The following is a 56,820-nucleotide window of genomic DNA, read 5'->3' on the forward strand; positions in this document are numbered from 1 at the left end:
GGCCCCTGTTGGAGCGGGGTCGGCCGTTCGGCTTTCGCTTTCCGGCCTTTCCGACTCTATCAGATTCGTTTCGTTCCGTTGCCGGTCCGAATTTGCTTCCGATTCCCCGTCGGAGGGGGCTGCCTTTTGGCTATTCCGACTTTATCAGAAGTGCTGCGGTCGAATTAAATCGACCGGGGCTTCCGGTAAGTGGTCGGTTGCGCTTCGCCGATATGGAAATTCCTGCCGAAGCGGAGAAGAGACTAACCGTCGCGGATGAACTTGTCCAGTTCGTTGCAACCGTTCGAATCTACCTCCCCCTGCTACCCGTGTCAACGGGTTTCTGGGGCGGAGAGGAGATTAGCAGGTCAGCGGGGCTCGACGCACATCAGGCGGCGGTCGGGAGGGTGGCGTCGCGGTCGGTGGCGTCGACATCGCCGGTCGCTCCCACTCGTACGGCGCGGCCGCCCAGCACGTAGACGTACAGGAGGAATGCCAGCTCGACGGCTGCGCCGATGCCGATGCGAGCCCAGGTGGGCAGGCCGGAAGGGGTGATGAAGCCTTCGAGGGCGCCGGATACGAAGAGGACCGCGGCGAGGCCTATGGCGACTCCGAGGGCGGCGCGGCCCTCCTCCGCCAGGGCCGTACGGCGGGTGCGCGGGCCGGGGTCGATGACGGTCCAGCCCAGGCGGAGGCCGATGCCGGCGGCGATGAAGACGGCGGTCAGTTCGAGGAGGCCGTGCGGAAGGATCAGGCCGAGGAAGGTGTCGAGGCGGCCGGCCGAGGACATCAGGCCGATGCCGATGCCCAGGTTGAGCATGTTCTGGAGAAGGATCCACAGGACGGGGAGGCCGAGGAAGGCGCCGAGGACCAGGCACAGGGCTACGGCCTGGGCGTTGTTCGTCCATACCTGGGCGGCGAAGGAAGCGGCGGGGTGGCTGGAGTAGTACGTCTCGTACTGGCCACCGGGGCGGGTCATGGCGCGGAGTTCCTCCGGGGCGCCGATAGCCGCCTGGACCTCGGGGTGGGCGGCTATCCACCAGCCGATGAGGGCGGCGACCACGGTGGAGAGGATCGCGGTGGGGATCCACCAGTGCCGCAGGCGGTAGAGCGCGGCGGGGAAAGCGGTGGTGAAGAAGCGGACGGCATCGCGCCAGGAGGCCTTGCGGGCGCCGGTGACCGTGCTGCGGGCGCGGGCCACGAGCGAGGTCAGGCGGCTGGTCAGCGCCGGGTCGGGGGCGCTGGAGAGGAGGAGCGAGAGGTGGGTGGTGGTGCGCTGGTAGAGGGCCACCAGTTCGTCGGCCTCGGCACCGGTGAGGCGGCGTTTGCGGTGCAGGAGGGCTTCGAGGCGGTCCCATTCGGCTCGGTGTGCCGTGATGAAGACATCGAGGTCCATAGGGGGTCGCTCCTCGCAGCGCCGTGGGTGAGTGCCGGGTCAGCTTGGCAGACTGGCCGTGTCCGGCTGCGGGGTGGGCGGAATTTCGGGGATCGAGAAGGAGTGGGGCACGGCGTGAGTGAGCTCGTAACGGGTGAAGCGGTGGTGCTGGGACTGCGGCCGGCCAGGTTGCCGAGCCGGGGGCTGGCGGTGGCGGTGGATGTGGCCATGGCCTGGAGCATCTACATCGCGGTGTCGATGCTGCTGGTGAGTGCGACGTCGTCGATGGACAGCGCGGCGATGGCGGCGGTGTCGGTGGCGACGTTCGTGCTGGTGCAGGTCGGGATACCGATCGCGGTCGAGACGCTGAGCCATGGCCGTTCGCTGGGGAAGGTCATGTGCGGACTGCGGGTGGTTCGGGCGGACGGCGGGCCGATCCGGTTCCGGCATGCGCTGGTGCGGGGCGCCCTGGGGGCCATCGAGATCGTGCTGACGTTGGGGGTGGTGGCGGCCATCGCCTCGTTGGTCTCGGCGCGGGGGCGTCGGATGGGGGATGTGTTCGCCGGGACGTTGGTGATCCGGGAGCGGATGCCCGCGGCGGAGGTGGGGAGTGCGCTGCCGCCTCCGCCTCCCTGGCTGGCGGCGGAGCTCGGGGCGCTGGATCTGTCGCGGGTGCCCGATGGGTGGTGGCTGACCGTGCGGCAGTACCTGACGCGGATGGGGCAGCTGGATCCGCAGGTCGTTACGGCGATGGCGGGGCGGCTGGCGGAGGACCTGCGGGGGTTCACCGGGGTGCCGGGGCCGGCGGGGATACACCCGGCGGCGTATCTGGGAGCGGTGATCGCGGAGCGGCAGGCTCGGGAGGCGCGGCGGACGTTCGGGGCGTCGACGGGGGCCGGCGTGGCCGCTCCCGGGCACGGGGATGCGGGGGCCTGGACCGGCGCGCCGTCGGTGGCCGGTGTGTCGGCGGGGGTCGCCGAGGAGACGGGGGCGTCCGGACCTGCGGTGGCAGCGAGGGGGGACGGGGTGCCGGTGCCGGGTGGGGCCTGGGCGTTGCCCGGTGGGGGTGGAGCCGAGGCGGTCGGGGCCGGGGGGACGGTGCCGGCCGCGGGCGGCGCGGGGGTTGTGGGACCGCCGGTCGGCGAGGGCGGCGGTGGCGCGGGGATCGGCGACGCGGGTGGGCGGCCGCCGGGTACGGGGTTTGCTCCGCCGGTGTGAGGTCGGCGGCCGTCGCGGACGTGGCGTCGGGCGGCTGCCGGACGCCGGGTGCGGGCGGTGGTGCGGCGCGGGGCCGTGGTGGTCAGGTGAACGTCGACGGCGGCGATTCGAGGGATTCGAGTTCGATGCCGGGCGCCGACAGGACTACGTCGCCGGTGAGGTGGACGGTGTGCTGCTCGCCGGTTTCGAGGTCGTTGACCTGGTATTCGTCGGCGATGAGGGGGGCGTTGTCAGTGGCGTGTGGTGTGCTGGCGAGCAGGGCCCAGGACTGGTCGAGGGTGCGGGGGGCGAGGACGGGGGGTGTGAAGGCGACGAGGCGGGTGCGGATGGCGCCGCCGCCGAGGGTGGGGCGCAGCAGCCGGGCGGTGGCGATGAGGAACGCGGGGGACGCGCCGGTGAAGGCATGGGCGGGGGCGTTGCCTTCGGTGGCGTGTTCGCCGGTCGGGTCGGTGCGTACCCAGGTGACGCCGTCCAGGGCGGCGCCGCGGACCTGCCAGGCGGAGGCGTGGAGCTCCAGGCGGATGGGGCGGCCGAGGTCGTCGAGGGTGAGGTCGACGGAGCCGATGTGGTCGCCGGAGGGGTTGGTGATCTGCGAGACGTAGCGCCAGCCGGAGGGGCCGGTGGCGCAGTGGAAGTGCTCTTCACCGAGGGGGGCGTGATCGTGCGGGTCGTGGAGGGAGTAGTGGCCGCGGGGCATGGGGGTGCAGTCCTTCGAGCGGCGGCCGGCGGGTGGGGTGGCCGGCAGGTGGGGGTACGGGTGGGTGCGGGGTTCTTACGGGCCAGGCCCCCGCCGTGAGTGGCGAGGGCCTGGGGTTACCGGTTGCTGTGGGAGTGCGCCGGGCGATCAGGGGTGCTGATCAGCCGTGGGCACGCCCGGGCTCAGTAGCGGTAGTGGTCGGGCTTGTACGGGCCCTCGACCTGGACGCCGATGTAGGCGGCCTGCTCCGGGCGGAGCTCGGTCAGCTTGACGCCCAGGGCGTCGAGGTGGAGACGGGCCACCTTCTCGTCGAGGTGCTTGGGGAGCACGTAGACGTCGGTGGGGTACTCCTCCGGCTTGGTGAACAGCTCGATCTGGGCCAGCGTCTGGTCCGCGAAGGAGTTGGACATCACGAAGGACGGGTGCCCGGTGGCGTTGCCCAGGTTCAGCAGGCGGCCCTCGGACAGCACGATCAGGACCTTGCCGTCCGGGTGGGTCCAGGTGTGGACCTGGGGCTTGACCTCGTCCTTGACGATGCCGGGGAGCTTGGCGAGCCCGGCCATGTCGATCTCGTTGTCGAAGTGGCCGATGTTGCCGACGATCGCCTGGTGCTTCATCCGCGCCATGTCGGAGGCAAGGATGATGTCCTTGTTGCCGGTGGTGGTGATGAAGATGTCGGCGGTCTCGAGGACCTCGTCCAGGGTGGTGACCTGGTAGCCGTCCATCGCGGCCTGCAGGGCGCAGATCGGGTCGATCTCGGTGACGATGACGCGGGCGCCCTGGCCGCGCAGGGACTCCGCGCAGCCCTTGCCGACGTCGCCGTAGCCGCAGACCACGGCGGTCTTGCCGCCGATCAGGACGTCGGTGGCGCGGTTGATGCCGTCGATGAGGGAGTGCCGGCAGCCGTACTTGTTGTCGAACTTCGACTTGGTGACGGCGTCGTTCACATTGATCGCCGGGAAGAGGAGGTCGCCGTCGCGGTGCATCTCGTAGAGACGGTGCACGCCGGTGGTGGTCTCCTCGGTGACACCGCGGATCTCGGAGGCCAGGTTCGTCCACTTCTGCGGGGCCTCGGCGAGGGTGCGGGTGAGCAGCTCCAGGATGGCGCGGTGCTCGTCGCTCTCGGCGGTCTCGACGGCGGGGACCTTGCCGGCCTTCTCGTACTCGACGCCCTTGTGGACCAGCAGGGTGGCGTCGCCGCCGTCGTCGAGGATCATGTTCGGGCCGCCGGTGGGCGAGTTCGGCCAGGTCAGCGCCTGCTCCGTGCACCACCAGTACTCGTCGAGGGTCTCGCCCTTCCAGGCGAAGACCGGGATGCCCTTGGGGCTGTCCGGCGTGCCGTCGGGGCCGACCGCGATGGCGGCCGCGGCGTGGTCCTGGGTGGAGAAGATGTTGCAGGAGGCCCAGCGGACCTCGGCGCCGAGGGCGGCCAGGGTCTCGATCAGGACGGCGGTCTGCACGGTCATGTGCAGGGAGCCGGTGATGCGGGCGCCGGCCAGCGGCTGGGCGGCGGCGTACTCCTTGCGGATCGCCATCAGGCCGGGCATCTCGTGCTCGGCGAGGGTGATCTCCTTGCGGCCGAAGGCGGCGAGGGAAAGGTCGGCGACCTTGAAGTCCTGGCCGGTGGCTGCTGTCGTCATGCGGGCTGCTCCTCGAGCGTCGAGGTGGATGGGCTGGCAGTCTGCGGCGCGGGCCGGGGCCCAGCTTGAGCTGGGGGAAGAGCGTACGCGGAAGCGGACACACCTCTCCCCTGGCCGCAGCGCAGTCCGTCGGAGGCCCTCTCTCCCTCGGCCGGTCCGCGGGGCGGGCCGCCCGACCGCCATCAGCAGCGACGTCTGGCACTGGTCACGAATCTACACCGATCGGCCCAGTGAACCCCAGCCCGGATGGGCCGATTCGGTGCGGTCCCGGCCACGGAGGGGTGCGGCGACGGGCGCGTGGCGGCCGGAGCGGGGGGCGGCGGCGGACGGGTCCGGGTGGCCACAGGCCGGGTTGTCAGGGGGGTTTGCCCGGGCCGGGACGTCATGCAGGATGCCTGGAGCGCGCGAACACCGGAACGTCTGTACGACGGCGCGCTTGTGCGTAAGGAGAACCACGTGACGACCAGTCCAGCCGAGGCGCCCCGGGGTGCGGGGCGGGGCGGGCAGGGGCTGAAGCTGCTCGCAGTGACCGCCTGCCCGACCGGTATCGCCCACACGTATATGGCCGCGGAGAAGCTGACCCGGGCCGCCGAGTCGCTCGGCCACGAGATCAAGGTGGAGACGCAGGGTTCCATCGGGGCTGAGAACGTACTGTCTGACAACGATGTCAGAGATGCCGACGGGATCATCATCGCCGCGGACAAGGACGTCGACCGGAGCCGGTTCGTCGGCAAGAGGGTGCTGGCGGTCGGCGTGGCCGAGGGCATTCACCATCCCGAGCGGCTGATCGAGCGGGTGCAGAGCGCGCCGGTCCACGGGGACGAGGGGGCCGGCGGGTCCGGGGCGGCCGCGGCGACGGGGGGCGGCAAGGAGCGCAGCGTCGCCTACAAGGCGCTGATGAACGGGGTCAGTTACATGATCCCGTTCGTGGTGGTCGGCGGTCTGCTGATCGCGGTCTCCCTCGCGCTGGGCGGGCATCCGCAGGCCGACGGCGGGCTGGTGATCCCGGACGGTTCGTTCTGGAAGCACGTCAACGACGTGGGGGTCATCGGCTTCACGCTGATGGTGCCGATCCTGTCCGGCTACATCGCCTATGCGATCGGCGACCGGCCGGCGCTGGTGCCGGGCATGATCGGCGGCTGGATCGCCAATACGGGTGCGCTGTACGACTCCAAGGCGGGCGCGGGGTTCATCGGCGCGATCGTCACCGGCTTCCTGGCCGGCTATCTGGTGCAGGGGATCAAGAAGGTCAAGGTCCCCGGGTTCGTCCGGCCGATCATGCCGATCATCGTGATCCCGATCGTGGCGACGACCACGCTCGGGCTGTTCTTCGTCTACGTCATCGGTAGGCCGATCTCCTGGGTGTTCACGCACCTCACCAGCTGGCTGGGCGGGATGACCGGGTCGAGCGCGATCCTGCTCGGCGCGCTCCTCGGGCTGATGATCGCGTTCGACATGGGCGGTCCGGTCAACAAGACCGCGTTCCTGTTCGGCGCGGGGCTGATCGCGTCCGGCAACCAGACCGTGATGGGCATGTGTGCCGCGGCGATCCCGGTCATGCCTCTGGGGCAGGGGCTGGCCACGCTGATCCGCCGGCGCCTGTACTCCGAGCAGGAGCGGGAGACGGGCATGGCGGCGCTGTTCATGGGGGTGTTCGGGATCTCCGAGGGCGCGATCCCGTTCGCCGCGGCGCGGCCCGCGCAGGTCATCCCGGCGAACATGCTCGGTGGCGCGGTGGCCGGTGCGGTCGCGGGGATGGCCGGGGTGACGGACGCGGTGCCGCACGGCGGGCCAATCGTGGCGGTGCTGGGTGCGGTCGGCGGGGTGCCGACGTTCTTCCTCGCCGTGGTGGTCGGGGCCGTGGTGACGGCGCTGACGACGGTGGCGCTGGTGGACGTCGCGGAGCGGAGGAAGGGCGGGGCGGCGCGGGCCGGTGCCGCTGTTGCCGCCGCCGCGGTGGTGGAGCCGGTGGTTGCCGGGGTCGGTGCCGGGGTGGGGGCCGGTGCCGAGGTGGGCGCCGGTGCCGGCGTGGCGGCGGAGTCCGGCGCGGCCGTGAGCGCGGAGCCTCGTACGGCTGTGGCGGGCGAGGGCGCCGCTGGTGACACCGACGGCGGCGCGGCCCGCACCGAGGTCCTGTCCGGCTATCTGACCGAGCGGACCGTCAAGCGGCGGCTCGTGGCCGGCGAGAAGGAGGCCGCGATCCGCGAGATGGCCGAGCTGGCGGCCGGCACCGGCAGGGTGGCGGACGTGGACGAGCTGGTCCGGGTGGCGCTGGCGCGGGAGGCGCAGGGCACCACCGGGCTCGGTGAGGAGATCGCCATCCCGCACGCCAAGACGGACGCGGTGACCGCTCCGGTCGTCGGCTTCGCGCGGTCGGCGGACGGTATCGACTGGGGTGCGCCGGACGGGACGCCCGCCACGCTGGTCTTCCTGATCGCGGTGCCTCAGGAGGCGGCCGGCGATGAGCATCTGCGCATCCTGGCGCTGCTGTCGCGGAAGCTGATGGACGGCGACTTCCGGGCCCGGTTGCGGGGCGCCAAGGACGAGGCGGCGATTCTGGGGGTCCTGGGGGAGATCCACTAGGGCGGCGCAGGCCCAGGCCGACGGCCGAGCGCCGCCCGGCACGGCGAAGGCCCCCGCGCTCCTGGGGAGTGCGGGGGCCTTCACCGTGGCCTGGGGCCGGGCCGGGCGGTGCTCAGTCGTCGGCGGGGGTCTTCGCCGGGTCGGCGGGGGTTGCGGCGGCCGCGGTCTCGTCGTAGATGTCCGGTTCCAGGTAGATGACCCGGGCGATCGGGACGGCCTCGCGGATGCGGGCCTCGGCGGCGTCGATGGCCTGGGCGACCTGGGCGGCGGTGTCGTCGTTGCGTACCGCGATCTTGGCGGCGACCAGCAGCTCCTCGGGGCCGAGGTGGAGCGTGCGCATGTGGATGACGCGGGTGACGACCTCGCCGTCGACGACGGCCTCGCGGATCTTGGCGACCTGCTCGGGGCCGGCCGCCTCGCCGAGCAGCAGCGACTTGGTCTCGGCGGCCAGGACCAGGGCGATCACCACCAGCAGCGCGCCGATGCACATGGTGCCGATGCCGTCCCAGACGCCGTTGCCGGTGGCCAGGGTGAGGCCGACGCCGCCCAGCGCGAGGACCAGGCCGACCAGTGCGCCGAAGTCCTCCAGCAGGACGACCGGCAGTTCGGGGGCCTTGGCGCGGCGGACGAACTGGGCCCAGGTCTGCTTGCCGCGCAGCTCGTTGGACTCCTTGATGGCCGTACGGAAGGAGAAGCCCTCGGCGATGATCGCGAAGACGAGTACGCCGACCGGCCAGAACCAGTTGTCCAGCTCGTGCGGGTCGTGGATCTTCTCGTAGCCCTCGTAGAGGGCGAAGACGCCGCCGATGGTGAACAGGACGATGGAGACCAGGAAGCCGTAGATGTAGCGCTCGCGGCCGTAGCCGAAGGGGTGCTCGGCGGTCGCCGCGCGCTTGGCCTTCTTGCCGCCGAGCAGCAGCAGACCCTGGTTGCCGGAGTCCGCGACGGAGTGCACGCCTTCTGCCAGCATCGAGGACGAGCCGCTGAAGGCGAAGGCCACGAACTTCGCTGCGGCGATCGCCAGGTTGGCGCCCAGCGCCGCAACGATCGCCTTTGTCCCGCCTGATGCGCTCATAGGTGCCGCATGTCCCTTCCGTCGACGGGGCTCGCCGCTTTACCGCCCCTTTAATTGCCGTGCGGCGGTCATTGTTGCAGCCCGGCGGCGGGCGGCCGCCACGAGGCCACCTGCCGGACGGATCGTGCTCCTCGGCCCTGCCTGCCCGTGCCCCGCGCGGCTACGCCCCTACGCCACGACCGTCGCGCGGAAGAGGGTGCCCTCCCCGGAGAGCGTGAGCTGCTCGTCGGCCGGTACGAACGCGGACTCGCCGGGTGCCAGGGTCAGCTCGGCCCCGGTATCCCCGGCTGCGCCGTGCAGGTGGACCGTGCCCGCCGTGCAGAGCAGGATCTGCGGCGTACGGGAGTGCAGCGGGCGCGGTGCGGCGCCGGGGGCCAGGACGAAGCGGGAGAGCCGGAACTCGTCGACGGGGGTCTCGTAGGTCTCCTCCCCGTCGACCGCCTCGGGGCGCAGTACGCCCGGGTCGCCGGCCTCGAAGCGGACCACCCGCAGCAGTTCGGGTACGTCGACGTGCTTGGGGGTCAGGCCGCAGCGCAGCACGTTGTCGGAGTTGGCCATCAGCTCGACGCCCAGGCCGCTGAGGTAGGCGTGCGGGATGCCGGCGCCGAGGAACAGCGCCTCGCCGGGCTGGAGCCGGACGTGGTGGAGCAGCATGGCGGCGAGGACGCCGGGGTCGCCGGGGAAGTGGTGGGCGAGGCCGGCGTAGGCGGCGTAGGCGTCGGCGTGCTCGCCGCCCTTGGCGGCGAGCTGTTCGGCGGCGAGGGAGGCGCGTTCGACGGTCCGGGCGATCGCGTGGTGCTCGGCGCTCAGGACGGCGGTGAGGACCTCGCGCAGCGCGTCCTCCTCCGGGCTGGCGCGCAGGATGTCGACGTACGGCTTGAGGTCGTCGACGTCCAGGGCTTCGAGGAGGTCGGCGGTCTGCGCGGGGTGGCGGAAGCCGCACAGGCCGTCGAAGGGGGTGAGGGCGCAGATCAGCTCGGGCTTGTGATGGGCGTCCTTGTAGTTGCGGTGGCCGGCGCCGATCGGGACGCCGCGCCGCTCCTCGTCGGCGAAGCCCTCCTCGGCCTGGGCCAGGTCGGGGTGGACCTGGAGGGAGAGCGGCGCGCCGGCCGCGAGGACCTTGAGCAGGAAGGGCAGCCGGGGGCCGAAGGTGCGGACGGTGTCGGGGCCCAGTTCGGCCTCGGGGGCGGCGTCGATCACCTCGGCCAGCGAGACGGGGCCGGCGCCGCGGTCGATGCGGGACGGGGCGCCGGGGTGGGCGCCCATCCACAGCTCGGCCTGGGGTTCGCCGGTAGGCGCGGTGCCCAGGAGCTCCGGTATGGCGGTGGTGGAGCCCCAGGCGTAGGGGCGCACGGTGTTGGCGAGGCGGTCCATGGGGCTGTTGCTTCCTTACGGGTCGTACGTGACCGTATGGGTCGTACGTGGTGGACGGGGTGTTCGGCCGCGGCGGCCGCGCGGCCGGCCGTCAAAGGTCACTCGGTGCCGGCGAGCGCCAGGTAAACGGCACCGAAATCTGCGATGGCGAGGAGTTCCGCGGCCTTCTCCAGATCGCTTCCGCTGTCCGGTTGCAGCTCGCTGACGGCGGTGTCGCGCTCCTCGGCGAGGGCGTGCGCGGCGGTGGTGGCGGAGAGCGGTCCGGGCTCTTCCTCGCGCAGCAGTACGACCCTGGCGTGCATCGCCGCGGGTTGATCGACCCGGTCGCGGAAGAAGTCGTCGGGGTCGGCGCCGGCGGCCAGCGCGCCGGCCAGCAGGGTGCGGTGGGTGGTGAGCGCCTCGGGAAGTTCGGCGGCGAGGGCGGGGCGGCCGGCGAGCCCGGCCAGTTCGGTGGCGAAGTGCCGGCCGACGGCGCCGGCGATGGTGCCCTCGGTCCAGATCAGCGGGAGCGCGTCGGCGAGGTCGGCGGCCAGTGCCTTGGCGGGGTTGGTGTAGGTCGGGATGGCCGGGCCGCAGCGTTCGGCGATCTGGTCGAGGCGGTCGGCGAGTTTGCCCAGGGCGTCCGGTGGGGCGCTGAGCAGGCCGATCCGGTCGGCGAGCGCGAGCAGCGGGATCAGCACCGACCAGAGGGTGCCGGGGGCGGCCGGGGGTGCGCCCTCGACGTCGAATTCGGCGTCGTAGGGGGTGGTCGCGAGCGGGACGGCGAGGCCGCGGGCCTGGATGACGGCGTCGTAGAGCGGGCCGCCGGCGGGGGTGACGGCGACGACGGAGCAGCCGCGGCGGTAGGCCTGTTCGACCAGTTCGGCGAGGCCGGGGTCGGCGGCGTCGGGCCCGGCGAGCAGCAGCAGGTCCAGGGGGCCGGCCCAGCCGGGCAGCGTCCAGCGCAGCGCTCCGGGCAGCGGGGCGACGCCGGTGGGCTGGATGAGGCTGACCGGGCTGCTGCCGCCGCTGAGGGCGCGCAGGAGGTCGGCGACGCCGGCGGCGGCCGGGCCGGGGCCGGCGACGAGGACGGCGCGCGGCCGCCCGTCGGGCGACAGTTCCGGGATGCCGGATTCGGCGGCGCTGCGGGCGGCGGTGCGGACCCGGGCGCCGGATTCGGCGACGCCGCGCAGCAGACCGAACCGGTCGGCGCCGGCCAGTGCGTCGGGGGTGTCGAGGAGTGACTCGTCGAGCATGGTGGGCGCGGCCTCCGATCGCCGGTGCGGGTGGTGCCGGGCGGTGCCGGGCCCGCGGACCCGGCGGGCCCGGGTCAGGCGGGGCGGCGTGCTTCGTCGACGAGGAGTACGGGGATGCCGTCCCGGACGGGGTAGGCGAGGCCGCAGTCCCCGGAGGTGCAGATCAGCTCCGCGGGGTCCGCCTCGGTCCGGTCCTGAAGCGGGGCGTGGCACGCCGGGCAGGCGAGGATCTCGATCAAGCTGGCTTCGACCGGCATGGAGGGTGCTCCTTCGGGGTGGGTGCGGCGTGGCCAGCGTACCGCCGGACGGCATGGGCCGGCCTGCCCGGAGGGGATCGGCGGTGGTGGGGGCGGGGGCGTGCGCCGCCCGCCACACCACCGGAGCCGGCCGGGCCTCCGGGCTCCGCGGGCTCAGCCGCGGATGATCGCCAATGCCTCGTCGCGGACCCGTTCGGCGGTCGCGGTGTCGCGGGCCTCGACGTTCAGGCGGAGCAGCGGTTCGGTGTTCGAGGGGCGTACGTTGAACCACCAGTCGTCGGCGGTGACGGTCAGGCCGTCCAGTTCGTCGAGGGTGACGCCGGGGCGGCCCTCGTAGGCGGCCCGGATCGCGGCGAGGCGGCCGGCCTGGTCGTCGACGGTGCTGTTGATCTCGCCGGAGGCCGCGTAGCGGTCGTACTGGGCGACCAGCTGCGAGAGCCCGCCGTCCTGGCCGCCGAGGGCCGCCAGGACGTGCAGGGCGGCGAGCATGCCGGTGTCGGCGTTCCAGAAGTCGCGGAAGTAGTAGTGCGCGGAGTGCTCGCCACCGAAGATCGCGCCGGTCTTGGCCATCTCCTCCTTGATGAAGGAGTGCCCGACGCGGGTGCGGACCGGTGTGCCGCCGTTCTCCTTGACGACCTCCGGTACGGACCAGGAGGTGATGCAGTTGTGGATGATCGTCCCGCCCGGGTGCTTGGCCAGTTCGCGGGCGGCGACCAGGGCGGTGATCGCGGACGGGGAGACGGGGTCGCCGTTCTCGTCGATGACGAAGCAGCGGTCCGCGTCGCCGTCGAAGGCCAGGCCGAGGTCGGCGCCGACCTCGCGGACCCGCGCCTGGAGGTCGACGATGTTCTTGGGGTCCAGCGGGTTGGCTTCGTGGTTCGGGAAGGAGCCGTCCAACTCGAAGTACATGGCGTCGAGTTCGAGGGGCAGTCCCGCGAAGACGGTGGGGACGGTGTGGCCGCCCATGCCGTTGCCCGCGTCCACCACGACCTTCAGCGGGCGGATGCCGGACAGGTCGACGAGCGTGCGCAGATGGGCCGCGTAGTCGTCGAGGACGTCGCGGCGGGTGACGGAGCCGGTGGTGGCGGCCGGCTCGGGGGCGCCTTCGGTGGACCAGCGTTCGACCAGCGCGCGGATCTCGGCGAGGCCGGAGTCCTGGCCGACGGGGGTCGCGCCGGCCCGGCACATCTTGATGCCGTTGTACTGGGCCGGGTTGTGCGAGGCGGTGAACATCGCGCCGGGCAGCCCCAGGGAGCCGCTGGCGAAGTACAGCTCGTCGGTCGAGCACAGGCCGATCTCGGTGACGTCGGCGCCGCGGGCCGCCGCGCCGCGGGCGAAGGCGCCCGACAGGCCGGGCGAGGAGGGCCGCATGTCGTGCCCGGTCACGATCGCGTCCGCGCCGGTGACCTCGACGAAGGCCGCGCCGAACAGCTCCGCGAGCGATTCGTCCCACTGGTCGGGGACCACACCGCGCACGTCGTACGCCTTCACGATCTGCGACAGATCAGTCACAGCCAGCCCTCCTGTGGAGTCTTTGGGGTGGCTCCAACCTACCGGGCGGGCCGTTGCGGGGGCCCGGGGATCCCCTTGCGTCGCGCGGGACGATCGGATGCGGCCGGACAGACCCTAGGAGTCCGGCCCTAGGAGTCCGGCGAGCGCAGGACTCGCAGATGGCCGCGGCGGGCGACCTCCATGGGGCGGCCGTCGCGGTCGCCGGGGGGTGGTGAGCCGTCGCCGGCGGCGCGTTCCTGGGGGCGGGCCGCCTCGCGGACGGCGTTGGCCAGGGCTTCGAGGTCGTCGCCGCTGGGGCGGGCCGGGCCGGAGTCGATGGCGAGGCGGACGACCTCCCAGCCACGGGGCGCGGTCAGCCGCTCGGAGTGCTCGGCGCACAGGTCATAGCAGTGCGGTTCGGCGTAGGTGGCGAGCGGTCCGAGCACGGCGGTCGAGTCCGCATAGACGTACGTCAGCGTTGCGACGGCGGGGCGGCCGCACGCAGTGCGCGAACAGCGACGTACAGGGCTCACGACGTTGGACGGTACCGCACTCTTGAGCGGGCCGCGACGACTCTCCCCCGGCTCACCCAACCGTGTCGTCCCGCTTCGTCCGATGCGTCTGACCTGCACCCGCTCGACCTGTCCTGGGTCGGGCGGGCCGCGGTGGGCGGCAGGCGGCGATGAAACCCGTCACCACTCCATGCATTTCCGGCCATTCCGGGCGAGTTCCGCGATCTGATGCGGGGCCGCAAACGAAAGCGACACGCATCGGTCCGGTCAGTGGACGACGGCAGCTTCTTGCCGCGGATCGCCGCGCTCTGCCGTGCCGTGCGGCCGGTGACGGCTACGCTCGATGCTGATGGACAGCCCCGTACCTCCCCGACCGTCGGAGCCGCGGCTCCGCCGCCGCGACCGCCACGGCCGTGGCATGCGCGGCCCCATCGCGCCACCGCAGGTGCCGCTGTCGGTGACCCGCGCCGACGCCTTCGTGGATCTCGTGTACGACTCCCGGGACCGTCTGGAGCGGCGCTGGCCGCAGCTCTCCCAGGTCGACTTCATGATCTTGGAGGTGCCCGGTTTCGGCCCCGACGACGGGCCGGACGCGGTCGACGGCGAGGAGACCGTGCCGCTGGGGCGGGTACTGCCCGCGGCGGGCGGACATCGCGACCGGATCGTGATCTACCGCAGACCGGTGGAGATCCGTACGAAGAGCCGCGACGAGCGCGCACTGCTGGTCCACGAGGTGGTGGTCGAGCAGGTCGCCGAGCTGCTCGGGCTGGCTCCGGAGTCGGTGGACCCGCGCTATGGCCAGGAGTAGACCGTACGTCGCGGAATGGACCGTACGTCGTGGAATGGTGCGCCCAGGCTCAGGCCAGGGGACCTGTCCCGGATCGGCGGGGCAGGCCCCTGGCATGGGCCGGGGTGAGACCGGTCAGTCGGTGAGCACCGACAGGTCCTGGCCCGCGGTCGGGACGAGGACCGAGCCGCGGTCGTCGGGCATCGGCTGGACGGTGAAGGCGGGCACCTGGCCCTGGGGCCGGGCCAGCATCCGGGCCGCGTAGACCGGGCCGCTGCCCGCTTCGGGCTCCACGGTCAGCGCATAGCCGCCCTTGAGGCCCTGCGGGCGGGGCGGGGCGACGTCCAGGGCGGTGCCGCCCTTGACCGTGTACGTCTTGGTGACCGGGGTGCCGCCGCCGCTGCCGGCGGACGCGGTGACCTTCACCTTGGCGTCCTTGCCCTTCTCGGGGGCAACCAGCGACAGGGTGCTGCCCTTGTCGCGGTTGTCGGCGACGGTGGCGCGCTTGTCGACCGGGCGGGTCGCGGGGATGAACGCCATCTCCTGTGCGGCGCCCTTGCCGCGGGTCACCCGCAGGGCGGCCGCGACGGGGGCCTTGGAACCGCCGTCGGCGGGCGTGAGCACCAGCGAGCCGGCCTCGCCCTTGGTGACGTCCTTGAGGTCCACCGCCGTGGTCATCCCGCTCTTGACGTGCAGGGTCTCCAGACCGGCCGGGGTGATCAGCCCGGTCGGGGTGGCCAGTTGCACCTTGAGGTCGGCGTCGGACTCGCCGGGTGCGACGGCGACCAGCCGGACGGAGGTGGCGTCCTTGGGGATGCCGGGCAGCACCGCGCTCGGCGACGGGTCGGCGGCCGCCGGCAGCCAGTCGCTGCCCAGCTTGCCGTCGCTGGCCTGGACCGCGGCCCCGACCCGGCCCTCGCGGGCGACGACGTGCAGGGAGGCGTTGGTGGTGGGGGTGGTGGTCAGGGTGGAGAGCAGTACCGGGACCGTGGCGTGCGGGGGGACGGAGATGTCCTCGCCGGCGGAGCCGGTCAACGAGCCGTCCTTGCCGTGCAGTTCGAGGTCGACGACGGCCGGGGTGGCGTCGGGGTTGGTGAGGTGGACGTAGTCCTGGCGGTCGGCGTCGGTACTGACGCCGGGGAACCAGAAGGTGGTGTCGGGGGTGGTGCAGCTCAGGCCGAGGAGGCCGCGCCCGGTGCCGGCCGCGACGGCGGTGGTCTGCTGGACGGTCCAGCCGGGGGCGAGGGTGCCGTCCGCGGCGCCCACGAGGGCGGGGGCGTCGGCGCGGTCGGTGGAGGTGGTGACCGGCTTTCCGGCCTCCTGGAGGGGGAGGACGGGCTTGGTGTCGCGGGGCGGGACGGTGCGGCTGCCGGAGCCGTCGGCGGCCCCGCCGCCCTTGCCGCCCTTCCCGTCCTTCTTGCCCTTGCCGCGGCCGCCGTCGTCGCTGCCGGCGTCCTTGACGGTCGCGGCGGGCACCAGCCGGGCGGTGCCCTTCTTGGTGCCCGCGCCGGCTGCGGCGCCCTTGGGGGCGAAGGCGGTGTAGGTCGTCTCGCCGACCTCGGAGGAGGTCGGGGCGGGGCACAGCAGCGCGGAGCGCTGGACGGGCAGCCGGGTGCCGCTGCCGGCGGTGTCCGCGGGGCCGCCGCCGGGGGCCGCGACGGCGGCGACGCCGGTGACGGCGGCCAGCGCGACGGCCACGCCGGCCAGGGACATCATGGTGCGCTTCACTGCGGGTCGCTCCCGTCACGGCGCGGCTCGGGGTAGGAGCCGGAGTACCCGGGGTACTCGGTGCCGTCGTCGTAGGGCTGCTGCTGGGGCTGCGGCGGTTGGTCGGCGTACTGCGGGGCGCCGTAGCCGTACGGGTCGTAGGCGCCGGCCTGGTAGGGGTCGGCGGCGTACGCTCCGGCCCCGTACGGGTCGGCGGCGGCCTGGCCCTGCTGCGGGTACTGCTGGCCGTAGGGGTCGGCCTGGTAGTGGTCGGCCTGGTAGGGGTCGGCGACCACGTAGGGCTGCTGCTCGCCGGCCTGCGCCGGTGGGCCGTCCGGCGGGAGCGGGGCGGCCTGCTGGACCGGCTGCCAGTCCTCGTAGGACTGCTGCTGCGGCACCGCCGCATACGGGTCGCCGGTCCGGGCGGCGTCATGGGCGGGGTCGAACCCCGCCACCGGGTCCGGCGTCTGCTCGCCGGTCCGCGCGGCCGGGACGGTGGGCTGCGCGGCCTGCTCGGGGGCGCCCGCGGCCTCGGCCTGGGCGCGCAGGCGGCGGGCCCGGCGGCCCTCGCCGGCGGCCGCGGCGGCCTGCTCGGCGACGGCGTCCTCGGGGAGGTCGTCGTCGATCTCCCGGCGGCGGCCGGGCAGCGCGAGGACCACCAGGACGACGGCGAGCAGGCCCTGCGCCCACAGCCAGAGGGTGTGGCTGAAGGGGTTGTGGTGGGTGAGGTCGAGCCGTCCGCCGCCGGCGGGCAGCGTGAAGCCCTGCGCCCAGCCGTCGACCGTGACGGGCTTGAGCGGGGTGCCGTCGAGGGTGGCCTGCCAGCCCTCGTCGGCGGTGTCGGCCAGGCGCAGCACCCGCCCGGCGGGCCCGGCGGGGATCTTGGTGTGCGCCTCGACGGGACCGGACGCCACCGGGACGGGCGCGGCGGCCTCCCCGGCGGCGGTGCCGTCCGCGGCGCGGCCGGACACGATCGAGACCCGCGAGACCCGGCGGTCGACCCGCCACAGGGCGCTGCCGTCGTCCTGGCTGAGCCTGGTCAGGCCCGGGGTGGAGTCCAGCACCCGGCCCATTTCGCGCGGTGCGCCGTCCCTGACCAGGACGTAGCGGACCGCGTAGCCGCCGAGCTGGTTGGTCTGGTCGGCGCCCGATCCGGCGACGAGGTGGGCGACGATGGTGCCGAGCCGCTTGTCCTCGTCCGCCTGGGCGGCCAGGTCGGCGTCGCCGAGCCGGGCGCCGGAGCCGCGGACCAGGGTGTAGTCGACGTGGCCGGGGCGGCCGTCGAGGACCAGGGTGCGGGCCCGGTCGGAGCTGCCGGACTCCTCGGCGACGAAGGCCGGGACCTGCTCGGGGTTGCGGCGCTCCAGCGGGCCGGCCGCGCCGGTGATCATCCAGCTGGCCGCGGCGTAGAGCGGGGCGAGGACGGACGCCAGCGCGATCAGCACGGCGACCGGCTGCTTCCAGCCGAAGCCGAGGCTGGCCATGCGGGTGCGGATGCCCTCCGCGCCGATCGCGGCGGCGCACAGCAGCGCCAGGCCGTAGACGAGCATCGCGGGCCCGGTCCAGCCGGAGCCGTTGCCGAGCGCCGCGCACAGCAGCCCGGTCAGCGCCACGGCCCAGGCGACGCGGATCGCCGGCTGCCGTGCGTCGCGCAGCGTGGCGGCGAGCGCGGCCAGCACGATGCCGAAGAGCAGCACTCCGCCCGCGGCCTTGGGGCCGCCGGGGCTGAGGCCGACGAGGTCGAGTACGGAGGCGGAGCCGGCGCCGTAGCCGAGCCCGGCCTCCTGGAAGAAGCGGGAGGGGCTGGTCAGCAGCGACAGCGACCAGGGGGCGAGCACGACGAGCGGGGCGAGCACCACGGCCAGGAAGCGCAGCCCGTAGGCGAGCAGCTGGTCGCGGTTGCCGTCGAGGAAGCGCAGCACCAGCAGGCCGACGCCCAGGAGCACCGCCAGCGGCCAGACGACGGGGGTGAAGGCCGTGGTGAAGGTGACCAGCAGGGCGTACGCCCAGGTGGCGCGCCAGCTGGGCCGGGTGCCTGCCGGAAGCCGCAGTCCGCCGGCGGCGATCGCGGCGCGCGCGATGAGGGGCAGCAGGATGGCGAGCACCGCGGTGCCCAGGCGGCCGCCCGCCAGCGCGCCGGCGGCCGCGGGCAGGAAGGCGTACGCGATGCTGCCCCAGGCCCGCAGCAGCCGGGAGGCGACCAGCGGGCGGGAGGCGAAGTAGGCGGTCAGGCCGGCCAGCGGGACGGAGCAGACCAGCAGCAGGGTGAGGGCGAAGCCGGTGGAGCCCAGGAAGACGCTGGAGACCAGGGCGACGATCGCCAGGTAGGGCGGTGCGAAGGCGCTGTCGCCGACCCCGACCGCGTGCCAGCTGTCGAGGTAGGCCGACCACAGGTCGGACACGCTGCCGGGCGCGGGCAGCAGCGCGCCGCCGGTCAGCGCGCCGGAGCCGAGCAGCCCGCGGCAGGCGATCAGCGAGACCAGCAGCAGGACGAGGAAGAGCACCGGCCCGGGTTTGCGGGCGATCCGCTTGAGCCGGGCGAACTGCTCGATCTCCAGGAAGTCGGCGTCGTCGCCGCCGGGCCCGGACTCGACGGCGCCGTGCCGGCCGGCCGAGGCCACGTCGGGCGCGGCGCGTCCGGCGAGGTTGCCGGCGACCTGTTCGACGGTGGCCCGTACGGTCGCGCCGGGCGGCGGGAAGAGCGGCCGCAGGTCGCTCGCGTCGACCGCGGGGCGGCCTCTGCGCTTGCGGGCGGCGAGGATCTTGCCGGGGCGCAGCAGGGTGCCGAAGAGTCCGGCGAGTTCGTCCAGCGCCTGGCCGGGGACCTTGCCGACGAGGTAGGCCAGCACCCTCAGGACGGTGCCGATCACCAGCCGCAGCAGGACGTACGGGAGGGTCGCGCCGCGGGTGTTGGTGAGCAGGGTGTAGACGGCGCCGGCCTTGTCGACGCGGTGCGGGTTGGCCACCGAGCGGCCGACGCAGTCGATGGGGCGGCGCTCGCGGGCGGCGGCCTCGGCGTGCCGCAGGATGGCGTCCGGCGCGACGAGGACCTGGTGGCCGGCGGCCTGGGCGCGCCAGCACAGGTCGACGTCGTCGCGCATCAGGGGCAGCCGGCGGTCGAAGCCGCCCAACTCCTCGTAGACGTCGCGGCGGATGAGCATGCCGGCGCTGGAGACGGAGAGCACGGGCCGTACCTGGTCGTGCTGGCCCTGGTCCTGTTCGCGGCGGTCCAGGCCGGTCCAACGGCGGCCGCTGCGGGCGATGCTGACCCCGGCTTCGAGCAACTGGCGGCGGTCGTACCAGCTGCGCAGCTTGGGGCCGACGATGACGGTCGAGGGGCTGGCGTCGGCGACCCGCAGCAGCTCGGCGAGGGCGTCCGGCTCCGGTGCGCAGTCGTCGTGCAGCAGCCACAGCCACTGGACCGGTTCGCCGTGCGGCAACTCCGGCATGTCGTAGGCCTCGTCGCGCCAGGTGCGGCTGACCGGGTCCCAGCCGCTGGGGCGGCGCAGATAGGGCAGGTCGTCGGGGGTGAGCACGGGGGCGGTGCGGACGGCCTCGTCGACGGCGGTGCCGAATCCGGAGCGGCGGGCGAGGTGCAGCACCCGTTGGTCGCCGATCGCCTCGGCGAGCAGTTGGGCGGAGTTGTCCGCGCTGCCGGTGTCGGCCCCGATGACGTTCTGCACCGGGCGCTCCTGGCCGAGCAGGCCGGTGAGCGCGTCGGGCAGCCAGCGGGCGCCGTCGTGGGAGACGATCACGGCGGTGACCACGTGCCGTGGGAACTCTGGGGTGGCGGCTGCGTGTGCGGCGGCCTGGGCCGCCGACTGGCTGTGCAAGGACATCGAGGTACGGGCCCTCCGGACCCGGGAGTTCGAAGGCCCGCGGCGAAGTCGCTCAAGGCCCCCGCCCCCGGAAGACACTGCGACGGACTACGAGGCGACGCGCGCGCCCGGCAGGGCGGCGGCGCATCTCGGACGGGGCCCCACACTAATGGTTCGTGCCGCCGCCCCGGCCGGATCCCCGCACAGCAGTCCGCCTCCGGCGGCCGGGGCGCTGGAGGCGGAGTGTTCGCTATAGGGGGATATGGGGAGTTGGGGCGGTACGGCGGCGTGGTCCACAGGGCCGCGCGCCGTCGGTCCGGACGGCTGCCTGGTCATCGTCAGACGGCGGCCTTCTTGAGCCGGCGCCGCTCGCGTTCGGACAGACCGCCCCAAATACCGAAGCGCTCGTCGTTGGCGAGGGCGTATTCGAGGCATTCGGACCGGACTTCACAGGCGAGACAGACCTTCTTGGCCTCGCGGGTGGACCCACCCTTCTCCGGGAAGAAGGACTCGGGGTCGGTCTGGGCGCACAGTGCGCGCTCCTGCCAGCCGAGCTCCTCGTCCGCCTCCTCGACCAGCAATTCCTGGAACAGCTCGGTCATGTGCGCCCCTCGTCTGTCTTTACGTCCCCGTGATCAAGCCGTGATCGATTTCGGCTGAACGACACGAGTGAAATTACAAGTGTGGTGATCCGGGCCAGTCAAGCCGAGATCTGCTATTGAGCCTCTTATTCACTCGGCGGAACCAAGCGGATGCAGAAAGTGTTCAAATCAGTAAAAACCAGGACACTTCCCCGGGCGTACCGCCTGGCACGTCCGCGTCGTTCACCAAGACGCGATCAGGCGGCGTCCGCGTTGCACCCCGCGCGCCGAAGCGGGGGAGATCACAGACGGATCACGGAGCCGCAACGGCGTTTGTGGGTGCGGATACCGGGCGATGTCTCCGGGTCGGGGACTGCACAAACCTTTCTCCGACCGGAGCAACCGGATGTGGTGAAAGATTCGCGGCAAACCAGACATCCGGTTGACATCGCGCCGTGAACCCGGTCTCCTTGTCCCCATGTCAGTGACTTCCGCGCCCCGACTGACCCGTGCCTACGGGTCGCTCTGCGCTGCGCAGGCTCGCTGTCGCTGTTCCAGCTGTCGTAGCCACTGAGCTCCAGCTTCTCCGCTCGCACCACCCCGCAGCACCTCTGCACCGCGACCACCGCGCCGTGCCCCCCACAGGGAACGCCCGCGCCGTGCCGCACCCCTTCCGCGCCGCCCGGGCGCGCCACCCCAGTACTTCCGCCGAGGAACCCGACACCGATGAACAGCGACGTCCAGATCGCCGGCGATCCGCTCGCCATCCCCCACCTGCTGCCGCCCGTCCCCGCGCACCCGGCCACCGTCGCCGGCTTCGCCGGGCTGGCCCGCTCGATCGCCGCCGACCGGGCCGCGTGGGCCCCGCTCGTCCGCTACGACGCCACCACCCGTTGGTACCACCGGCTGCGCACCGGCCCGGGTTACGAGGTCTGGCTGCTGAGCTGGGTGCCCGGCCAGGGCAGCGGCCGGCACGACCACGGGGAGTCCTCCGGTGTACTGACCGTCCTGGAAGGCGAGTTGACCGAGCGCGTCGAGACCGGGCCCCGCACGCTCGCGGCCGGCGCCCAGCGGGTGTTCGCCCCCGGCTATGTGCACGAGGTCGTCAACGACTCGCTCACCCCGGCCGTCAGCCTGCACGTCTACTTCCCGGGCCTGACCGACATGCCGATGCACCCCAGCCAGGCCGCCGCCGCCGACCGGGCCGCGGCCGCCTCGCCCGAGGTACCGGCCCCCTGACGCACGGTCGCGGGCCCCTGACATCCTGGGGTCATGCGAATCGTGGTTCTGGCCGGCGGTATCGGCGGCGCCCGCTTTCTGCGGGGACTGAAGGCAGCGGCTCCGGACGCGGACATCACCGTCATCGGCAACACCGGCGACGACATCCATCTGTTCGGGCTCAAGGTGTGTCCCGACCTCGACACCGTGATGTACACCCTCGGCGGCGGCATCAACGAGGAGCAGGGCTGGGGCCGCGCCGACGAAACCTTCCGGGTGAAGGAGGAGTTGGCCGCCTACGGCGTCGGCCCCGAGTGGTTCGGGCTCGGCGACCGGGACTTCGCCACCCATATCGTGCGCACCCAGATGCTGAGCGCCGGCTATCCGCTCAGCGCCGTCACCGAGGCGCTGTGCGACCGCTGGCAGCCCGGTGTGCGGCTGCTGCCGATGTCCGACGACCGGATCGAGACCCATGTGGCGGTCGACGAAGACGGCGAGCGCAAGGCGATCCATTTCCAGGAGTACTGGGTGCGGCTGCGCGCCTCGGTGCCCGCGCACGCCGTGGTGCCGGTCGGCGCCGACCAGGCCAAGCCGGCGCCGGGCGTGCTGGAGGCGATCGCCGAGGCGGACGTGGTGCTCCTCCCGCCGTCCAACCCCGTCGTCAGCGTCGGCACGATCCTGGCGGTACCGGGCATCCGCGAGGCGATCGCGACGGCCGGGGCGCCGGTGATCGGCCTCTCCCCGATCGTCGGGGACGCCCCCGTGCGCGGCATGGCCGACAAGGTGCTGGCCGCGGTGGGGGTGGAGTCGACGGCGGCGGCCGTGGCCCGGCACTACGGCGCGGCGCGGCCGCTCTCGGCGCAGGACGGCCAGGAGCGGGGCGAGGGCGGTGCGGGGCTGCTGCACGGCTGGCTGGTCGACTCCGTCGACGCGGGCGCGGTGGACGAGGTGGCGGCCGCCGGTATCCGCTGCCGCGCCGTACCGCTGATGATGACGGACCTGGACGCCACGGCCGCGATGGCCCGCGAGGCACTGGCGCTGGCCGAGGAGGTCCGCGCGTCGTGAGCGAGCGAGCCATGGGCGGGTGCGCGCCGCGCGCCTGCGGGGCGGGGCGGGGCGAGGTGCCGGCATGAGCGCGGCGCAGGTGCCCGGGTACCGGGTCTGGGCGCTGCCGGGGATGCCCGAGGTGCGGCCCGGTGACGACCTGGTCAAGCTGATCGCCGCCGCGGCGACGGCCGACGGCCTGCCCCAACTCGTCGACGGTGACGTGCTGTTGGTGACCTCGAAGATCGTCAGCAAGGCCGAGGGCCGGGTGCTGGAGGCCACCGACCGGGAGGCGGCGATCGACCGGGAGACGGTGCGGGTGGTGGCCCGCCGGGGCACGCTGCGGATCGTGCAGAACCGGCAGGGCCTGGTGATGGCGGCGGCCGGCGTCGACGCCTCCAACACCCGGGCCGGGACGGTGCTGCTGCTGCCCGAGGACCCGGACGCCTCGGCCCGCGCCCTCCGGGCGGGCCTGCGCACCGCGCTCGGCGTGGACGTCGGGGTGGTCATCAGCGACACCTTCGGCCGGCCCTGGCGCGCCGGCCTGACCGACGTCGCCATCGGGGCGGCCGGTGTGCGGGTGCTGGACGACCTGCGCGGCGGCACGGACGCGCACGGCAATCCGCTCAGCGCGACGGTGGTGGCCACCGCGGACGAGCTGGCCGCGGCGGGCGACCTGGTCAAGGGCAAGGCGACCGGGCTGCCGGTCGCGGTGGTGCGCGGGCTGGGGCACGTCGTCGAGCGGGCGGGCGACGGTGACGGGGCGCGCGCGATGGTGCGCGACGCCGCGCACGACATGTTCCGGCTGGGCACCTCGGAGGCCGTACGGGAAGCGGTGACCCTGCGGCGTACGGTCCGGGCGTTCACCGACGAGCCGGTCGATCCCGGGGCGGTGCGACGGGCGGTGGCGGCGGCGATCACCGCCCCGGCGCCGCACCACACCACACCGTGGCGGTTCGTGCTGCTGGAGTCGGCCGGGGCGCGGCGGCGGCTGCTGGACGCGATGCGGGACGCGTGGATCGCCGATCTGCGCGCCGACGGCAGGTCGCCGGAGTCCATCGCCCAACGGGTACGGCGCGGCGATGTGCTGCGCAACGCCCCGTATCTGGCGGTGCCGTGCGTGGTCGCGGACGGCGCGCACAGCTACCCCGACGCGCGGCGCGGCGCGGCGGAGCGGGAGATGTTCCTGGTGGCCGGCGGCGCCGGGATCCAGAACTTCCTCGTGGCGCTGGCGGGCGAGCAGCTGGGCTCCGCCTGGGTGTCGTCGACGATGTTCTGCCGGGAGGTCGTACGGGAGGTCCTCGGGCTGCCCGAGAACTGGGAGCCGATGGGCGCGGTGGCCATCGGGCGCGCGGCCGAGGCGCCCAGGGAGCGGCCGCCGCGCGCCGCCGACGACTTCGTCGTCGTGCGCTGAGGCCCCAGGTCACAGGCGGGCGATGTCCCCGACGGGGAAGCGCGGCGCCCGCCGCGGCGGGGTGATGCCGCAGAGCAGGATCAGCCGGGCGGCGCGGTGCCGCTGGCCCTCGTAGGGCGCGAGGAGTTCGAGCATCTGCTCGTCGGTGGTACCGCGGCGGCCGGTGAGCGCAAAGCCGATGATCTTCGGCAGATGGAGGTCGCCGACCGTGATCGCGTCGGGCGCGCCCAGGGCCCGCTGCAGGGTCTCGGCGGCGGTCCACGGGCCGATGCCCGGTATCGCCGTCAGCCGGCGGGTGGCGTCGGCGAGGTCCATCCGCGCGGCCTCCTCCATCCTGCGCGCGGCCCGTACCGCGCGCAGGATCGCCGAGGAGCGCTTGGCGTCGACGCCGGCGCGGTGCCACTCCCAGGAGGGGATCAGCGCCCAGGCGCGCGGGTCGGGCATCACCCGCATCCGCTCCCAGGGGCCGGGGGCCGGCTCGCCGTGCCGCTGCAGCAGCAGCCGCCAGGCGCGGTAGGCCTCGTCGCTGGTGACCTTCTGCTCCAGGACCGAGGGGATCAGCGACTCCAGGACCAGGCCGGTCCGGGCGAGGCGGACGCCGGGGTGGCGGCGGCGGGCCTCGTGGACGACGCGGTGGCGGGCGGTCAGTCGCGCGGGGTCGTCGCGCTCGCCCAGCAGGTCGGGCAGCTGCTCCAGCAGCCAGTCGGCGCCCGGGCCCCAGGCCTCGGCCTCGACCTCGCCGGCGGCGGGACGGGCGGCCAGGCGCAGGGTGCCGGCCCCTTCGGGGGTGCGGCAGGCCCGCCACAGCTCGCCGCCGCGCACCGCGAACGCGGGGTCGCCCGGGCCGCGCTGCAGCACCCCCAGCGTGCGGTGCAGGTCGAACGGGCCGGGCGGGACCCAGGTACGGGCGGGCATGCGGCCAGCGTAGGCGACGCGCCGGTCGCGTGGCGGGGCCGCGGCGGACTACTGGTCGGAGGAGAACCGCACCGAGCCGGCCGGGAGGTCGGCGTCACACCAGATCCGGATGCCGTCGCGCAGCTCGTTGTCGGCGCCGATCGTCGCGCCGTCGCCGACGACCGCGCCGTCGAGGACCGTGCGGGCGCCGATCCGCGCGCCGGCGCCGATCAGCGAGTCGTGGATCTGGGCGCCCTCTTCGACGACCGCGCCTTCGAGGACGGCGCTGCCGTGGATCCGGGCGCCGGCGCCGACGACGGTGCGCGGGCCGACGACGGTGCCGCCGCTGAGCTTGACGTCCGCGGCGACCTCGGCGGTCTCGAGGACCAGGGCCTCGCCGCGGCGGCCGGGCACCGCCGGGGACGGGGCGCGGCCCAGGACCAGGTCGGCGGAGCCGCGGACGAAGGCCTGCGGGGTGCCCAGGTCGAGCCAGTAGGTGGAGTCGACCATGCCCTGGAGGTGGGCGCCGTCGGCGAGCAGTCCGGGGAAGGTCTCGCGTTCGACGGAGACCGGGCGGCCGGCCGGGATGGTGTCGATGACCGACCGGTTGAAGACGTACGCGCCGGCGTTGATCTGGTCGGTGACGATCTCCTCGGGGGTCTGCGGCTTCTCCAGGAAGGCGGTGACCCGGCCGGTGTCGTCGGTGGGCACCAGGCCGAAGGCGCGCGGGTCCTCGACCCGGGTCAGGTGCAGGGAGACGTCGGCGCCGCAGGTGCGGTGGGTGTCGACGAGGGCGGCGATGTCCAGGCCGGTGAGGATGTCGCCGTTGAAGATCAGCACGGGGTCGCCGGGGGCGGAGTGCAGCCGCTCGGCGACGTTGCGGATGGCGCCGCCGGTGCCCAGCGGCTCCTGTTCGGTGACGTACTCCAGGTGCAGGCCGAGCGATGACCCGTCGCCGAAGTACGGCTCGAAGACCTCGGCGAGGTAGGAGGTGGCGAGGACGATGTGCTCGACGCCGGCGGCCCGGGCGCGGGCCAACTGGTGGGTGAGGAACGGCACACCGGCCGCCGGGACCATGGGCTTGGGCGTGTGCACCGTCAGCGGGCGCAGCCGGGTGCCCTTGCCACCGACCAGGAGGATCGCTTCAGTCACTGTGTCCTCTGTTCGCTTCTCCGCCCGCTGGGCCTCTCCTGCCCGATGGCGGGCAAGGAGGGAGCAGCGGTGCGGCTCTCGTCGCCGACTGCCGCCCGGCGGCTGCACCTGCGACGTTCACGGGGTCTTCTCTGCTTCCTGCGGGGGTCGGCCGGTCGGCGGACCAGTGTAGGCAGACGGCTTTCCGGTCGCCCGAGGTGGGACGCGCAAGGCCGCGGGGCGCACACGTCGTGGTCGCTAAGACGTGCCCACGGCGGAAACGGTTCAGTGGTGACTGCAGCCTGCGCCTCGGCAGACCCGTGCAAACCCCCAGGTGCCGCCACGAGTGGCTGAAAACCGGTCAGCGGCCCTGCAGGTGCGCGGCGGCGAGGCGGGTGGCGGCGAGTTTGTTGTAGAGGCGGGCGCCGGGGCAGTCGGTGTGGAAGCCGTCCCGGTGACCGGCGATGGTGTGCATCTGGACCTTGGCGCCCTTGGGGTAGCGGTTGCCGCCGGCGGAGAGCATCTGGACGGTGGCGCGCGGATCGACGCTGTGCAGGCCGAGTTTCCAGGCCGCCAGCTTGGAGACCGCGTCGATGGCGGGCTTGGGCGGCTCGGTGCCGGTGAAGGCGCCGAGGATGGCGATACCGGTGCTGTCGCTGTTGAAGCCGAGGGTGTGGGCGCCCATGACGGGCTTGGCGACGCCGCCCGCGCGGCCCTCGTAGACCGTGCCGCACTTGTCGACCAGGAAGTTGTAGCCGATGTCCCGCCAGTGGTTGCTCTTGACGTGGAAGCGGTACATGGCGCGGATCAGTGAAGGGGCCTGTGCGCAGGTGTAGTTGTTGCCCGATCCGCTGTGGTGGATGAAGGCGGCGCGCACGGTGCGGGTGTGGATGAAGGCCTTCTCGCGCAGCCGCTCGTCGGCGCCCCAGCCGGCCCGGGTGACGATCCGCGGGCGCGGTCCGACGTGGGTGTGACCGGGCGGCGAGCCGCCCACGATGGCGGCGTCGGCCTGGGAGGCGGCCTGGTCGAGGGCGGGGATCTCGGTGGCGCCGAGGGGGGCGAGCGGGGCGTTGGCGGCGGAGGCCGCGGTGGCCTCGGAGGTGAGCGGGGTCGGGGGGCCGGCCTGCGCGCCGCGGTCGGTGCCCGGCCGGGTGCCGGGGTCGACGAGTTCCAGCCGGAGTCCGGCCGGGGCGGTGAACGGTACGCGGTCGCCGCTCTCGGGGGTGATGCGCAGGTCGACGCCGTCGGAGTCGCCGACCCACAGGGGCGCGGTGCTGCCCCGTACGCCGCTGTCCCGGCGTTCGGCGGCGCCGGAGTCGGGGACGTCGTCGTTGTGGGTCTGGACGTCCTGCCAGCCGGACCAGGCGCCACTGCCGGTGGCGCGGGTACGGACCTGGACCCGGCCGTGCAACTCGGCGGCGGCGTCGTCCCAGACGACCCCGAGGAGGGAGAACGGCCGTACGGTGCGGGCCGGCAGACCGAGGGTCCGGGGCGCGGTGGCGGTGTCGCGGTCGGTGCTCTGCGGGGCCACCGCGTCCAGTGCCGCCACCGGGAGGGACTGGGTACTGCCCGGCAGGTCGCCGGAGCGCACCGCGGCCGGGGACGGCGGGCGGCCGGCGGCGGCTCCGGCGTCCGGCGCGAAGGGCAGGGCGATGGCGGCGGTGCACGCCGCGCCGAGGCAGCTCGCGAGGAAGGGGCGCATGGGCACCATCGTGAACACGGCCGGACAAAACGCGCCAACGGGGTCTGACGGCGCATCGGCCGATCCGGTGGTCCGCGCCCGCCGTGCCCGGCCCGTCGCCGGCCGGGTGCCGCGCGTACGCTGGCCGCGATGAACGCCACCGATCGCACCCCCGCCGACCTGCTGGGTTCCGCGCTCGCCGCGGACCCGGCCCGCCCGCTGGTGACCTTCTACGACGACGCCACCGGCGAGCGCGTGGAACTGTCCGTCGCGACCTTCGCCAATTGGGTGGCCAAGACCGCCAACTACCTGCAGGGCGATCTGGCCGCCGAGCCCGGCGACCGGCTCGCGCTGCTGCTGCCCGCGCACTGGCAGACCGCCGTATGGCTGCTGGCCTGTTCGTCGGTGGGCGTGGTCGCGGACGTGGGCGGCGACCCGGCCGCCGCGGACCTCGTCGTCGCCGGGCCCGACCGGCTCGATGCCGCGCGGGCGTGCTCCGGGGAGCGGGTGGCACTGGCGCTGCGCCCGCTGGGCGGCCGCTTCCCCGAGCCTCCCGGGGGCTTCGCCGACTACGCGGTGGAGGTGCCCGGCCAGGGCGACCGCTTCGCGCCGTTCGCGCCGGTGGACCCGGGCGCGGTGGCCCTGTCCGTCGACGGCGAGGAGCTGACCGGCGGCGGGATCGGGGCCCGCGCGCTGGCCGACGCGGGCGCGGCCGGGCTGCCGGACGCGCCCCGGGTGCTGTCGGGGCTGGGGTACGACACCTGGCAGGGCCTGTCGTACGGGCTGTACGCGCCGCTGGCGACCGGCGGCTCGGTGGTGCTGTGCCGTCACCTCGACCGGCTGGGCGCCGAGGCCGCGGCGACCCGCGAGGCCAGCGAGAAGATCACGTTCCGGGCGCCGCCGCCGGCGGCCTGAGGTCTCCCTCCTCCTGCCTCGCGTCCCCTCCCGCGTCCTCCGGACGGGGGAGGGAGCCCGCACCTTGCGGGACGGTACGACCGTTTCGGTCCATGATCTTAAGTTACGTACCACCATGCGGGGTTTGTCCGTCTGCTGTTCCGCCCGGGCCCCGCGGGCGGGCGCGATGCCGACTCCGCGAGGGATGGACCCCAGGTGACCGACACCCCCGAGCCCCCCAGGTTCGACGGCTGGGCCGAGCACCCGGCCGGGGGGCCGGAGCCGGACCGGCCGGGGCCGCCCCGCCGCAGGCACTGGCGGCGCTGGGCCGCGGCGGGGGCGGCCGGTGTCGTACTGGCCGGGGCCGGCGCCGGGTGGGCGCTGTACGCCAAGCTCAGCAGCAATATCCACACCGACAGCGCCACCGAGCGGGAGCTGCGCAAGTGGGAGTCCGAGCGGCCTCCCGCGGGCCCGCCGAACGCGCAGAACCTGCTGCTGATCGGCTCGGACAGCCGCAAGGGCGGCAACGGCAAATACGGCCGCAGCCGCGGCCAGCGCTCGGACACCACGATCCTGCTGCACCTGGCGGCGAACCGGAAGAGCGCCACCGCGGTCAGCATCCCGCGGGATCTGATGGTGACGGTGCCGCACTGCAAACGTGCCGACGGCAGGGAGTCCGCACCGCAGACCGCCCAGTTCAACTGGGCGTTCGCCTTCGGCGGCGCGGCCTGCGCGATCCGTACGGCCGAGAAGGCGACCCGGATCCGCATCGACCACTACATGATCATTGACTTCGTCGGCTTCAAGAGGATGGTGGACGCGGTGGACGGTGTGGAGGTCTGCCTGCCGCAGGCCGTGCGCGACGACGAGGCGCACCTGCGGCTGCCCGCGGGCCGGCAGACGCTGCACGGCGAGGCCGCACTGGGCTACGTACGCGCGCGAAAGAGTCTGGGCAACGGCAGTGACACCCAGCGCATGGAGAGACAACAGCGTTTTCTTGGTGCTCTCGTGAAGAAAGTGCAGAGCAATGGTGTCCTGCTCAATCCGACCCGGCTGTATCCGGTGCTGGACGCCGCGACGAGTTCTCTGACCACGGATCCCGGGCTGGCCTCCCTGCGGGGTCTGTACGAATTGGTGCGCAGCACCCGCGGCATTCCCACCGAGCGGGTCCAGTTCCTGACCGTGCCACGTCAGGAGTACCGCTATGACCCCAACCGCGATGAGCTGGTGCAACCGGATGCCGACCGGCTCTTCGGGCAGCTGCGCAGCGATCTTCCGGTCACGGTGGAGCCCACGCAGGACGCCGGCCAGGAGCCCCTTCGCGCCGGAAGCGGATCACCGGACGACAAGCCGGCGGGCTCCCCCGCACCGTCGGCGAGTTCGGGGCCGACCTTTCCCGGGACGACCGCGGAACACGGGATCTGCGAATAAAGATGCCGCAAAGTACACCCGGGGACTCGAATGGATTGGGCGGATTGCCCAGTTGTAGGTCAGTGGAATTTGTCACGCGCGTCGCGGGGCGCTGAACTGGGCGGATAGTGTGAGCGATCCGGTCCGCACGTTTGGCTGACCGACGACCATGCACCATTGACATGCACTGCACGATCGACCTACCGAGCGCCTTGAGGGGATGGCGCCGCGTGGCACCGACGGAGGACTCAAGGCACCGTGGACGCGCAAGGCCGTGGGCGGGCGGGCGACGACAATGTCGACCCCGCCGATCAGTGGGTGTTCGATCCGAACACCGGCAATTACGAGTTGCGGCTTGACCCCGCCGGTCAAGCCCCCGCTCGGCCTTCCGACCGCAAGGCGCCCGGCTCCAGACGCGCCGCGCGAGCGCAGGGCGGGGAGGTCGGTGACACCGACACCCGCCCGCTGCCGACCCAGCGCGGCCGCCGCGGCCAGCGCCCCGAGGACGGCGCGGGCGAGCGCCCCGCCGGCGGCAGGGCGGCGGCGCGCCGGGCGGCCGGACGTTCGGCGACGGCGTCGCCGGCCGCGGCGGGCCCGGCCGGCCGGCGCAAGCGCAAGCCGAAGGCGTCGGGCAAGAAGAAGGCGCTGTACTGGACGTCCGGCGTGCTGGGCTTCGTGCTGGTCGCCGCCTGCGGTGGCGCGTTCTACCTCTACCAGCAGCTGAACGGCAACATCTCCAAGGTCGACGTCGGCGTGGAGAACGACGCGGTGTCCGACGGGCCGGTGAACGTGCTGATCATCGGGACGGACGCCCGCTCCGGCAAGGGCAACTCCGGCTACGGCGACGCCGGCAGCGTCGGGCACGCGGACACCACGATCCTGATGCACATCTCCAAGGACCGGTCCAACGCCACCGCGCTGAGCATCCCGCGCGACCTGATCACCGACATCCCGAACTGCACGACGCGGCCCGAGGACGGTCCGAAGAAGGAGATCCCCGGTGAGCACGGGGTGCGCTTCAACACCAGCCTGGGCCAGGAGGGCCGGGACCCCGGCTGCACCTGGCGCACCGTCGAGAAGCTGACCGGACTGAAGATCAACCACTTCATGATGGCCGACTTCAACGCGGTCAAGGAGCTGACCGACGCGGTGGACGGCGTGGAGGTCTGCGCCGCCAAGGACATCGACGACCCCAAGTCGCATCTGCGCCTGAAGGCGGGCCGACACGTCGTCAAGGGCGAGCAGGCCCTGGCGTTCGTCCGCACCCGGCACGCCATCGGGTACGGCAGCGACCTGGACCGGATCAAGATGCAGCAGCAGTTCCTCAGCTCGCTGATCCGCAAGCTGAAGTCCGACGCGTTCTCCAGCCCCGGCAAGCTCTACGACGTCAGCCAGGCGGCGACCAAGGCGCTCACCGTCGACACCGGTATCGGCACCGCGAACAAGCTGCTGGACTTCGGCACCGACCTCAAGAAGGTCGACATCGACAAGGTCACCTTCGCCACGGTCCCGGTGCTGGACAACCCCAACGACCCGGCCACCGTCATCCTGGACCAGGCCAAGGCCGACCCGCTGTTCGCGATGGTGCGGGCCGACCACACCCTGGCCAAGCACAAGAAGGGCAAGAAGGGTCCGGTCAAGAAGGCCCCGCCGGAGCTCGTACGGGTCGATGTGACCAACGGCGGCGGGCCGATCGGCTCGGCGCAGGAGACCGTGGACTGGCTGCAGAACACCAAGGCCGCCAAGCTCTCCACCAACGCCGGCAACGCCCCCGCCAAGCTGGCCGCCACCCGCCTGGAGTACGCCCCCAACCAGGCCGACCAGGCCGCGACCCTGGCCGACTGGATGGGCCTGCCCAAGAGCGCGCTGAAGAAGTCCTCGCAGGACGCCGGCGACCGGGTGCCGATGAAGCTCGTCCTGGGCAAGGACTTCAAGGCACCGGGCACGCCGATCGAGGCACCGACGGAAACCCCTGACGGGGTGCAGAACGTCAATGCGGATGACAAGAACGTCTGCGCGAAGTGACCGGAGCGGAATCCGGCCGCCGATGACGGCGCCGAGCGCACCACCGAACTGACAAACGGGGAGAGGGCCCAATGCGGCAGAGCAGTGTGCGTGGCGACAGATCACGGCGGAGGCGGCGCGAGCCGGACGCGCAGGAACTGGGCTGGGACGACAGCCTCTACGAGAACAAGGGGCTGCCGCCGGACGCCCCCGGCTGGACCCCGCCCGAGGGCAGCGGCGTGCCCGCCGGCGACGGGGAGGCGCCGGCCGAGGGCGGTGGCCACCGCAAGGGGGGCCGGCCGCGCCGCGGCAAGGGCCGCAAGGCGCTGCGCTGGACCGCGCTGAGCCTCGCCGTGCTGATAGTGGGCGCGGCGGGCGCCGGCTACTGGTACTACGAGCACCTCAACGGCAACCTCCGCAAGGCCCCCCGGTCCCTGGGCAACGGTCTGAAGAAGCCGGACCCCAACGCCTTCGGGCAGAGCCCGCTGAACATCCTGCTGCTGGGCTCGGACGGCCGGAACAGCAAGAAGAACATCGAGCTGGGCGGCGCCCGGCAGGACGCGGACCGCAAGCCGCTGGCCGACGTGCAGATGCTGCTGCACGTCTCCGCCGACCGCAGCAACATGTCGGTGATCTCCATCCCCCGGGACACCCGGGTGACGATCCCCAAGTGCACCGACCCCAAGACCCACGAGGTCTATCCGCAGACCACCGGCGCCATCAACGAGTCGCTCCAGCACGGCGGTCCCGGCTGCACGCTGGACACCTGGCAGGAGCTGACCGGCATCTACATCGACCACTTCATGATGGTCGACTTCTCCGGCGTGGTGTCCATGGCGGACGCCATCGGCGGCGTCCCGGTCTGCGTGGACCGCAACGTCTACTCGCACGACAGCAAGGGGCACGGCAGCGGGCTGCGGCTCACCAAGGGCACCCACCCCGTCAAGGGCGTCCAGGCCCTGCAGTGGCTGCGCACCCGTTACGGCTTCGAGGACAACACCGACATCGGCCGGGCCAAGGCCCAGCACATGTACATGAACTCGATGGTCCGTCAGCTGAAGCAGGACGCCAAGCTCACCAACCCCGGGGAGCTGCGCGATCTGGCGGAGGCGGCGACCAACGCGCTGACCGTCGACGACGGCCTCGACACCGTCAAGAAGCTCTACGACCTGGGCGGCGACCTGAGCCGGGTGCCGACCAAGCGCATCACGATGGTGACCATGCCCTGGCAGTACGGCCCCGGCGAGGAGTACGTCGTGCCCAAGCCGGGCGACGCGGAGACGACCTTCGCGATGCTGCGCAACGACACCGCGCTGGACGGCAAGGACCAGAAGAAGAAGGCGACGCCGGACCCCAAGCCGTCGACTCCCAAGGACCAGTTGAACGTCGTGGTGCAGAACGGCACCGGCAGCACGGTGACCGGCCCGGCCTCCGGCCGCGCGTCCGACATCCAGCAGCGGCTGGCGGGCCTCGGCTACACCGCCACCTCCACCAACTCCGTTCTCACCAGCCAGGCCGACACCACGATCACCTACCGCGAAGCGTCCCGACGGGGTGACGCGCTGGCCGTGGCCAAGGCGCTCGGCCTGCCCAAGAGCGCGGTGCGGGAGTCGAGTTCGGCCACCGGGATGCGGCTGGTGGTCGGCAACGACTGGCGCGCCGGCGTGACGTACCCGAAGAAGCCCGGGGACAAGCCCACCGACAAGGCCCCGGCCAGCGCGGACGCCCTCAACGGCGAGAAGAAGGGCTGCATGACGGTGAATCCGCAGTACACCTTCTAGGGTTCAGGTGCAGGGTGTGGGCCCGCTCTCCGGAAGGTGACGATGTACGCGATATCCCTGGGTGACGACGGTGCGCAGCTGCGTCCGCTCGAACCGTGGCAGGCGGCGGAGTTCCTGGCCCACATGGACCGGGGGCGGGAGTTCATCGGGCGGCACAACGCGCTGCCCGACGTCGTCACGGACCTGGAGTCGAGCCGGGCGTACCTGCGGACGTACGCGGAGAAGGCCGCGGCCGACACCGGGCGGATCCACGGCATCTGGACGGGCGGCGAGCTGGTCGGCGCGGTGATCCTGCGGACCATGGACGTCGCGCAGGGCACCGCCGAGGCGGGCTGCTGGCTGGAGCCGTCGGCTGTGGGCAAGGGGCTGGTGACCCGCGCCGCGCGCGTGCTCATCGACTGGGCCGTCGAGGAGCGGGGCATCCACCGCGTGGAGTGGTGGGTCTCGGCGGGCAACGAGCCCAGCATCGCCGTCGCCCGGCGGCTGGGGATGACGCGGGACGGCGTGCTGCGCCAGAGCCATCTGCACCGCGGCGAGCGGCACGACGAGGAGATCTGGTCGGTGCTCGCGCCGGACTGGCGGGCGGCGAAGCGGTCGTCCTAGGGGGTGTCCCCGCCGACCGCTGAAAGGAACACAGGACGCGGGGCGCCCGCGCGTGGGGCGCCCCGGCGAACCCCGTCTACTCCGCCCCGGCCGCCGGCCGCACGACCGCCGGGCGGCGGCTGGCGATGACCCGCCTGGCCAGGGAGCGGGGGCTGGTGAGGAAGCCGACGCCCCAGGACATGTGCATGGTGGCCAGCGCGACCGGGATCTGGGCGCGGGCCTTGAGCGACAGGCCCTTGCCGGCGGGGAGGGAGCCGGCGGTGATGGCCGCCAGGTAGCCGGCCGGGAGGGCGAAGCCCCACGGCGTGAGGGTCGCGCCGACGACGACGCCCGCGGCGATCGCGCCGACCGCGGTCGGCGGTGCCAGGTAGCGCAGGTTGATCGAGCCGGCGTGGTAGCGGGCGACGACATGGCGCCACTTGCCGTAGTCCTTGTACTGCTTGGCCAGCGCCTTGATGCTCGGCCGGGGGCGGTACTGGACCTTCAGCTCCGGCGAGAACCAGATCTGGCCGCCGGCCTCGCGGATGCGGAAGTTCAGCTCCCAGTCCTGGGCGCGGATGAACTCCTCGTTGTAGCCGCCCTGCTGCTCCAGGGCCTCACGACGGAAGACCCCGAGGTAGACCGTCTCGGCGGGGCCCGCCTGGCCGCCGGTGTGGAAGGCGGCGTTGCCGACGCCGATCTTGGAGGTCATCGCGGCGGCGACCGCGTCCTCCCAGGCGTTCTCGCCCTCGGCGTGCATGATGCCGCCGACGTTCGCCGCGCCGGTCTCCTCCAGGAGGCGCACGGCGGTGGCGATGTAGTTGGGCGAGAGCATGCCGTGGCCGTCGACGCGTACGACGATGGGGTGCCGGGAGGCCTTGATGGCGGCGTTGAGCGCGGCGGGGGTGCGGCCCGTCGGGTTCGGCACGGTGTGCACCCGGGCGTCCTCGGCCACCAGCTGGGCGGCGATCTCGTCGGTGCGGTCCGTGGACGGGCCGAGGGCGATCACCACCTCCATCTCGCCGGCGTACTCCTGCTCCAGGATGTGCCGGACCGAATTGCGCAGGTGACGTTCCTCATTGAGCACCGGCATGATCACGGAGACGGCCGGGGGCTGCTGCTGCGGCATGGTTCCTCGGGGGTACGGCCCGTGACGGAGCCGCCAGGGACGGCGGCGCCCGCCGGGAGACTGCGGTATCGCGCCTCACGTTACCGCGAATGGGCGACGGGGTCGGACGCGGTCGGGTGGCCGGGCGGCCGATGACCGGCGTGTGGCGCTTTGCAGCAGATCATATTGACCTACGGTGTTCTCTCCCGATTCATCCCTGTTCGCCACTACCCCGACCGCTCCCCCGACGGGCGCCGATCACGCCCGGCCAGCCGCGGAGGTGTCCCCCGTGACCGCGCCGTTCCGCTCCCCCCGCCCGGCAGGGCGACGCCGGTCCGCCCGGGCGGCCGCGTCCCGGCGCCCGTCGGGCCCGCGGTGGGGGCTGCGGAGCAGTGCCGTCGCGTCCGTGCTGCTGCTGGCCGCGAGCGGCGTCGGGCACGCGATGGTGACCGGCGTGGAACGCGGCATCGGGCGGGTGGACGCCTTCACCGGGATGAGCAACCGGCCGGGCGGCGGCGACGGGCTGAACTTCCTGGTCGTGGGCACCGACGGACGCGACCGGCTCACCGCACGGGAGAAGCGGAAGTACCGGCTGGGCGGTGCGCCCTGCCACTGCACCGACACGCTGATGCTGGTGCACCTCTCCGCCGACCGCGACCGCGCCAGCGTCATCAGCCTGCCGCGCGACTCCTACGCCGAGGTGCCCGCCCACCGGGACGCCGACACCGGCCGACAGCGCGCCCGGCACGCCATCAAGCTGAACGCGGCGTACGCGGAGGGCGGCCCCAACCTGACGGTGCGGACCGTCGAGCACATGACGGGGGTGCACATCGACCACTACCTGGAGGTCGACTTCACCAGCTTCATGCACGGCGTGGACGCGGTGGGCGGGGTGGAGATCTGCACCGCGCGTCCGCTGCGCGACAGCTATACAGGGCTGGATCTGCCGGTCGGCAAGTCGCAGCTCAACGGCGGCCGGGCGCTGCAGTACGTGCGCTCGCGGCATGTCGACGGCTCCGCCGACCTCGGCCGGATGCAGCGCCAGCAGCGCTTCCTGGCCGCCCTCATCCACAAGATCACCTCCTCCGGAGTGCTGATGAACCCGATCCGCTTCAAGGACGTCGCCGACACGATGCTCAAGTCCGTGCGCGCCGACTCGGGCTTCGGGGCCAACGACCTGGTCGACCTCGGCCAGGCGATGCGCGGCTTCACCCCGTCGTCCTCGGAGTTCACCTCCGTACCGCTGGCGGATCTGGCGCAGCCGGTGCGGGGGGTCGGGTCGACGGTGCGGTGGGATCCGGTGCGGGCGCCGAAGCTGTTCCAGGCGATCCGCGAGGACCGGCCGATCGCGGTGCACCGGGACCACAAGGAGCCGCGCGCCACGGGCGTGGAGGTACCGCCGGACCAGGTGAAGGTGCGGGTCGACAACGGCAGCGGCCGGGCGGGGCTGGGGGCGTCGGTGGCCGGCGCGCTGCGGGCCACCGGGTTCGCCGTCACCGGCGCCCCCGGCCGCTCCCCCGGCGCGGCGGCCCGTACGGTCCTCGCCTACGACCCGCGCTGGGACCGCTCGGCCCGTTCGCTGGCCGCCGCGCTGCCGGGCGCACAGCTGCGCCCGGTGGCCGGGCAGGGGCCGGTGATGCGGGTGACGGTCGGCCGGCAGCACCATGCGGTGCGGCGGGTGCGGGCCGAGGAGCCGGGGCAGCGGCCGGGCGGGATCTCGGCGATCACCGGCGATCAGGCCGTGTGCCCATGAGCGAACGAAGTGAGCTCATCGTCGAGGGGTGCGTGCTTCGCGAAGGCGATGACGAGCGAAGCGAGGATTCGACATGAGCGAACGCAGTGAGCTCATCATCCAGAGGTGCGTGCTTCGCGAAGGCGATGACGAGCGAAGCGAGGATTCGGCATGAGTGTCCCCGCGCCCCGTCGCACCGCGCCCACGCCGCCCGCGCGCCGTCCGGACGGGCGCCGTTCCGCGCGCCGGGTGTCGGTGGCCGTCGCGGCGATGTGCCTGGTCGTGGCCACCGCCGCGGCTGCGCCGCCGGCGCCCGCCGCCCCGACCGGCTGCGGGGATCTGGTGCGCGGCCAGCTGTGTCTGCGCGGACCGGTGGGGGCCGACGGCGTGTACACCGCGGTCTACCGCCGGCACGGAGCCGCGACCGGCCTGGGCGAGATCACCGTACGGCTCGGCTATCAGCGCAAGAACGCCCGTATCACCGCGTTCCCCGGCTGGTTCGGCACCGGGCGGACGCGGGGCGGTGCCGTCACGCTCAGCGGCCGGGTGGAGATGCTGTCGGACGAATGCATCCGGGGCGTCATGGAGCGCGGGGAGACGGTCTACGTCACAAAGTGGAGCTGCAGTTGACGTCCGGTATGCCCGGACTGTTCTGAAAGGTGCGCATCGTGTGGCAGGTTGTGCTGGGCATCACCCCCACCACGGTGACGCTCTTCCTCATCGTGGCCCTGGCCCTGGCGGCCGCCTTCGCCCTGTGGACCGCCGCCGTCCCGGCCGACGGCCGACCGCGCACCACCGCCCGGGTGCTGCTGGCGGTCTGGCTGCTGCTGGTCCTGGTGGCGACGCTGGCACCGGCCCAGCCGATCGGCTCCGGGGACGCGACGGTGTGGTGGCGGCCCGGTGAGGGCCTGTTCGAGCTGGGCGCCCAGCTCGAACCCGGCGAGCTGGACATGCTGGTGCGGCGGCAGGTGGCCAATGCCGCGCTGTTCGTGCCGGTACCGCTGCTGCTGCGGTTCGCGGCGCCGCGCACCCCGCTGGCCGCGGCGTTCCTGCTGGGGGTGGGCCTGTGCCTGGTCATCGAGACGGCGCAGCTGCTGATGCGGGCCGGGCGGATCGCCGATATCGACGATGTGCTGTGCGCGGCGGCCGGCACCGTCGTCGGCGCGGGGCTGACCCTGCTCGGGCAGCTGGCCGCGGCCGCTATGCGTCGTCGAGGCCTTCCGCGGCGCGCCGTTCGCGCAGCTCCTTGATCGCGCGGCGCCGGGCGAGGCGGTGCGTGCGGCGGATCTGCGCCTCCTGATAGCGGCGCTTGTCCCGCTCGGTCTCGGGGAGCACCGGCGGCACCTGGCGCGGCTTGCCGTGCTCGTCGACGGCGGCGAAGACGAGGTAGGCGGAGCCGACCTGCTGGGCCGGGCTGGACTCGTTCCAGCGCTCGGCCAGGACCCGTACGCCGACCTCCATCGAGGAGCGGCCGGTCCAGTTGACCTGGGCGCGCACATGGACGAGGTCGCCGATCCGGATCGGCTCCAGGAAGGCCATCTCGTCCATGGAGGCGGTCACGGCCGGCCCGCCGGAGTGCCGCCCGGCCACCGCGCCCGCCGCGTCGTCGACCAGTTTCATGATCACGCCACCGTGGACGGTCCCCAGAAGGTTCGTGTCGCCGGCCGTCATGATGTGGCTGAGCGTGATGCGGGACACGGAGGTGGGCTTGCCCACGAGCGCACTGTCGGGGTCGTTGGTGACGAGTTCGGTCATGCAGCCAGCCTAAGCGGCGACCGCGGGGCCACCGCCCGCTCCGTACGTGACACAGGTCTCCCGGCCCCGCCGGAAACTATCCGGAATGGATGCTTCCATTCGGCCCCGCCGGAATGGTCACGGCCCCTTCAGGTATGCGGTGGAAGGCCGCCGTGGCTTTGCATCAGCTCTGCAACAGCCCTGACCCGATCCGGCACCCGCCCTATGGGACACCCCCCTGCGGCATGCACACTGCCGGGTATGAATGAGTGGCCCAATGGGTGGTCCGGCGACCAGAACGGCAACAGGTACGGACGCGGCAGCAGCGGCGATCCGGAGGGCGTGCGCGCCATGCCGCAGGTGCGACGCGACGCGGGCGCCGGCTATCCGCGGCCAGAGCCCCCGATGCCGCCGTCGATGTCCCCGCGCCGGGGAGCGACCGTGCCGCCGCAGCAGTCCCAGGGCTACGACGACGCCTACGACGACGGTTACAACACCGGCCAGGTCTACGGCGGCGGCCGCGGTGGCGGCGGTGGCTACGACGACGGTCACGGCGGCGGCCGGCCGCGCCCCCACTGGGGCCGGCGCATCAAGCGGACCCTCATCGCCCTGGTCGTGGTGCTGCTGGTCGCCTCGGTCGCCACGTACTTCTGGGCCGACGGCAAGCTCCGCCGCCAGGTCGACCTCAGCAAGGTCATCGAACGGCCGGAGGAGGGCGACGGCACGAACTACCTGATCGTCGGCTCCGACAGCCGCGAGGGCATGTCCGCCGAGGACAAGAAGAAGCTGCACACCGGCTCCGCCGACGGCAAGCGGACCGACTCGATGATGATCCTGCACGACGGCAGCAACGGTCCGACGCTGCTCTCGCTGCCGCGCGACTCGGACGTCGAGATCCCGTCCTTCGTCGGCTCCGACTCCGGCAAGAAGTACCAGGGCACCGGGCGGCACACCAAGCTCAACGCGGCCTACGCCGAGGACGGGCCGGAGCTGCTGGTGCGCACGGTCGAGTACAACACCAAGCTGCACATCGACCACTACGTCGAGATCGGCTTCGCCGGCTTCGCCAACATCGTGGACGCCATCGGCGGCGTCGAGATGGACATCCCCAAGGCGTTCAAGGACAAGGACTCCGGCGCCGACTTCCAGGCCGGCAAGCAGACCCTCGACGGCCAGCAGGCACTCGCCTTCGTCCGCACCCGGCACGCGTTCGCGACCCAGGACCTGGAGCGCACCAAGAACCAGCAGAAGTTCCTGGCCACCCTGGCGAGCCAGACCGCCACCCCGGGCACCGTCCTCAACCCCTTCAAGCTCTACCCGACGATGGGCGCCGGCCTGGACACGCTGATCGTCGACAAGGACATGAGCCTGTGGGACCTGGGCCAGATGTTCTTCGCGATGAAGGACGTCACCGGCGGCGACGGCAAGTCGATGAACATGCCGATCTCCGGCAGCAACGGCGGCAACCTCGTCTGGGACAAGGCCAAGCTCCAGCAACTGGTCGGCCAGCTGAAGAACGACGAGAAGGTCACGGTCTCCGGCAACTGACCGGCGCACCGAAACGGCGAAGGGCCCCGAACCGCGACTGCGGTCCGGGGCCCTTTCGTCGTGCCGTCTGCGCTCCGCCGCCTACTGCGGCAGGTTCCTCGCCATCACGATCCGCTGCACCTGGTTCGTACCTTCATAGATCTGCGTGATCTTGGCGTCCCGCATCATCCGCTCGACCGGGTAGTCACGGGTGTAGCCGTAGCCGCCGAGCAGCTGGACGGCGTCCGTGGTGATCTCCATGGCCGCGTCGGAGGCGTAGCACTTGGCCGCGGCGCCGAAGAAGGTCAGGTCCTCGCCCTTGCCGCCGGCCGATATCCGCTCGGAGCGGGCGGCCGCGGCGTAGGTGAGCTGACGCGCCGCCTCCAGCTTCATGGCCATGTCGGCGAGCATGAACTGGACGCCCTGGAAGTCGCCGATCGGCTTGCCGAACTGCTTGCGCTCCTGGACGTAGCCCTTGGCGTAGTCCAGGGCGCCCTGGGCGATGCCGAGCGCCTGGGCCGCGATCGTGATGCGGGTGTGGTCCAGGGTCTTCATGGCCGTCGCGAAGCCGGTGCCCTCCGCGCCGATGAGGCGGTCGGCCGGGATCCGGACGTTGTCCAGGTAGACCTCGCGGGTCGGGGAGCCCTTGATACCGAGCTTCTTCTCCGGGGCGCCGAAGGAGACCCCCTCGTCGCCCTTCTCCACCACGAACGCGCTGATGCCCTTGGAGCGCTGCTCGGGGTCGGTCACGGCCATCACCGTGTAGTACTCGCTGACGCCGGCGTTGGTGATCCAGCGCTTGACGCCGTTCAGCACCCAGTAGTCGCCGTCGCGCACGGCCTTGGTCTTCATGCCGGCCGCGTCGGAGCCGGCGTCCGGCTCGCTCAGGCAGTACGAGAACATCGCGTCGCCCTTGGCGAGCGGGCCCAGGTACTTCTTCTTCAGCTCCTCGGAGCCGGAGAGGATCACCGGCAGCGAGCCGAGCTTGTTGACCGCCGGGATCAACGAGGACGAGGCGCACACCCGCGCCACCTCCTCGATCACGATGACGGTGGCCAGCGCGTCGGCGCCGGCGCCGCCGTAGGCCTCCGGCACGTGGACGGCGTGCAGGTCGTTGGCGACCAGCGCGTCGAGCGCCTCCTGCGGGAAGCGGGCCTCCTCGTCCACCGCGGCGGCGAACGGCGCGATCTTCGCCTCGGCGAGCGAGCGCACCGACTCCCGGAGCATGTCGTGCTCCTCCGACGGTCGGTACAGATCGAAATCAGCGGATCCCGCCACTAACTCTCACTCCCCTGTGAGCTCCCGGCAGTGCTAACTACCGTTAAGTAACCCTTTACCTCTCCGGATTCTAGGCGCCTACCCCGGCCTGCGGATACGTGAGGTTGCCGACAGTTACAGACCTGCTCCCGCGCGAGCTGGAGTCGACCGTTCCAGGCGCGACTATGCTCGGTCAGCGCCGTTTTCCTCAGTATGCGTCTGGAGCATCCATGGCCCTCAAGATCACCGTGATCGGCACCGGCTACCTTGGCGCCACCCACGCCGCGGCCATGGCCGAGCTCGGCTTCGAGGTGCTGGGGCTCGATGTGGTCCCCGAGAAGATCGAGATGCTGCAGCGCGGCGAGGTCCCGATGTACGAGCCGGGCCTGGCGGAGCTGCTGCGCCGCCATGTCGCCGGGATCGAGGGGTCCAGCGGCCGGCTGCGCTTCACCACCTCCTACGAGGAGGTCGGGGCGTTCGGCGATGTGCACTTCGTCTGCGTGAACACCCCGCAGAAGCACGGTGAGTACGCCTGCGACATGAGTTACGTGGAGAGCGCCTTCGACGCGCTGGCGCCGCATCTGACCCGCCCGGCGCTGGTGGTCGGCAAGTCCACGGTCCCGGTGGGCAGCGCGGCCCGGCTCGCGAAGCGGCTGGCGGAGAACGCCCCGGCCGGGGCGGCGGCCGAGCTGGCCTGGAACCCCGAGTTCCTGCGCGAGGGCTTCGCCGTCGACGACACCCTGCACCCGGACCGGATCGTGGCCGGGGTGACCGGCGAGCGGGCCGAGGAGCTGCTGCGCGAGGTGTACGCCACGCCGATCGCCGAGGGCTCGCCGTTCATCGTCATGGACTACCCGACGGCCGAGCTGGTCAAGACCTCCGCCAACTCCTTCCTGGCCACGAAGATCTCCTTCATCAACGCGATGGCCGAGGTGTGCGAGGCGGCCGACGGCGACGTGGTGAAGCTGGCCGAGGCGATCGGGCACGACGAGCGGATCGGGAAGAAGTTCCTGCGCGCCGGCATCGGCTTCGGCGGCGGCTGCCTGCCCAAGGACCTGCGGGCCTTCATGGCACGCGCCGGCGAGCTCGGCGCCGACCAGGCACTGACCTTCCTGCGCGAGATCGACTCGATCAACATGCGGCGCCGCGGCCACATGGTCGAGCTGACCCGCGACGCGGTCGGCGGCGGCTTCCTCGGCAAGCGGGTCGCCGTCCTCGGCGCCACCTTCAAGCCGGACTCGGACGACGTACGCGACTCCCCCGCGCTCAACGTCGCCGGCCAGATCCACCTCCAGGGCGGCCAGGTCACCGTCTACGACCCGAAGGGCATGGAGAACGCGCGGCGCGTCTTCCCGACGCTCGCGTACGCCGACACCGCCCTGGACGCCGTACGGGGCGCCGACGCCGTGCTCCACCTCACGGAGTGGCGGGAGTTCCGCGAACTGGATCCGGCCGCCCTGGCCGAGGTGGTCGCCGAGCGCCGCATCCTGGACGGCCGCAACGCGCTGGACGCCCAGCTTTGGCGCAAGGCGGGCTGGACGTATCGGGCGCTTGGGCGGCCCACGGCCTAACCGCTGCGCTTGGGCTTGCTTCCCACGTTGTCGGCTTTCCCGCCGTGGGGGTTTCTCGCCGTGGCGCCTGCGGCGGGCCTGGTTGCCGCTGCGCGGGGCGTTTACGGCAGCGGGTGCGCCCCTCCGGACTCCGTCCTGCGGTCCGCCCCCTCCCGTGGGAGGGGGGAAGGAGACCGGTGGGGGTGAACGTCGGCGTTCGTGTGCGGGAAGTCGACAGATCAGGTGTGCCCCCACCGTCCTGTCTTCCCACCCACCCACGGGAGGGGACAGACCGTAGGACGAAGTCCGTAGGGCTGTCACCGCAGCCGACAAACAACCGCCCGCCGCAGGCGCCACGGCGCGAAAGCCAGACAATTCGGCCGCAGCAAAGCGCAGCGGAGGGGCCCGCCGCAGGCGCAACGGCGAACAACCACCGCGGCGCCGCAGACAAAAACGTGGGAAGCCAGCCCAAGCGCAGCTACCGCCGGGCAACGTCCTCCGCCGCCCGCAGCACCCGCACCGCGTTCTGCCAGGTCAGCTTGGCCAGGTCGGACTGGGACCAGTTGCGGTCCAGGAGTTCGGCGACCAGGTTCGGATAGCCCGCCACGTCGGCCAGGCCGTCCGGGGTGAAGGCGGTGCCGTCGAAGTCGCCGCCGATGCCGATGTGGTCGACGCCGGCCACCTCGCGCATGTGGTCGAGATGATCGGCGACGGTGGCCACGGTGGCCCTCGGGCGCGGGTTGGCGGCCTCGAAGGCCCGCTGGACCGTCATGCCCGCCTCGGTGGTGTCGAGGTGGTGCAGACCGTGGGCACGCATGTTCTCGTCGGCGCGCAGCGTCCACTCGACGGCCTCGGGCAGCACGAACTTCGGGACGAAGGTGGCCATCGCGACGCCGCCGTTGGCGGGCAGCTGGGCGAGCACGTCGTCGGGGATGTTGCGCGGATGGTCGCAGACGGCGCGGGCGGAGGAGTGCGAGAAGATCACCGGTGCGGTGCCGACCCGCAGCGCGTCGCGCATGGTGTCGGCCGAGACGTGCGAGAGGTCGACCAGCATCCCGCAGCGGTTCATCTCACGGACGACCTCCTCGCCGAAGGCGCTCAGGCCCTGGTGGCGCGGCTCGTCGGTGGCGGAGTCCGCCCAGTCGATGGTGCTGTTGTGGGTGAGCGTCATATAGCGCACGCCGAGTCGGTACAGCGCCCGCAGCGTGGCCAGCGAGTTGTTGATGCAGTGGCCGCCCTCGGCGCCCATGAGGGAGGCGATGCGGCCTTCGGCGCGGGCCGCCTCCATCTCGTCGGCGGTGTGCGCCAGACGCAGCTCGTCCGGGTAGCGGTGGGTCAACTGCCGTACGGCATCGATCTGTTCGAGGGTGGCGCTGACCGCCGTGTCGCCCGCGTAGTCGGCGCGTACGTACACCGACCAGAACTGCGCGCCGACGCCGCCGGCCCGCAGCCGCGGCAGGTCGGTGTGCAGATGCGCGGACTGGTCGGCGGCGATGTCGCGCCGGTCGAGGTCGTAGCCGACCTGTTCGCGCAGCGCCCAGGGCAGGTCGTTGTGGCCGTCGACGACGGGCCAGCGGGCGAGCAGGGCCCGCGCCTCCTCCAGGGAGGAGCTCACTTGGCGCCGCCGAAGCCGAAGCCGTTGGGGGTGGCGACCTTGTTGCGCAGCCGCTTGCCCTTCTCGGTGGCCTGCTCGTTCAGCTCCTGCTGGAAGTCGCGCATCCGGGCGAGGAGTTCGGGGTCGTGGGCGGCGAGGATCCGGGCGGCGAGGAGTCCGGCGTTGCGGGCGCCGGCGACCGAGACCGTGGCGACCGGCACACCGGCCGGCATCTGCACGATGGACAGGAGGGAGTCCATCCCGTCGAGGTACTTCAGCGGGACGGGGACGCCGATGACCGGCAGCGGGGTGACCGAGGCGAGCATGCCGGGGAGGTGGGCGGCTCCCCCGGCGCCGGCGATGATCGCCTTCAGGCCACGATCGGCGGCGTCCTCGCCGTAGGCGATCATCTCGCGCGGCATGCGGTGGGCCGAGACGACATCGACCTCGTAGGGGATCTCGAACTCGGCGAGAGCCTGGGCGGCGGCCTCCATGACGGGCCAGTCGGAGTCGGAGCCCATGACGATGCCGATCACGGGGAGATCAGAGGGGCGCGCGTCAGTACTCGTCGAGGGACGGCGGTCGGGCGACGGGCGGGCTGAAGTCATTCGGTGATCGTTCCTCGCAGGTAGCCGGCGGCGTGTGCGGCGCGCTCGCGCACATCCGCCAGGTCGTCGCCGTAGGTGTTGACGTGTCCGACCTTACGGCCGGGCTTCACGTCCTTGCCGTACATATGGATCTTCAGCCGCGGGTCCCGTGCCATGCAGTGCAGGTACGCGTAGTACATGTCGGGGTAGTCGCCGCCGAGGACATTGGCCATGACCGTCCAGGGGGCGCGCGGGCGCGGATCGCCGAGCGGGAGGTCGAGCACGGCACGGACGTGGTTGGCGAACTGCGAGGTGATCGCGCCGTCCTGGGTCCAGTGGCCGGAGTTGTGCGGGCGCATGGCCAGCTCGTTGACGAGGATGCGGCCGTCCGCGGTCTCGAAGAGTTCGACCGCCAGGTGGCCGACGACGCCCAGCTCCTTGCCGATCCGCAGCGCCAGCTCCTGGGCCTGGCCGGCCAGCTCGGGGTCGAGGCCGGGCGCCGGCGCGATCACGGTGTCGCAGACGCCGTCGACCTGGATGGACTCCACGACCGGATAGGCGACGGCCTGGCCGTGCGGCGAGCGGACGATGTTGGCGGCCAGTTCGCGGACGAATTCCACCTTTTCCTCCGCAAGGACGGGCACCCCGGCACGGAAGGGCTCCTCGGCCTCCTTGGAGGATCGTACGACCCAGACCCCCTTGCCGTCATAGCCGCCGCGGACGGTCTTGAGGACCACCGGGAAGCCGTCGCCCTCCGCCGCGAAACGCTCCACGTCCGCGGGGTCGGAGACGAGGCGATGGCGCGGGCAGGGGACGCCGATCGCGTCCAGCTTGGCGCGCATCACCCCCTTGTCCTGGGCGTGCACCAGCGCGTCGGGACCGGGCCGGACGGGGATGCCGTCGGCCTCCAGGGCCCGCAAATGCTCGGTGGGGACGTGCTCGTGATCGAAGGTGATCACATCGCAGCCGCGCGCGAAGGAGCGCAGCGTGTCCAGATCGCGGTAGTCGCCGATGACGACATCGCTGACCACCTGGGCCGCCGAATCCTGCGGAGTGTCGCTGAGAAGCTTGAACTTGATGCCGAGGGGGATACCCGCCTCGTGGGTCATACGGGCGAGCTGACCGCCGCCGACCATGCCGACTACCGGGAACGTCACGCCCCCCAGGGTATCCGCCCCGCGCCGCGACCCTGACCCCGGCTTGGATGATCCTCCGAGTTCGTGCGTTCGAAGATCGCCTGTGGGGCATCGACACCGACCATTAGTCTCGGGCACGGGTGTGCGACCGGTGCCGGGCTGCGGCCCGGCCAAGGGGAGGCCGGATGGAGAGCAGTGGCATATCGAGGGGCGGCCGGGCGCTGGTGATCGGCGTCGCGGTCGCCGCGCTGGTGGTCGCCGTGCACTCGGTGATCAGTCAGCTGTCCGCGCCGAAGGTCTTCGACGCGGACGACACGGAGATCGCGGTCCGGGCCGGCGACCGCTTCAGCGTGCGGGTCGAGGACGACCCGGCCGGCCGCTACCACTGGATCATCGCCCCGCCCCGACCCGACCCCGGCGTCCTCGAAGCGGCCGGCGCCCGCGAGGCCCCCGGCGGCGCCGCGCCGTCCGGCACCGGCCCCGCCCGCTACCTCGACTTCGAGGCGGTCCGTGCGGGCCGTACGGACTTACGGCTGGTGCGCTGCCGCAGTTGCGCCACCGGCGCCGAGGAGCCGGGCGCCCGCACCCTCAACTTCCGTGTCACCGTCGACTGACCGCGCGCGCCCAGGGGCCGTCCGCCCACAATGGCCGGGAGTGGGGCACCGCCGTTCGAGGCGTGGTTAGCATGAGGGTGCGGACCAGGGTTGACGGCCGCGGACACCGCCCACAACGGGGAGCTGAACGACCACCATGAGTGAACGGAGCGCGCTGCGGTCGCGGCTGGAGGCGCTCACTCGCGAGCTGGTGAAGTTCGGCGCGGTCGGCGGCGCGGGCGTCGTGGTCAACTTCGCGGTGTTCAACCTCGTACGGCAGCTGACCGAGGTGCCCGTCGTCCGGGCCAGCATCATCGCGACGGTCGTGGCGACCGGCACCAACTACCTCGGCTACCGCTACTTCACCTACCGCGACCGCGACAAACGGGGCCGCACGAAGGAACTGACGCTCTTCCTGCTGTTCAGCGCGGTCGGCCTGGTCATCGAGAACGGCCTGCTCTACATCGCGACCTACGGGTTCGACTGGGACAGCCGGCTGCAGAGCAACGTCTTCAAGTTCCTCGGCATCGGCCTCGCCACGCTCTTCCGCTTCTGGTCCTACCGCACCTGGGTCTTCCGCACGCTGCCCGCGCGGGAGGCGATAGAGACCGCCGAGTCCTTCCTCGACGACGACTCCCACCGTCCGTCGCACCCGCGCAGCGGCTCCCGCAAGTAGCCGCGGGCCGCTCACACGTCGGCGGGCTCCGCCTCGCGGGCCAGGAAGAGCGCGAAGACCGGCGGATGCTGCTGGAGCAGTTCCAGCCGCCCGCCGTCCGCCTCCGCGAGGTCCCGGGCGACGGCCAGTCCGAGCCCCGTGGAGTTGCGTCCGGAGACGGTCCGCTCGAAGACCCGCGAGCCGAGGTCCGGCGGAACGCCCGGTCCGGCGTCGGTGACCTCGACGACCGCCTGGTTGCCGGTGACGCGGGTGCGCAGCGCCACCGTCCCGTCGCCGTGCATCAGCGAGTTCTCGATCAAAGTGGCCAGCACCTGGGCGACCGCGCCCGGTGTGCCGACGGCCCGTAGCCCCTTCTTGCCGGAGCGGACGATGGCCCGCCCGGCGCTGCGGTAGGCCGGCCGCCACTCCTCGATCTGCTGCTTGACCACCTCGTCGAGGTCGAAGGCGACCGCGGAGCCGCTGCGCGGATCGCGCGAATTGGTCAGCAGCCGCTGGACGACGTCGGTCAGCCGCTCCACCTGGGCCAGCGCGATGGTGGCCTCTTCCTTCACGGTCTCCGGGTCGTCGGTGACGGTGATCTCCTCCAGCCGCATGGACAGCGCGGTCAGCGGCGTGCGCAGCTGGTGGGAGGCGTCCGCGGCCAGCCGCCGTTCGGCGGTCAGCATCCGGGCGATCCGTTCGGCGCTGGCGTCCAGCACATCGGCGACCCGGTCCAGCTCCTGGACGCCGTAGCGGCGGTGGCGGGGACGCGGGTCGCCCGAGCCGAGCCGCTCGGCGGTCTCGGCGAGGTCGGTCAGCGGCGCGGTCAGCCGGCGGCCCTGGCGGACGGCCAGCACGACGGCCGCGAGGATCGCCAGCACCGCGACGGCCAGAATGACCAGCAGGGTCCGGCCGATCTCCGAGCTGATCGTGGAACGCGACTCCTCGACCGTGACGGACTCACCGCGGTCCCCGCGCACCGTCGACTCGATGACATCGCCCGAGGGCCGCTGTCCGATCTCGATCGGCGCCTTGCCGGGCACCTTGATCTCGGCGTACCGCTTGGCGGTGATCTGCTCGGAGAGCACGTCCGGGGTGATCTTCTCGCCACCGCCCAGCCGGCTCTCCACGATCCCGACGAGCCGGACCGCCTCGGACGCCACGCTCTCCTGCGCACCGGACTGGATCGTGCGGGTCTCGACGATCACGAGCGAGACACCGAAGACGGCGATCACGACAAGCACCACGGCGAGCGTGGAGTTGATCAGGCGACGGCGCACGGGCCCCTAGCTCTTTTCGAAGCGGAAGCCGACGCCACGGACGGTGGCGATGTAGCGGGGGTTGGCGGCGTCGTCCCCGAGCTTCTTGCGCAGCCAGGAGATGTGCATGTCGAGCGTCTTGGTGGACGACCACCACGTGGTGTCCCAGACCTCGCGCATCAGCTGGTCGCGGGTGACGACCCGGCCGGCGTCGCGCACCAGGACCCGCAGCAGGTCGAACTCCTTGGCCGTGAGCTGGAGTTCCTCCTCGCCCATCCAGGCGCGGTGCGACTCGACGTCGATCCGTACGCCGTGGGTGGCGGGCGGCTGCTGGGGCTCGGCGGAGGAGCCGCGGCGCAGCAGGGCCCGGACGCGGGCGAGGAGTTCGGCGAGCCGGAAGGGCTTGGTGACGTAGTCGTCGGCGCCGGCGTCCAGGCCGACGACGGTGTCCACCTCGTCGGCCCGCGCCGTCAGCACCAGGATGGGGAAGGAATGGCCTTCGTTGCGCAGCCGGCGGGCGACCTCCAGGCCGTCCATGCCGGGCAGCCCCAGGTCCAGGACGACGAGATCGATATTGCCCTGGAGACCGGCGTCGAGCGCCGTCGGGCCGTCCTCGCGCACCTCGACTTCGTAACCCTCGCGGCGCAGTGCGCGGGCGAGCGGCTCCGAGATGGACGCGTCATCCTCGGCGAGCAGTACACGGGTCATGGCCCGATGGTAGTCCGATGTATCGCGCCCGAGGGGCGGACCAGCAGGGATGACCCGTGGCGGACCGTTTCCGCGGCCGTCACGGCCGTGAGCTGCGGACCCTTCGAAGGGGCGGCTGTGGAGGGTTCCCGACCCGAATGTGAGCGTTGTCTCACGGCGCCCAAACGCGCGTTAACGAGACGTATGGTGGCCAGACGTCCGTCGCACAACGCCGGGACCGTGGCTCTTAACCGGAGTCGGCGGTCCCTGTTGTGTGCAGGCTGGCACGACCAGTCCTGAACACAGTGAATGACCTGACGACCGGGTCCGCCGCGCAGCAGCACGGGGGGCGTGGATCCCGGTGTACGACCGTCCTGCCGGCACCCGCCTTGTGTGGTGCCGAACCCCCGGACGTGGGGTGGGCATGTCTGCACCGGTGCCGGTCAACCCCCACAAGGGCGCGTATCGGGACTCTCGAACGCGTCCCGAGCAGAACAAGGAAACTTCCATGGCGTCAAGCCTGACGAAGGACAACGCCAAGCAGGGCACCCCTGTGGACGGCGCCAAGACCTTCCTCGGCCACCCCCGCGGACTGGCCCCCCTCTTCCTGACCGAGATGTGGGAGCGCTTCAGCTATTACGGCATGCGCGCCCTGCTCGTGGTCTATCTGATCTCCGGCGGCCCGGACGCCGAGAAGGGCGCCCAGGCCGGCGGTCTGGCCATGAACGCGGTCACCGCCTCGGCCATCTACTCCATCTATGTGGCGATGGTCTATCTGCTGGCCCTGCCCGGCGGCTGGATCGGCGACCGCATCTGGGGCCCGCGCAAGACCGTCGCGGTCGCGGCCGGCGTGATCATGACCGGCCACCTGGCGCTGGCGGTACCGGGCCAGGCGATGTTCTTCGTCGGTCTGGCACTGGTCGCGGTGGGCTCCGGCCTGTTGAAGGCCAACATCTCGACGATGGTCGGCCACCTCTACGACGGACCCCAGGACCCGCGCCGGGACGGCGGCTTCACCGTCTTCTACATGGGCATCAACATCGGTGCCTTCGCGGCGCCGCTGGCCATCGGCACGGTCGGCCAGAGCGTCAACTGGCACATGGGCTTCGCGCTGGCGGCGGTCGGTATGGCCCTGGGCCTGGTGTGTTTCCTGCTCGGCACGCGCCAATTCAGCCCGAAGTCCAGCGTCGTGCCGACCCCGCTGCAGGCGGAGGAGCGCACCGCTTGGCTGCGCAAGGGCCTGATCTGGACCGCCGTCGCCGCGGTCTTCTACGGCGTGGTCGGCTTCACCGGTCACTTCACCCTGAACTGGGCGCTGGTCCCGCTCGCCCTGCTCGGCCTGGTCATCCCGATCACGGTCCTGGTGCGCATCAAGCGCGACAAGGAGCTGAGCGACACCGAGCAGACCAAGGTCAGCGGCTACATCTGGTTCTTCGTGGCCGCCGCGGTGTTCTGGATGATCTTCGACCAGGCGGGCTCGACGATGTCCGTCTTCGCGGAGAAGAAGACGAACGGCGAGGTCTTCGGGCTGAGCTTCCCCTCCTCGTGGTTCCAGTCCGTGAACCCGCTGTGGGTCATGGCCCTCGCCCCGGTGTTCGCCTGGCTGTGGCTGCGGCTGGCGCGCCGCGACCGCGAGCCGAGCACCACGGTGAAGTTCTCGATGGCGATGGTCTTCATCGGCGCTTCGTTCGCCGTCTTCATCGTCCCGATGCTGATGGCCTCGGACGGTGCGAAGGTCAGCCCGATGTGGCTGCTGTCCATCTACATGATCCAGACCATCGGCGAGCTGTGCCTGTCCCCGGTCGGCCTGTCGGTGACCACCAAGATGGCGCCGCAGAAGTACGCGAGCCAGATGCTGGGCGTGTGGTTCCTGGCCGTGACCGCGGGCGACTGCATCGTCACCCTGCTGTCCACCGGCGGCGCGGACCTGAGCGGTATCCCGGTGCTGGCCGTCGAGGCCGCCATGGCGGTGCTGGCCGGTCTGGCGATCTACCTGAGCCGCAAGAAGATCGTTGCGCTCATGGGCGACGTCCGCTGACGCGACCCGCAACCATGGAAGGGCCCGGTACGCCGCTGCGTACCGGGCCCTTCCGGTGTCCTACCGGCCGAACCGCCGCCACGGGGTGAAGGTGAAGACGGCGCCGCCGAGCAGGATGACCGTGCCGGCGACCAGGCCGAGCGCGGTCAGCGCGCCGTGATCGCTCGCTCCGGTCTCGGCGAGGCCGCCGCCGCTTCCGCCCGAGATGCCGGCCGGTCCCGCCGCGCCGCCGGAGCCCGCCGCGCCACCCGACGAACCGCCCGACGAACCGCCGGAGGTGCCGCCCGGCTGCGCCGCGGTGTCCAGCGTCAGCGAGACACCCGGGTCCTGCTCCGGGGTGCAGGTCGTGGTCGTGCCCAGGGCGTTGACGGTGAGCACGCCCGGGGTCAGCGTGGCCTTGCCGGTGGCACCCGGCTTGTAGGTGCCCTTCAGGTCGGGGACCTCGATCGGGTCGCCGGACTTGATCGGCTCGGGGTTCGTCGGCCCCTCGACCTTCACCGAGCCCTTGTCCGCGCCGCCCACCTTGACGTCCATCGACGGCTTGACCGAGTCCTTGGGGATGTCGGCCGGGCTGTCCATGACGGACTTCTTGAACTGCACCGTCAGGTCGTAACCGCCGCCCTTCTTCACGGCGTTGATCTGCACCGGCGAGGTCGCCTTCTTGTCCCCGATGGGCGTCTTGCAGGCGTAGGGGACCTTCACCTCCGTGCCCTTGTACGCGGTGCCGTCGGGGTCGCCGCCGGAGCCGCCGGTCGAGCCGCCGGAGCCGGCCGTACCGCCCGAGGTGCCGGCGCTGGTGCCGCCGTCGCTGCCGCCCCCGGTGGTGCCGCCGTTCGCGGTGCCGCCAGTGGTGCCGCCGGTGCTGCCGCCGTCGGTGCCGCCGCTCGTGGTGCCCCCGTCGGTGCCGCCCCCGGAGGACGTACCGCCCGAATCGCCGCCGCCGTCGGTCACCTTCACCGTGACCGCGGGCTTCACCTCCTCCTTGGCCGAGCACTTGGTGTCGGTGGAGATCGGCTTGTTGACGTTGATGTTGTAGAAGCCGGGCGTGAGGGTGATCTCACCGGGCTTCGTCAGCTTCAACTTGCCCGTCATGTCGGACAGCTTCATCGCGCCGCCCTTGGGAATCGGCGGATTCTCCCGCGGCCCCTGCATCGGCAGCTCGCCGGTCTGCGCCCCGGCCACCGTGAGGGTGCCGGTGGGCTGGACGGTGTTCTCCCCCAGGTCGAGGATGTCGGGGTTCTTCGACGCGGCCTCGACGGTCTTCCAGACCACCTCGATCTCGTCGCCGACCTTCGCGGTCGCGGGTGCGCTGACGGCCACCTTCGTGGTGCCCTGGATCGGCGGCAGCCCCGATATCGGCGGCGGCAGACACTCCGTCTTGTACGACACCTCCGCCGCCTGGGCGGTACCGGCCGCGGCCATCACGCCCGCACCCGCGAGCACCAGCGCGGCCGCCGAGGCCACCGCGGCTCTCCTCCGTTGCCTCATCACGCAGAACCTTTCGACGTCGGTCGTTCGGTTGATGTGGTGGTGGACGGTGCGGTGTCCGGGGTGAACCACGGCAGGGCGGCGCCGTCGCCGTCCTCCGCGGCAGCGCTGGTGCCGGTGGTGCGGGCCCTGCGGCCGGCCGCGGTGCGGGTCCTGCGGTGACCGGTGCCGCGGGCCGTACGGCGCGGGCGCACCCGGTCCACGATCGCCATCCCGACGCGGAACACCGCCGTCGGGACCACGACGCACAGCAGCACCCAGAAGAGCGTCACGCCCCAGGGCCTGCCGACCCCCCAGGGCTGCTCGACCAGGACCTTGCCGCCGTACTTGAGCGAGACCAGGTAGTCCCCGTGCGCGCCGGCCGCCAGCTCGACCGGCAGCCTGACCTCGGCCTTCTTCCCGGCGGGGACGGTCCCCCGCCACTGCTGCTCCTCCCACTGGGGGGCGAAGACGCCGTGCGAGGTGCCGACTTCGAAGACCGGGTCCTTGGCCGGCGCCGAGCCGAGGTTGCCGACCGTGACGGTCAACTCGCGCTGCGGCGGGGCGCCGAACCAGGTCAGCAGGCCGCTGCTGCCGGACAGCCGCGGCTGGGCGAGCACCGCCAGGCGGCCGCCGGTGCGCTCCTTGGGCAGTGGTGCCACGGGGTGGCCCGCCACTTTGAACGCGGCGTCCGCGGCGGCCGCCGCACCCGTCACCGTCGCCACATGCACCACACAGGGGCAGGGCTTGGGCGGCTCGGCGACCGGGAGGCGCTTGTGGAAGGCGCCGTGTGCGTCCGTTCTGACGGCCCGTCCGTCCCCGTTGGCGCAGGAGTTGGTGCCGCCGATCATGTTCTGTCCGCAGATCAGCAGCGTGAGCAGCACCTTGGGCCGCCAGCCGCTGCCGGTCACGGTGAGGGCGCCGCCCTTGCCGGCCTCCTTCTTGGAGAGCTGGACGGTGGGCTCGGCGTCGGCCCGGGCGCGCGCGCCGGCCGCGGTGTCCGGCCACACCGCCAGTGCCAGGGCCGCGCACAGGGTCAGTGCGGCCGTCAGCCTCCTCGGCCCCCGGGGCCGCCGGCCCGTGCCCGCCCTCCGGGGTGCCCCGGCGCCGGCTGCCGCGCCGGCCGTCGACCTGCCCTGCTCGCCGTTCACGATCGCGCTCCTGATCCCGTGTTCGCCAGTTGACCTGCCGCGTCGGCCACTTCGACGCCGGAGGGCCGCTCGCCGGCGGCCGCGTCCCGCTCGCCCGGCGGCCGGCCCGGGCCCTGGACGCGGCGCCACCGGACCGCCACCGCACTGCCCGCCCCCGCCGCGACGACCAGCGCCGCCGCCGCGCCGACGCCCCATGGGACGGCCGTGTACGAAGCCGTGGCGGACCCGTGCGCACCGCCCTCGGCCGTCACCGCGAGCCGTACGTCCATCGCGTCCAGAGCGGGCGGATCGGGCCATTCCTCCGTCAGGTCGACGCTCCGACCGGGCTTCAGGGTGAGCGGCAGGGTGCGGGCGGCGCGCCGCAGCACCGGTCCGGACAGCCCGTCGGCGCGCACCGCCAGCCGCGGGGTGAGCGAGGTGTTGCCGCGGTTGACCAGCGTGTACCGGATGACGGCCGCGCTCCCCCGGCCCCGCACCGCCACGTTCTCGACGGTCAGCGCGGACAGTTGTGGTCCGGTCACCCGCAGATGCACCGGTACGGTGACCCGCCCGCCTAGCCCGCCCGCGCCCCCGCCGGTCGCGACGATCGCGCCGGCCAGATCGCCGGGGAGCGCGTCGCGCGGCACGGTCGCCGAGAACGGGACGCCCGCGCGGGTGTGCGCAGGGAGCTTCACCTCGCGCGCGGCGAACGCGAGCCACGATCCGGAGCCGGATCCGGAGCCGCGCAGCCGTACGGTGACGGCGTGGCCGGTGGGGTTGCCGAGGGCGAGCCGGTCGTTCATGACGGTGCCCGGCGCGCCCTCCAGATAGAAGTACGGGCGGTCCTGTGCGCTCGGCTCGGCGCCGTCTCCGGGCGCGGGCGCCGCGGACCAGCGCGGGTCACCGGGCGCGGCGGACGGCTGCGCCCCGGCCGCGGCGGGGCACAGCAGCACGGCGACGGCCGCGAGGATCACCCCGCTGACCGCGGTGGGCGGACGGAACGGCATCGGCGGCTCCTGGTGCTCGTACGCGGAGGGCGGGACTACCGGAGCGTCAGGCCCGCTGCCGGCGGCGGGTCAGCCAGAGCGCGCCGGCCGCGCCGGCCAGCAGCACCGTGCCGCCGAGGGCGCCCAGCGCGATCGCGGAGTCCGCGGGCCCGGTCTGCGGCAGCTGCCCGCCGGAGGAGCCGCCGGCGGCCGCGCCGCCGCTGCCGCCCGAGCCGCCGGACCCCTTCACGTCGAGGGTCAGCGAGGGACCGGGCTTGTTGCTGGGGGTGCAGGTGGTGGTGGTGCCCAGCGCCTTGATGGTGAGCGTGGCGGCCGTGAAGGTGACCTTGCCGCTGCCCTTGGGCGTGTACGTACCGCTCAAGTCACTGATCTTGATGGGGGTGTTGGCCGGTATCGGCTGGTCGTTCGGGGGCCCGGCGACCGGCACCGTGCCGCTCTCCGCGCCGCCCAGCTTGATCAGCGCGCTCGGCTTCATCGCGCCCTTGCCCAGCTCCACGGGGCTGGAGGAGACGCCCTTCTCGAAGGACATCACCAGCTTGTACGCACCGCCGCTGGGGGTGCTCTTGATGTCGATGGGCGAGACCGCGCCCTTGTTCCCGATCGGTGTCCTGCACTGGTAGTCGACGTCGACGACCTCGGCGTGGGCGGCCGGCGCGGTGAGCATCACCGCGGACCCCGCCGCCATCGCCGTCGCGACGGCGAGGCCGGCCGCCCGGCGCGGACGCCTGCCGTGCTGTTCGTAGAAGCGGGTCACCTTCCGTTCCCCTTCTCCCGGTGGGCGCACCGCCGGACGTTCTGACGGCGCATCAGATTGGCCGCTCAAGGTACGCCGGGGACCTTGTCGAGGGAAGGCAATGCACAGCCCCGATCCGTACGGCCCCAGGGCGGCGGGGAAATCCGGCCGCGGCGGCGACGGTCGCGGGCGCTCCCGCTCCGCAGGGGCACCGGGGGCACAGACGACGCGAGCGCGGGCCCGCAGGCCCGCGCTCGGCTCTCTCCGCCCGTTCCGCCCGCCCGTCAGGACGGCGCGGCGAGCTCCGCCCAGACGGTCTTGCCGGCACCGTCGGCGTTGCGCACCACGCCCCAGTCCAGGCAGAGCCGCTGCACGATGAACATGCCGTGGCCACCGGGGCGGCCCGGACGGTGCGGGCTGCGCGGCGCCGGCGATCCCGCACCGAGGTCGCTGACCTCCAGGCGCAGCACCTTGGCGGTGCAGCGCAGCCGCAGCTCCTCGGGTCCTTCGGCGTGCAGGCAGGCGTTGGTGACCAGCTCCGAGACGACCAGCAGCACGTCCTCGGCGGCGGCGCGCTGATCGGCGTTGGCGGCCGGCAGCCAGCCCCAGTCGTGCAGGGCCTGCCGGGCGAAGTCACGGCCTCG

General features: G+C 72.6%; 47 protein-coding genes (1 of these 47 only partly in view). 19 read left to right on the forward strand and 28 right to left on the reverse strand.

The genetic code is table 11. The features are described 5' to 3' along the window. Positions 1–367 precede the first annotated feature (367 nt). Positions 368–1,375, reverse strand: coding sequence for a stage II sporulation protein M (locus ACZ5XZ_RS31315; RefSeq protein ID WP_468984124.1), 1,008 nt, complete (start codon positions 1,373–1,375; stop codon positions 368–370). A 114-nt stretch (positions 1,376–1,489) separates the two neighbouring features. Between ACZ5XZ_RS31315 and ACZ5XZ_RS31320 the strand changes: the two genes are divergently transcribed. Beyond that, a complete protein-coding gene (locus ACZ5XZ_RS31320) occupies positions 1,490–2,572 on the forward strand; it encodes an RDD family protein (RefSeq protein ID WP_468984130.1) in 1,083 nt (360 codons plus the stop codon). Between the two features lie 82 nt (positions 2,573–2,654). On the opposite strand, the gene ACZ5XZ_RS31325 is transcribed toward ACZ5XZ_RS31320, so the two are convergent. Continuing rightward, positions 2,655–3,269, reverse strand: a complete 615-nt coding sequence (locus ACZ5XZ_RS31325; protein WP_468984132.1) for a hypothetical protein — start codon at positions 3,267–3,269, stop codon at positions 2,655–2,657. A gap of 182 nt (positions 3,270–3,451) precedes the next feature. Then, positions 3,452–4,909, reverse strand: a complete 1,458-nt coding sequence (ahcY, locus tag ACZ5XZ_RS31330; protein WP_468984134.1) for an adenosylhomocysteinase — start codon at positions 4,907–4,909, stop codon at positions 3,452–3,454. A gap of 525 nt (positions 4,910–5,434) precedes the next feature. Between ahcY and ACZ5XZ_RS31335 the strand changes: the two genes are divergently transcribed. Beyond that, complete coding sequence (locus tag ACZ5XZ_RS31335; protein WP_468984345.1) at positions 5,435–7,492, forward strand: fructose-specific PTS transporter subunit EIIC; 2,058 nt, start codon at positions 5,435–5,437, stop codon at positions 7,490–7,492. A gap of 112 nt (positions 7,493–7,604) precedes the next feature. On the opposite strand, the gene ACZ5XZ_RS31340 is transcribed toward ACZ5XZ_RS31335, so the two are convergent. From ACZ5XZ_RS31340 to ACZ5XZ_RS31365, 6 genes are all read right to left on the reverse strand, one after another. After that, complete coding sequence (locus tag ACZ5XZ_RS31340; RefSeq protein WP_468984136.1) at positions 7,605–8,567, reverse strand: cation diffusion facilitator family transporter; 963 nt, start codon at positions 8,565–8,567, stop codon at positions 7,605–7,607. Positions 8,568–8,735: 168 nt separating this feature from the next. Beyond that, on the reverse strand, positions 8,736–9,941 hold the full coding sequence (manA, locus tag ACZ5XZ_RS31345) for a mannose-6-phosphate isomerase, class I (protein WP_468984139.1): 1,206 nt from the start codon (positions 9,939–9,941) through the stop codon (positions 8,736–8,738). Between the two features lie 98 nt (positions 9,942–10,039). Continuing rightward, a complete protein-coding gene (locus tag ACZ5XZ_RS31350) occupies positions 10,040–11,176 on the reverse strand; it encodes an SIS domain-containing protein (RefSeq protein WP_468984141.1) in 1,137 nt (378 codons plus the stop codon). A 74-nt stretch (positions 11,177–11,250) separates the two neighbouring features. Then, entirely contained in the window at positions 11,251–11,433 is a 183-nt protein-coding gene (locus ACZ5XZ_RS31355) for a Trm112 family protein (protein WP_468984144.1), read from the reverse strand. 153 nt (positions 11,434–11,586) lie between these two features. Beyond that, a complete protein-coding gene (locus ACZ5XZ_RS31360) occupies positions 11,587–12,945 on the reverse strand; it encodes a phosphomannomutase/phosphoglucomutase (RefSeq protein WP_468984147.1) in 1,359 nt (452 codons plus the stop codon). Positions 12,946–13,073: 128 nt separating this feature from the next. Further along, positions 13,074–13,517, reverse strand: coding sequence for a DUF3499 domain-containing protein (locus tag ACZ5XZ_RS31365; RefSeq protein WP_384433044.1), 444 nt, complete (start codon positions 13,515–13,517; stop codon positions 13,074–13,076). Between the two features lie 268 nt (positions 13,518–13,785). Here ACZ5XZ_RS31365 and ACZ5XZ_RS31370 point away from each other — a divergent pair, with 268 nt between their 5' ends. Continuing rightward, positions 13,786–14,244, forward strand: coding sequence for a metallopeptidase family protein (locus ACZ5XZ_RS31370; protein ID WP_384433047.1), 459 nt, complete (start codon positions 13,786–13,788; stop codon positions 14,242–14,244). 114 nt (positions 14,245–14,358) lie between these two features. Here the strand turns inward: ACZ5XZ_RS31370 and ACZ5XZ_RS31375 are convergent, their stop codons facing one another. The 3 genes from ACZ5XZ_RS31375 to ACZ5XZ_RS31385 all read right to left on the reverse strand — a co-directional run bounded on the left by ACZ5XZ_RS31375 (position 14,359) and on the right by ACZ5XZ_RS31385 (position 20,350). After that, the gene (locus tag ACZ5XZ_RS31375; RefSeq protein WP_468984150.1) at positions 14,359–15,951 is read right to left on the reverse strand and encodes a DUF5719 family protein; all 1,593 of its coding nucleotides are present in this window, start codon (positions 15,949–15,951) and stop codon (positions 14,359–14,361) included. Then, complete coding sequence (locus ACZ5XZ_RS31380) at positions 15,948–19,769, reverse strand: glycosyltransferase family 2 protein (RefSeq protein WP_468984152.1); 3,822 nt, start codon at positions 19,767–19,769, stop codon at positions 15,948–15,950. Before ACZ5XZ_RS31380 ends, ACZ5XZ_RS31375 begins: the two co-directional genes overlap by 4 nt. A 317-nt stretch (positions 19,770–20,086) precedes the next feature. Continuing rightward, entirely contained in the window at positions 20,087–20,350 is a 264-nt protein-coding gene (locus tag ACZ5XZ_RS31385; protein ID WP_003983763.1) for a WhiB family transcriptional regulator, read from the reverse strand. A gap of 705 nt (positions 20,351–21,055) precedes the next feature. Between ACZ5XZ_RS31385 and ACZ5XZ_RS31390 the strand changes: the two genes are divergently transcribed. The 3 genes from ACZ5XZ_RS31390 to ACZ5XZ_RS31400 all read left to right on the forward strand — a co-directional run bounded on the left by ACZ5XZ_RS31390 (position 21,056) and on the right by ACZ5XZ_RS31400 (position 24,005). Further along, positions 21,056–21,568 (forward strand): cysteine dioxygenase, encoded by a 513-nt coding sequence (locus ACZ5XZ_RS31390; RefSeq protein ID WP_468984155.1) that lies wholly within the window; start codon positions 21,056–21,058, stop codon positions 21,566–21,568. A gap of 33 nt (positions 21,569–21,601) precedes the next feature. Then, a complete protein-coding gene (gene cofD, locus ACZ5XZ_RS31395; protein WP_468984157.1) occupies positions 21,602–22,612 on the forward strand; it encodes a 2-phospho-L-lactate transferase in 1,011 nt (336 codons plus the stop codon). 64 nt (positions 22,613–22,676) lie between these two features. Further along, complete coding sequence (locus tag ACZ5XZ_RS31400) at positions 22,677–24,005, forward strand: coenzyme F420-0:L-glutamate ligase (RefSeq protein WP_468984160.1); 1,329 nt, start codon at positions 22,677–22,679, stop codon at positions 24,003–24,005. Between the two features lie 9 nt (positions 24,006–24,014). Here the strand turns inward: ACZ5XZ_RS31400 and ACZ5XZ_RS31405 are convergent, their stop codons facing one another. From ACZ5XZ_RS31405 to ACZ5XZ_RS31415, 3 genes are all read right to left on the reverse strand, one after another. Further along, on the reverse strand, positions 24,015–24,920 hold the full coding sequence (locus ACZ5XZ_RS31405; RefSeq protein WP_468984163.1) for a DNA-3-methyladenine glycosylase family protein: 906 nt from the start codon (positions 24,918–24,920) through the stop codon (positions 24,015–24,017). A gap of 48 nt (positions 24,921–24,968) precedes the next feature. Continuing rightward, positions 24,969–26,051: a mannose-1-phosphate guanylyltransferase gene (manB, locus tag ACZ5XZ_RS31410; protein WP_468984166.1), complete on the reverse strand. Its 1,083-nt coding sequence runs from the start codon at positions 26,049–26,051 to the stop codon at positions 24,969–24,971. 340 nt (positions 26,052–26,391) lie between these two features. Next, positions 26,392–27,732 (reverse strand): peptidoglycan recognition protein family protein, encoded by a 1,341-nt coding sequence (locus tag ACZ5XZ_RS31415; RefSeq protein ID WP_468984168.1) that lies wholly within the window; start codon positions 27,730–27,732, stop codon positions 26,392–26,394. Positions 27,733–27,861: 129 nt separating this feature from the next. Here ACZ5XZ_RS31415 and ACZ5XZ_RS31420 point away from each other — a divergent pair, with 129 nt between their 5' ends. From ACZ5XZ_RS31420 to ACZ5XZ_RS31440, 5 genes are all read left to right on the forward strand, one after another. Next, entirely contained in the window at positions 27,862–28,626 is a 765-nt protein-coding gene (locus ACZ5XZ_RS31420) for a TIGR03089 family protein (RefSeq protein WP_468984170.1), read from the forward strand. A 195-nt stretch (positions 28,627–28,821) separates the two neighbouring features. After that, complete coding sequence (locus ACZ5XZ_RS31425; RefSeq protein ID WP_468984173.1) at positions 28,822–30,036, forward strand: LCP family protein; 1,215 nt, start codon at positions 28,822–28,824, stop codon at positions 30,034–30,036. Positions 30,037–30,273: 237 nt separating this feature from the next. Continuing rightward, positions 30,274–32,040 carry an LCP family protein gene (locus ACZ5XZ_RS31430; protein ID WP_468984175.1) on the forward strand — a complete coding sequence of 589 codons (1,767 nt, stop codon included), beginning with the start codon at positions 30,274–30,276 and terminating at the stop codon, positions 32,038–32,040. A gap of 71 nt (positions 32,041–32,111) precedes the next feature. After that, a complete protein-coding gene (locus ACZ5XZ_RS31435) occupies positions 32,112–33,800 on the forward strand; it encodes an LCP family protein (protein ID WP_468984178.1) in 1,689 nt (562 codons plus the stop codon). Between the two features lie 42 nt (positions 33,801–33,842). Then, on the forward strand, positions 33,843–34,403 hold the full coding sequence (locus ACZ5XZ_RS31440) for a GNAT family N-acetyltransferase (protein ID WP_468984181.1): 561 nt from the start codon (positions 33,843–33,845) through the stop codon (positions 34,401–34,403). A 76-nt stretch (positions 34,404–34,479) separates the two neighbouring features. Here the strand turns inward: ACZ5XZ_RS31440 and ACZ5XZ_RS31445 are convergent, their stop codons facing one another. Continuing rightward, positions 34,480–35,511 (reverse strand): glycosyltransferase family 2 protein, encoded by a 1,032-nt coding sequence (locus tag ACZ5XZ_RS31445; RefSeq protein ID WP_468984184.1) that lies wholly within the window; start codon positions 35,509–35,511, stop codon positions 34,480–34,482. A gap of 268 nt (positions 35,512–35,779) precedes the next feature. On the opposite strand from ACZ5XZ_RS31445, the gene ACZ5XZ_RS31450 reads away from it, so the two are divergent. From ACZ5XZ_RS31450 to ACZ5XZ_RS31460, 3 genes are all read left to right on the forward strand, one after another. Next, the gene (locus ACZ5XZ_RS31450; RefSeq protein WP_468984187.1) at positions 35,780–37,243 is read left to right on the forward strand and encodes an LCP family protein; all 1,464 of its coding nucleotides are present in this window, start codon (positions 35,780–35,782) and stop codon (positions 37,241–37,243) included. Between the two features lie 150 nt (positions 37,244–37,393). Then, positions 37,394–37,852 (forward strand): hypothetical protein, encoded by a 459-nt coding sequence (locus tag ACZ5XZ_RS31455; RefSeq protein ID WP_468984190.1) that lies wholly within the window; start codon positions 37,394–37,396, stop codon positions 37,850–37,852. 38 nt (positions 37,853–37,890) lie between these two features. Then, on the forward strand, positions 37,891–38,472 hold the full coding sequence (locus ACZ5XZ_RS31460) for a VanZ family protein (RefSeq protein WP_468984193.1): 582 nt from the start codon (positions 37,891–37,893) through the stop codon (positions 38,470–38,472). Here the strand turns inward: ACZ5XZ_RS31460 and ACZ5XZ_RS31465 are convergent. Next, on the reverse strand, positions 38,423–38,977 hold the full coding sequence (locus ACZ5XZ_RS31465; protein ID WP_468984195.1) for an acyl-CoA thioesterase: 555 nt from the start codon (positions 38,975–38,977) through the stop codon (positions 38,423–38,425). The genes ACZ5XZ_RS31460 and ACZ5XZ_RS31465 overlap by 50 nt on opposite strands. A gap of 240 nt (positions 38,978–39,217) precedes the next feature. Here ACZ5XZ_RS31465 and ACZ5XZ_RS31470 point away from each other — a divergent pair, with 240 nt between their 5' ends. Beyond that, a complete protein-coding gene (locus ACZ5XZ_RS31470; protein WP_468984198.1) occupies positions 39,218–40,504 on the forward strand; it encodes an LCP family protein in 1,287 nt (428 codons plus the stop codon). Positions 40,505–40,585: 81 nt separating this feature from the next. Here ACZ5XZ_RS31470 and ACZ5XZ_RS31475 read toward each other — a convergent pair whose 3' ends face one another. Next, entirely contained in the window at positions 40,586–41,761 is a 1,176-nt protein-coding gene (locus ACZ5XZ_RS31475) for an acyl-CoA dehydrogenase family protein (protein WP_468984200.1), read from the reverse strand. A gap of 209 nt (positions 41,762–41,970) precedes the next feature. On the opposite strand from ACZ5XZ_RS31475, the gene ACZ5XZ_RS31480 reads away from it, so the two are divergent. Next, positions 41,971–43,311 carry a UDP-glucose dehydrogenase family protein gene (locus ACZ5XZ_RS31480; protein WP_468984202.1) on the forward strand — a complete coding sequence of 447 codons (1,341 nt, stop codon included), beginning with the start codon at positions 41,971–41,973 and terminating at the stop codon, positions 43,309–43,311. A gap of 457 nt (positions 43,312–43,768) precedes the next feature. On the opposite strand, the gene ACZ5XZ_RS31485 is transcribed toward ACZ5XZ_RS31480, so the two are convergent. Genes ACZ5XZ_RS31485 through ACZ5XZ_RS31495 form a run of 3 tightly spaced genes read right to left on the reverse strand, consistent with a single transcriptional unit; the run spans position 43,769 to position 46,607 of the window. After that, a complete protein-coding gene (locus tag ACZ5XZ_RS31485; protein ID WP_468984205.1) occupies positions 43,769–44,905 on the reverse strand; it encodes a dipeptidase in 1,137 nt (378 codons plus the stop codon). Next, positions 44,902–45,492 carry a 5-(carboxyamino)imidazole ribonucleotide mutase gene (gene purE, locus ACZ5XZ_RS31490; protein WP_468984207.1) on the reverse strand — a complete coding sequence of 197 codons (591 nt, stop codon included), beginning with the start codon at positions 45,490–45,492 and terminating at the stop codon, positions 44,902–44,904. The genes ACZ5XZ_RS31485 and purE overlap by 4 nt, the downstream gene beginning before the upstream one ends. Beyond that, the gene (locus ACZ5XZ_RS31495; protein WP_468984347.1) at positions 45,489–46,607 is read right to left on the reverse strand and encodes a 5-(carboxyamino)imidazole ribonucleotide synthase; all 1,119 of its coding nucleotides are present in this window, start codon (positions 46,605–46,607) and stop codon (positions 45,489–45,491) included. Before ACZ5XZ_RS31495 ends, purE begins: the two co-directional genes overlap by 4 nt. A gap of 185 nt (positions 46,608–46,792) precedes the next feature. On the opposite strand from ACZ5XZ_RS31495, the gene ACZ5XZ_RS31500 reads away from it, so the two are divergent. Both ACZ5XZ_RS31500 and ACZ5XZ_RS31505 read left to right on the forward strand, forming a co-directional pair. Then, positions 46,793–47,221, forward strand: coding sequence for a protease inhibitor I42 family protein (locus ACZ5XZ_RS31500; RefSeq protein ID WP_468984209.1), 429 nt, complete (start codon positions 46,793–46,795; stop codon positions 47,219–47,221). A gap of 136 nt (positions 47,222–47,357) precedes the next feature. After that, on the forward strand, positions 47,358–47,876 hold the full coding sequence (locus ACZ5XZ_RS31505) for a GtrA family protein (protein WP_468984211.1): 519 nt from the start codon (positions 47,358–47,360) through the stop codon (positions 47,874–47,876). 11 nt (positions 47,877–47,887) lie between these two features. Here the strand turns inward: ACZ5XZ_RS31505 and ACZ5XZ_RS31510 are convergent, their stop codons facing one another. Further along, the gene (locus tag ACZ5XZ_RS31510; RefSeq protein ID WP_468984214.1) at positions 47,888–49,135 is read right to left on the reverse strand and encodes an ATP-binding protein; all 1,248 of its coding nucleotides are present in this window, start codon (positions 49,133–49,135) and stop codon (positions 47,888–47,890) included. 6 nt (positions 49,136–49,141) lie between these two features. Next, complete coding sequence (locus ACZ5XZ_RS31515; protein ID WP_397847611.1) at positions 49,142–49,822, reverse strand: response regulator transcription factor; 681 nt, start codon at positions 49,820–49,822, stop codon at positions 49,142–49,144. 487 nt (positions 49,823–50,309) lie between these two features. Between ACZ5XZ_RS31515 and ACZ5XZ_RS31520 the strand changes: the two genes are divergently transcribed. Further along, positions 50,310–51,839, forward strand: a complete 1,530-nt coding sequence (locus ACZ5XZ_RS31520) for a peptide MFS transporter (protein ID WP_468984216.1) — start codon at positions 50,310–50,312, stop codon at positions 51,837–51,839. Positions 51,840–51,899: 60 nt separating this feature from the next. On the opposite strand, the gene ACZ5XZ_RS31525 is transcribed toward ACZ5XZ_RS31520, so the two are convergent. The 5 genes from ACZ5XZ_RS31525 to ACZ5XZ_RS31545 all read right to left on the reverse strand — a co-directional run. Next, positions 51,900–53,327, reverse strand: coding sequence for a hypothetical protein (locus ACZ5XZ_RS31525; protein ID WP_468984219.1), 1,428 nt, complete (start codon positions 53,325–53,327; stop codon positions 51,900–51,902). After that, the gene (locus ACZ5XZ_RS31530) at positions 53,327–54,457 is read right to left on the reverse strand and encodes a hypothetical protein (RefSeq protein ID WP_468984221.1); all 1,131 of its coding nucleotides are present in this window, start codon (positions 54,455–54,457) and stop codon (positions 53,327–53,329) included. Before ACZ5XZ_RS31530 ends, ACZ5XZ_RS31525 begins: the two co-directional genes overlap by 1 nt. Continuing rightward, positions 54,454–55,443, reverse strand: a complete 990-nt coding sequence (locus tag ACZ5XZ_RS31535) for a COG1470 family protein (protein WP_468984223.1) — start codon at positions 55,441–55,443, stop codon at positions 54,454–54,456. Before ACZ5XZ_RS31535 ends, ACZ5XZ_RS31530 begins: the two co-directional genes overlap by 4 nt. A gap of 46 nt (positions 55,444–55,489) precedes the next feature. Beyond that, positions 55,490–56,197, reverse strand: a complete 708-nt coding sequence (locus ACZ5XZ_RS31540; RefSeq protein WP_468984225.1) for an LPXTG cell wall anchor domain-containing protein — start codon at positions 56,195–56,197, stop codon at positions 55,490–55,492. A gap of 263 nt (positions 56,198–56,460) precedes the next feature. Next, on the reverse strand, positions 56,461–56,820 hold the 3' portion of the coding sequence (locus ACZ5XZ_RS31545) for an ATP-binding protein (RefSeq protein WP_384433139.1). The gene runs 141 nt beyond the window's last position; only the last 360 of its 501 coding nucleotides appear in the window; its start codon lies off the right edge, out of view — the gene reads right to left on this strand; it ends in the stop codon at positions 56,461–56,463.

It is taken from the genome of Streptomyces sp. NPDC033270 (assembly GCF_055576575.1).

What these genes read in the sequence shown, in the direction of transcription:
- ACZ5XZ_RS31420 (WP_468984170.1), top strand. Translation starts at nt 27,862, where the DNA reads ATGAACGCCACCGATCGCACCCCCGCCGACCTGCTGGGTTCCGCGCTC.
- ACZ5XZ_RS31520 (WP_468984216.1), top strand. Translation starts at nt 50,310, where the DNA reads ATGGCGTCAAGCCTGACGAAGGACAACGCCAAGCAGGGCACCCCTGTG.
- ACZ5XZ_RS31500 (WP_468984209.1), top strand. Translation starts at nt 46,793, where the DNA reads ATGGAGAGCAGTGGCATATCGAGGGGCGGCCGGGCGCTGGTGATCGGC.
- ACZ5XZ_RS31325 (WP_468984132.1), bottom strand. Translation starts at nt 3,269, where the DNA reads ATGCCCCGCGGCCACTACTCCCTCCACGACCCGCACGATCACGCCCCC.
- ACZ5XZ_RS31385 (WP_003983763.1), bottom strand. Translation starts at nt 20,350, where the DNA reads ATGACCGAGCTGTTCCAGGAATTGCTGGTCGAGGAGGCGGACGAGGAG.
- ACZ5XZ_RS31370 (WP_384433047.1), top strand. Translation starts at nt 13,786, where the DNA reads ATGGACAGCCCCGTACCTCCCCGACCGTCGGAGCCGCGGCTCCGCCGC.
- ACZ5XZ_RS31535 (WP_468984223.1), bottom strand. Translation starts at nt 55,443, where the DNA reads ATGCCGTTCCGTCCGCCCACCGCGGTCAGCGGGGTGATCCTCGCGGCC.
- manA (WP_468984139.1), bottom strand. Translation starts at nt 9,941, where the DNA reads ATGGACCGCCTCGCCAACACCGTGCGCCCCTACGCCTGGGGCTCCACC.
- ACZ5XZ_RS31415 (WP_468984168.1), bottom strand. Translation starts at nt 27,732, where the DNA reads ATGCGCCCCTTCCTCGCGAGCTGCCTCGGCGCGGCGTGCACCGCCGCC.
- ACZ5XZ_RS31400 (WP_468984160.1), top strand. Translation starts at nt 22,677, where the DNA reads ATGAGCGCGGCGCAGGTGCCCGGGTACCGGGTCTGGGCGCTGCCGGGG.
- ACZ5XZ_RS31315 (WP_468984124.1), bottom strand. Translation starts at nt 1,375, where the DNA reads ATGGACCTCGATGTCTTCATCACGGCACACCGAGCCGAATGGGACCGC.
- ACZ5XZ_RS31445 (WP_468984184.1), bottom strand. Translation starts at nt 35,511, where the DNA reads ATGCCGCAGCAGCAGCCCCCGGCCGTCTCCGTGATCATGCCGGTGCTC.
- ACZ5XZ_RS31405 (WP_468984163.1), bottom strand. Translation starts at nt 24,920, where the DNA reads ATGCCCGCCCGTACCTGGGTCCCGCCCGGCCCGTTCGACCTGCACCGC.
- ACZ5XZ_RS31470 (WP_468984198.1), top strand. Translation starts at nt 39,218, where the DNA reads ATGAATGAGTGGCCCAATGGGTGGTCCGGCGACCAGAACGGCAACAGG.
- ACZ5XZ_RS31350 (WP_468984141.1), bottom strand. Translation starts at nt 11,176, where the DNA reads ATGCTCGACGAGTCACTCCTCGACACCCCCGACGCACTGGCCGGCGCC.
- ACZ5XZ_RS31525 (WP_468984219.1), bottom strand. Translation starts at nt 53,327, where the DNA reads ATGAGGCAACGGAGGAGAGCCGCGGTGGCCTCGGCGGCCGCGCTGGTG.
- ACZ5XZ_RS31340 (WP_468984136.1), bottom strand. Translation starts at nt 8,567, where the DNA reads ATGAGCGCATCAGGCGGGACAAAGGCGATCGTTGCGGCGCTGGGCGCC.
- ACZ5XZ_RS31380 (WP_468984152.1), bottom strand. Translation starts at nt 19,769, where the DNA reads ATGTCCTTGCACAGCCAGTCGGCGGCCCAGGCCGCCGCACACGCAGCC.
- cofD (WP_468984157.1), top strand. Translation starts at nt 21,602, where the DNA reads ATGCGAATCGTGGTTCTGGCCGGCGGTATCGGCGGCGCCCGCTTTCTG.
- ACZ5XZ_RS31465 (WP_468984195.1), bottom strand. Translation starts at nt 38,977, where the DNA reads ATGACCGAACTCGTCACCAACGACCCCGACAGTGCGCTCGTGGGCAAG.
- ACZ5XZ_RS31515 (WP_397847611.1), bottom strand. Translation starts at nt 49,822, where the DNA reads ATGACCCGTGTACTGCTCGCCGAGGATGACGCGTCCATCTCGGAGCCG.
- purE (WP_468984207.1), bottom strand. Translation starts at nt 45,492, where the DNA reads ATGACTTCAGCCCGCCCGTCGCCCGACCGCCGTCCCTCGACGAGTACT.
- ACZ5XZ_RS31495 (WP_468984347.1), bottom strand. Translation starts at nt 46,607, where the DNA reads ATGGTCGGCGGCGGTCAGCTCGCCCGTATGACCCACGAGGCGGGTATC.
- ACZ5XZ_RS31455 (WP_468984190.1), top strand. Translation starts at nt 37,394, where the DNA reads ATGAGTGTCCCCGCGCCCCGTCGCACCGCGCCCACGCCGCCCGCGCGC.
- ACZ5XZ_RS31435 (WP_468984178.1), top strand. Translation starts at nt 32,112, where the DNA reads ATGCGGCAGAGCAGTGTGCGTGGCGACAGATCACGGCGGAGGCGGCGC.
- ahcY (WP_468984134.1), bottom strand. Translation starts at nt 4,909, where the DNA reads ATGACGACAGCAGCCACCGGCCAGGACTTCAAGGTCGCCGACCTTTCC.
- ACZ5XZ_RS31390 (WP_468984155.1), top strand. Translation starts at nt 21,056, where the DNA reads ATGAACAGCGACGTCCAGATCGCCGGCGATCCGCTCGCCATCCCCCAC.
- ACZ5XZ_RS31355 (WP_468984144.1), bottom strand. Translation starts at nt 11,433, where the DNA reads ATGCCGGTCGAAGCCAGCTTGATCGAGATCCTCGCCTGCCCGGCGTGC.
- ACZ5XZ_RS31440 (WP_468984181.1), top strand. Translation starts at nt 33,843, where the DNA reads ATGTACGCGATATCCCTGGGTGACGACGGTGCGCAGCTGCGTCCGCTC.
- ACZ5XZ_RS31480 (WP_468984202.1), top strand. Translation starts at nt 41,971, where the DNA reads ATGGCCCTCAAGATCACCGTGATCGGCACCGGCTACCTTGGCGCCACC.
- ACZ5XZ_RS31505 (WP_468984211.1), top strand. Translation starts at nt 47,358, where the DNA reads ATGAGTGAACGGAGCGCGCTGCGGTCGCGGCTGGAGGCGCTCACTCGC.